The following is a 57,671-nucleotide window of genomic DNA, read 5'->3' as shown; positions in this document are numbered from 1 at the left end:
TAAGCCTGGAGCCTTGGGCAGCGGGGGCTGCTGTGGGGACACAAGCGGAGGCTGGAGCAGAAGAGGAGGCGGGCCGTTCCGGTGCAGCAGCGGCGAATGGAGTGATGGTGCAGGTGTACGCCACCTCCCGTTTTCCGGGTGCGTATGTGACCCTCACCGGGGAGGACGGGCAGGTCTACCTGTCAGAACGGACGGACCTGTCGCCTGCGGTGGCTTTCCGCTGCCAGGTGCCGCTTCCCGGGGGCATTGCCCTCCACCAGATGACATTGGCATTGGGGACGGCAGAGGGCAAGCAGCTGCTCCGGTACAAACCCGCCGCGCCTGCGGAAGAGGAGCTCCCGGAGCCGGCAAAGCCCATCGGTGCGCCTGAGGAATTGGCCACGGTGGAGGCTCTGTACTTGGCGGCGGTGCATCTGGAGCAGTACCGCCACGCTACCCGGGAGCCGGAGCCATATTACCTGGAGGGGCTGCGCCGCGCTCCAGAGGATATCCGGCTGAACCTGGGCTATGGGCTCTTGCTTCTGCGGCGGGGGGAATACGGCAGGGCAGAGGGATATCTGCGTCAGGCTGTGGAGACTACAACCCGCCATAATCCCAACCCGGCCGACGGAGAAGCCCTGTTCCAACTGGGTATGGCCTTGAAGCGGCAGGGCAAGCTGGACGGGGCGTGGAACGCCTTCTACAAGGCGGTGTGGAATGCAGCCTGGCAGGACAGCGGCTACTTCGCCCTGGCCCAGATCGCCTGCCGCCGGGGGCAAACCGAGGGGGCGCTGGAGCTGGCGGAGCGGGCGCTTCTGCGCAACAGCCGCCACTTCCAGGCGCGGCTCCTCCGTACCGCCCTGCTGCGCAAGCTGGGGCGGCTAGAAGAGGCAGTGGTATCCGCAGCGGAAACGCTGGGGGCGGATACCGCAGACTTCGGCGCCAGGCATGAGCTGGCGCTGCTGGCGAAGGATGTCGCCGGAGCGGCTGCGGCGGCTGAGGAGCTGCGCGGCTTCATGCGCGGGGAGCCGCATAACTACCTGGCCCTGGCGGCGGACTACGCCGACTGCGGCCTGTGGGCGGAGGCCATCCGTGTGCTCCGCCTGTATAGCCCCGCCGATGGCGTGAGCCGCTACCCCATGGCTCATTACGCGCTGGCGTGGCTGTACCGCCACAACGGCGACAAGGCCTTGGCCGACGCCGAGCTGGCCTTGGCGGCTGCTGCGCCTGCCGATTACTGCTTCCCCAACACCGCCTTCGAGCAGGAGGTGCTGGAAGCTGCGCTGGCGGAAGCGCCGGAGGATGCCCGGGCCGCCTATTACCTCGGCTGCCTCTATTACGACCGGAAGCGCCATACGGAAGCGGTGGTGTGCTGGGAGCGGTCCCGGCAGGCCGACCCGGCCTTCCCCACCGTCCACCGGAATCTGGCGCTGGCATATTACAACAAGCAGGGCCGCCCTGCAGACGCCCTGGCTTCCCTGGAGGAGGCGTTCCGTCTTAACGCCTCCGACGCCCGGGTGCTCTTCGAGCTGGACCAGCTGCACAAGAAGCTGGGCACCGCACCTGCGGAGCGGCTAAACCGGCTGCGGCGCCACATGCCTCTGGTGGAGCTCCGCGATGATATGTATGTGGAGCTGGTGACGCTCCATAATCTGCTGGGGCAGCACAGGGAGGCGCTGGAGCTTCTATTGGCCCGCCGGTTCCATCCCTGGGAGGGCGGCGAAGGCAAAGCGCCCGGCCAATATGTGCTGGCGCTGCTGGAGCTGGCCAAGCAGGACCTGGCTGCAGGCCGCGCCAGGGAAGCCAAGGTTTCCCTGGAGAAGGCGCTCATCTATCCGGAGAACCTGGGTGAGGGCAAGCTGACGGGAACCTTGGACAACCACATTCACTATTACCTGGGGCTGTGCCATCAGGCATTGGGCCAACCCGGTGAAGCGGCCGCCGAATTCGGCCTGGCTTCCCTGGGCACAGCCGAACCGGCCGGCGCCATGTTCTACAATGACCAGCCGCCGGAAATGATATACTACCAGGGGCTGGCCTTGGCCGAGCTGGGCCGCCCGGAGGAGAGCGCCGCGCGCTTCCGCCGCCTGGTGGAGTACGGGCAGGAGCATCTGGCCGACGAGGTTCAGATTGACTACTTCGCCGTTTCCCTGCCGGACTTCCTGGTATTCGACGACGATCTGGACCGGCGCAATGTGATCCACTGCCGCTTTATGATGGGCCTGGGTTATCTGGGCCAAGGCCGGCAGGAGGCGGCAGCAACCGAGCTCAGCCAGGCGCTGGAGCTGGAGCCTGCCCATACCGCCCGCTTGTTTATGCCCGGCGGGCAATAAGATACTGGCCGGACCTTGGGAGAAATCCCGGGGTCCGGCTTTTTTTGGCGCTGCGCCTATCGGCTGCTCCTGCTTCTTCCGTTTCCCTGCGATAGTCTGCCCTGTCTGTGGGCTTCACCGCCTTATCCCCTGCCCGCCGCGCAGCTATAATCAAGGGTAAACAGAAGAGCTATGCACGAAGGGGAAAGGTGGAGTAACGCATGGACAAACTGGAGCAGCTGCGCAATCCGCCCGCCATGTACCGTTCTGTTCCGCTATGGTCGTGGAACGACAAGCTGGAGCCGGAGGAGCTGGAGCGCCAGCTGGAGGAGATGAAGCAAGCGGGGATCGGCGGCTTTTTTATGCATGCCCGGGCCGGTTTGGAGACGACGTATATGGAGGAAGAGTGGATGGCGGCGGTGGATACGTGCATCCGCAAAAGCCGGGAGCTGGGTTTGTACCCCTGGCTGTATGACGAAAACGGCTGGCCCAGCGGCTTTGCCGACGGCAAGGTTCCTGCCCGCGGGGTTGCCTGCCAGCAGAAGACGCTCCGCTGCGAAATCGGTCCTTGCGCCGGGGAGCGGGACAACACAGTGGGGCTGTACCGGAGGACGGAGCAGGGGTATGCCTGCTTGCCTGCAGGAGCTGCGGCTGAAGAGGCGGATCTGCGGTTGTATTACGAGGTCAACCCCTATTATATCGATACGCTGAGCAAGTATGCTGTCCGGGCGTTTCTGGACGACATCCATGAGGTGTACTGGAACAGGTTCGGAGCGGAGGCGGGGGCGGAGATTAAGGGGGTTTTTACGGATGAGCCCCAGTTTGCCCGGGGGCAAATCCCGTGGTCCTTCGGGCTGGAGGCCGCCTTCCGGGCAGCATATGGCTATGATGTAAAGGAAGCGCTGCCTGCGCTGTTCGTCCAGGAGCAGGGGGCTGCTAAGCACCGGTATAACTTCTGGGAGTGTGTCACCGCTTTGTTCGTGGAGGCATACGCCAAACAGGCCGGCGAGTGGTGCGGGGAGCGGGGCTGGTCCTCGGTGGGCCATGTGGTGGATGAGCAGGAACTGATGCATCAGGTCACCTCCACGGGCGATCCTATGGCGTTTTATGAGTATTTGCAAATTCCCGGCTGTGACTGGCTGGGCCGCTTTACCGGTGAGGAGCCCATTGTGCCCAAGCAGGTCAGCTCCGCCGCCCGCCAATTAGGGAAGAAGCAGGCTATTACCGAAAGCTTCGGCTGCTCCGGCTGGGATGCTTCCTTTGCGGATTTGAAGCGTATCGGAGAGTGGCAGTTTGTCCACGGCATCAATCTTCTGTGCCAGCATCTCCAGGGCTACAGCCTGCGGGGTCTGCGGAAGCGGGATTATCCGCCCTCCCTGTTCTTCCAGCAGCCCTGGTGGCAGGAGTACCGGACGTTCAACGACTATTTCGCCCGGCTGTCCATGGTGCTGTCGGAGGGGATCCGCCAGGCGCAGGTGCTGCTGCTGCATCCGGTGCGCTCCGCCTGGGTGGAGCTGGCCGGGACGGATGTGTCCCGGATCAAGCCGTACCACGAGGCCTTCGCCCAACTGACCCGATGGCTGTGCCAGCGTTTTGTGGAGCATGACTACGGCAGTGAAAGCCTGATTATCCGCCACGGCCGGGTGGAGCAGGGGGAGTTTATCATCGGGGAGGCGGCTTACCGCACCGTGGTTCTGCCTCCTTGTGCGACGTTGAGCCGCAGGACGCTGGAGGTGCTGAAGCAGTTTGCGGCAGCAGGCGGCAGGCTGGTTGCCTTCGCGCCATATCCGGTTTTGGTGGATGGCGAGTATGATCCTGAGCTGCAGGCACTGCTGGCAAAAGCGCTCCGGCCGGAGTGGAGCCCCGAGGCGCTGCTGGAAGCGGTTGGCGGCGCGAATGCCGCGTTTATCCAAGTGCGGGACGCAGCCGGAGCGCCGGTTGTATCCGACGACGTGAACGTGCAGACGCTGGAGTGGGCGGGTTACCGGGTTTATTATCTGGTGAATTCCGGAACGGTACGTTACGCTCAGGCCCAGGTGGAGTTATGCCAGAGCGGCAGGGTGGCTGCTCTGGATCTGAAAACCGGCAAGCTGCGTCCGCTGGAGCAGGAGGAGGCAGGCGGAACTGTGAAGCTGTGCCTTGATCTGCTTCCTGCTGGTTCCTGGGTGCTGCTTCAGGAGAAGGAGCAGGGGCAGGCAGACCGGATTATGCCGGATGGAGCCCATATCTCAGTGGTTGCCACATCCAGCCCATCCGCCGATGAAAGAGGACTGGCTCCAGCCGGATGTGGGGCAGCACCAAGCTTCCCCATTGTCACGCAGGACCCCTCCTTATCTCCACGCTCATCCCCATCCGTCCGCACGCTGGAACTGAACCAGTCCTGGTGGGTGACCGCGCTGGACTTGAACAGCCTTACCCTGGATTTCTGCAGGCTGCGTGTGGAGAGCGGGGAATGGTCGGAGCCGCAGCCTGTTATTCTCCTGCAGGAGCAGCTATTAGCGTATGGGCGCCCTGTACAGGTGGAGCTGGCTTTCCAGTTCGGCGTAGCATTCGATACGAACGCGGACCGTCCGCTTTTTTTGGCGGTAGAAAAACCCGGGAACCTGTTCATCGAGCTGAACGGACAGCCTGTGGACATGGCGGATTGCGGCTGGTGGCGGGATACCTCCTTCCGCAAGCTCAATATCGCGGGGTTAACGATGCCGGGCCTCAATACGGTCGTGGTGAAGACGCTGTACTACAATTCTCCCGAAACCTACGAGGCTTTGGAGAAGGCACGCCGGTTCGAATCAGAGGGCAACAAGCTGAAGGTGGATACGGAGCTGGAAAGCATCTATGTGATAGGCGCCTTTGGGGTAACCAGCGGTGCCCCTTATACGGACGGCGAACGCCGGGCGGTGTTTAACGAGGGGCCGTTTACGTTGACGGAGCTGCCGGAAACGGTATCCGGCAGCGATTTGGTCCGCCAGTGCTTTCCCTTCTACGCGGGCAGACTTCAACTGGAGATGACCCTCCCCTTGGATCTGGAGGGGGCATCGGCAGCCCGGTGGGTATTCGGCGGGGCGCCGGACGCAGCGGTTTGCCGCTTGATCGTCAACGGGCAGGAAGCGGAGCGGTTCCTGTGGGAGCCTTATGAGGCAGACATTACGCGATACCTTCGGCAGGGGGACAATACCATTACTCTGGAGCTGGCCAACAGCTGCCGCAATTTGCTGGGGCCCCATCACCATATCAAAGGAGAGGTATACAAAATCGGCCCCGACAGCTTCAAGGATAAGCCGGGCTGGACGGACAAGGACATTCCGCCGGGTACTAGCATTTGGACGGACCGGTACGCCTTCGTAAGGTTCGGCCTGCCGGGTGCACCGCGGATTGAACTGAGCGGGGGGCAGCAGTCCCCAAGCCGCAGAGGTTGCCCGGTAATCACCGAATAACGAACGGATATCCGCCGACGAAATACCGCTGGTTTGGTTTCATCCCTCCAGCCAACCGAAGGAGTGTCTCGCATCCGGACTGTAGAGCCGTTATTTTGCCGGTTAGCGTAGTTTTGGATGTTTCGCGGACTCAGGAAACGCTATTAGTCTGGAAAACCGCTCAAACCGGCTCGTTCTTACCCAATAAGGGCCTCTATGTCCGAATCAGTGCCAAAACACTGATATTCCCCTAAATAGCGTCTCCTCTGTCCGTTAAGCAAACGGCGCCCGCCTGTGCACCCGAGCAGAGCCGGTATTGAACCAATCCCCAAAAAAGCTATCCCCCGTCATACATATGACATCCGGGATAGCTTTTTTGCCGCTAGCGGCTCACAAACCGGCTGAACATCTGCCTCTATCCGCCAACTGTACAACCAGACCTGCCAACTATCGTATCGCACCAGATCCAACTATCCCGCCACCCCCGCCAACACCTTTTCCCCGTCGAAGCTGTAGACCAGCCTGCGGTTGTCCCGGTCCCGGGTTTCCAGGTGGACGGGTTTACCCCATAAGCGGTGCACCAGCGGCAGCGTACGGTCCACATACCGGCGGTCCAGCTCCAGCCCGTCGTAGCGGTGGAGCAGCAGCAGTTCCCCGCGGCCGCCGTGGTCCCCATCCATGGCGGTCACATACGGGAACCCTCCGTTGGTGCGCTGGCGGATCAGGGTCTGCTTCACCTCCTCCACCTCCTTGGAGGTGACCACGTAGAGGTCGTCCTTGCGGCCGAAGAGGAACAGGTCCATTTCCTCCACCAGGGCCTTGTCCAGGTAGTTGCGGAGGAAGGACACGTCCGACTCCGTCTCCCGGATCTCGAACAGCGCGTCCAGCCCCTTATGGCGCTCGATGTACTCCAGCATCTTGACCCCCAGATAATACGGATTCAGGATGCCCGTCCCCGGCTGGACCACACCTGCGTTCATTTTGGCAAAATCCATAATCTCCGCCCCCGTCAGCTCCAGCTGCCGCACCAGGCGCAGATGCCAGAAGGTGGCCCAGCCCTCGTTCAGAATCTTCGTCTCCATCTGCGGCCAGAAGTACAGCATCTCCTCCCGCAGCATATACAGCACCTCCCGCTGCCAGTCCGCCAGGCTGCGGCTTTCCCCGGCGATGAAACCCACCACATCCTTGGTGCCGCCTTCGGCTTCCTTGAAGCCGCCCTTGGCGCCGAAGCGGGTGTGCGGGTCCACATGCTCATGGATGGCAAGCGCCGCATCCAGCGTTTCCTCCACCGCATCACTGCCAAACTCCTGCTCGAAGGCCCGCATTCGCCGGGCAAACACCGCCATCCGCTCCACCATCCGCCGGTCCGTTCCCCGGAACATGGCGTTGTTCTTGAAAAAATCGCTGTGCGCCAGCACATGGGCGACGATCAGCTTATTTTGCAGGAGCGTGTTATGGTCCAACAGAAAGGCGTAGCAGGGGTCCGAGTTGATGACCAGCTCATAAATCCAGCTTAGCCCGTAGTCGTACTCGGACTTCATCCGGTGGTAGGTTTTCCCGAAGCTCCAATGGGTGAATCGGGTGGGCATACCGTAAGCGCCGATGGAATACAGCGTTTCTGCAGGGCATACCTCATAACGCATGGCAAAAAAGTCCAGTCCCGCCTCCAACGCCATACCCGTAATTGACTCAATGGCCTGCTCCAGCTGCTCCGCTTCCGCGTGGTTCATGATACTCCCTCCCCAAAAAACTGCTTCAAGGTCCGGTACACATCCCCCTTCTCCTGCAGCACCGAGGTGGAGAAGGTCTCATGCTTGATGGCGGAGAGGCTGTCCCACAGCCGGCTGGCCCGCATGTACCGGCGGATTTCCCCGTAGCCCATCAGATTGGTGCGGAGCAGGAGCTGCTTTACCAGCTCTGCAGACAGGGCATTGTCCGAATCCATATTATCCCCGTCGGTAAAATGAAACGCATAGGCGTTATAGGCGGAGCCGGGATATTCCCGCTCCAGCAGGTCCAGCGCCAGGGAGTAGACCGAGGAGCAGCGGGTGCCGCCGCTTTCCCCCTTGGTGAAGAAAGCCTCCTCCGGTACCTGCTTGGCTTCGGTATCATGGGCGAGGAAGCAGACCTCCACCCGCTCGTAGCGGGTGCGCAGGAAGCGCACCATCCAGAAATAGAAGCTGCGGGCAATATACTTCTCGAAGCTGCCCATGGAGCCGGAGGTGTCCATCATGGCCAGCACCACCGCATTGCTCTGGGGTTTCCTGATGTCCTCCCAGGTTTTGAAGCGCATGTCCTCATTCTTGATCAGACCGGCCCCGCCGCCCGAAGCAGCTCCCGCATCCCAACCGGCCAACCCGCCTCCACCGTCGCTCCATGCTGTCGCCGCGCCGCCGTCGCCGCTGCCGGTCAGGCTCCGGCGCTTCAGGGACTCCAGGAGCGTCCGGCGTTTGTCGATGTTGCCCATCATGCCCTTGCGCCGGATATCATTGAACCGGATATCGTCGATGGACATATCCGCTTCACTCTTCCGCTGCAGGCGGGGCAGCTGCAGATCCTCAAAGATCAGCTCCGCCAGCTCGTCCACCGTCACCTCGGCCTCGTAATAATCCAAGCCGGGCTGGTCTCCCGGCTCCCCCTCCTGACCCTGGCCCGGCTGCCGGCCGTTCCGGGAGGCCCGGCCGAGGACGTCGCCGGCCTTGGTGCCTCCGCTGCCTTGGCCCACATGCTGCTGGCTGCCGTAATCATAGCGGAACCGGGGTTCATCCATTTCCCGGATTGGCACCTTCACAATCCGCTCCCCCTGGGAGGTAATAATCGCTTCCTCACTGACCAGCTCCTTCAAATTGTTGCGGATGGCCTCCTTAACCTTGCGGGCATGCCGTTCCTGGTCCCGTTCCCCCTTCCGGTGGAGCGACCAATCATCCCGGGACAGCACGAACAACGGCTTTTGCATGGGCTTGATCCCTCCTTAAAAGGTTGTACAGAGTCTTGCCGCCCTATTTTTACCGGTTCAACAGGCTGCCCACATACTTCAAGAGCTCGTTGGCGCAGGAGGGGCAGTACCCGTGCTGGTCCATCAGCCGGGCGGAAACCTCGTTGATCCGCTTCAGCTGGCCTTCATCGGGATTTTTCACCGAGGTTGTAATCTTCACCACATCCTTCAGATCCTCGAACAGCTTCCGCTCAATGGCCTCCTTCAGCTTCTCGTGGGAGGTGTATTCGAATTTCTGGCCACGCCGGGCCAAGGAGGAGATTTTGATCAGAATTTCCTCCCGGAAGGCCTTCTTCTGGTTTTCCGAAATGCCGATTTGCTCCTCAATGGAGCGCATCAACTTTTCGTCCGGGTCCCGTTCCTCCTCGGTGATGGGATCCTTGAGCTTAAAGCCGTTGCAGTAGGACTCCACATTGTCCAAATAGTTGTTCATGAGGGTATGGGCCGAATCCTCGAAGGAATAGACAAAAGCCCGCTGCACCTCGGTTTTGGCATGATGATCGTACTCCGCCCGGGCCATGGTGATCAGATTTAAAAGCCGCTCCCGCTCCTCCCGTGAGATGGAGGCATGCTGGTCCAGGCCTTCCTTCATGGATTTCAGCACATCCAGGGAATTGATGCAGGGTTTGTCTCCTTTGATCAGGGCGCTGGAAATGCGGTTGATCACGTACCGGGGGTCCACCCCGGACATGCCCTCGTCGGAGAATTCCTTCCGCAGCTCGGCGGCATCGCCGCTTTTGGCCCCGTCCACCTCCTGGCCGTCGTACAGATACAGCTTTTTCAACAGATCCATACCGGGTTTCTTGGAATCCTTCAACCGGGACAGGATACTGAACACAGCCGCCGTCTTCAAGGCTCCGGGGGCGATGTGGACCCCTTGGATATTGGACTGCTTGATCAGCTTGTCGTAAATCCGCTCCTCCTGGCTGGCTTTCAGGTTGTAGGGAATCCGCATGACGATCATCCGGGAGTGGAGGGCTTCGTTCTTTTTGTTGGCGATAAAGGACCGGTACTCGGTTTCATTGGTATGGGCGACTATCAGCTCATCGGCGGAAATCAAGGCGAAGCGCCCGGCCTTGAAGTTGCCCTCCTGGGTCAGGGAGAGGAGATTCCAGAGGAATTTTTCATCACACTTGAGCATCTCCTGGAATTCCATCAGGCCCCGGTTGGCTTTGTTCAGCTCGCCGTCGAAGCGGTACGCGCGGGGGTCCGATTCGGAGCCGTATTGGGAGATGGTGGAAAAGTCAATACTACCGGTAAGGTCAGCAATGTCCTGGGATTTGGGGTCGGAGGGGGCGAAGGTGCCGATGCCTGTCCGTTTGGCCTCCGAGAACAGCACCCGGGTGACGGGCATCCGTTCGGCGCGGCCGTCGAACTCCAGATCCAGCCGCATCCGGCAGACGGGGCACAGGTCCCCTTCGATGCGCACGCCGTATTCCGCCTGAAAATCCTCCCGCAGCTCATGGGGAATCAGGTGCAGGGGCTCCTCCTGCATGGGGCAGCCCTTAATGGCGAAGACGGCTCCGGCCTCCGTCCGGGAGAATTTCTCCATACCCTCCTTGAGCAGCGCCAGCAGAGTGGACTTGCCTCCGCTCACCGGGCCCATAAGCAGCAGAAGCCGCTTGCGCACATCCAGGCGCTGGGCGGCGGGGCGGAAGTATTCCTCCACCAGGGTTTGCAGATCCTCCTCCAGCCCGTATAATTGGGAGCTGAAGAACTTGTACTCCCGGCGGCCGTCTCCTTTGTCCTCCACACCGGCGGCTTCAATCATCCGGTAGATGCGGTCATGGGCCAATCCGGCAATTTCCGGCCGTTCCTTGACCATGTCCAGGTAATTCGTAAACGTACCTTCCCAATGCAGCTGATGTTCCTTTTCCCGGTAATGGGACAGCTTGTCCAAGAACGGCATAGACGGCTCCTCCTTCTCGGTAGTAGAATGTGAAGAACACAAAGACCCCTTGCGGTGATCTCTGCCGGAAACCAAACGGTGCAGATGCCGGAAACGGAACAGGGGTGACGGATGAAAGGGATTTATAACCTATTCTACAACATTTTTAATTGTCAGACAAATAAGAATATTCAGAAAATAATTAGAATATAAAAAATCAGGAGGAGACCAGCATGCAGCCAACCCGCATGATTATCGATGCCGATACGGGCATTGACGATGCGTTAGCCATTTTATTCGCGCTCCGCTCCCCACGTATCCATTTGGAGGCCATCACCACCTGCTTCGGTAACATCGCTACCGAACAATCCGCAGAGAATACGCTGCGGCTATTGGAGCTGGCGGCCCCGGAGCGCAGAATCCCTGTGGCTCTTGGAGCCAGGAAGCCCCTGGTCCGTCCCCAGCGGGAGTATGCTGTGCATGTGCACGGAAATAACGGGCTGGGCGGAGTGGAATTGCCAACCTCCCGGCAGCAGCCGGTGGAGGAGCCGGGGCCGGAGCTGATCTGCCGTATGGCCCGGGAGAATCCCGGCCAGCTGACCTTGGTAACCATGGGACGACTGACCAATCTGGCCCTGGCTTTGGAGCTGGAGCCCCAGCTGCCCACTCTGCTAAAGCGGGTGGTGGTTATGGGCGGAACGGTATTTGCGCCGGGGAATGTGTCGCCGGTAGCCGAAGCCAATCTGTGGGGGGACCCGGAGGCGGCGGACCGGGTGTTCTCCGCAGGATTGTCTCTCACGATGATCGGGCTGGATGTCACCCTCCGCACGCGGATTACCCGCAGCCATCTGGAGCTGCTGCAGCTGAAGGCTCCGGAGGCGGTTCAGCCGGTGATCCGGTTTATGCAGGAGAGTCTGGAGTATTATTTCGACTTCTATCGGCACAGCAACTTCTTCATGGACAGTGCCCCCCTCCATGATCCGCTGGCGGTAATCGCCGCTGTCCATCCCGAGCTGCTGGAATACCGGCCCATGCACGTCCGGGTGGACTGCGAAAGCAGTCTCTGTGCAGGTATGGTGGTGGCCGATCTGAGGCCGATCCCTAAAGTGGGCAGCGAAATTTCGGTGGCGGTGAATGTTCGTGAAGAACGGGCAGTGGGCAGATTTTTGTCCGTGTTCGAATAATAGACATAGCGCTGATGCTGCGGCTCCCGCTGCACCGAAGCGTGATGAAATCCCGGAGAAGGCCCTCAAATCGGCTTCACCGATTTCGAGGCTGCCATAACACCGTCCGGCCTGCGGCAGGGACTGTGTTATTTCAGGGTAGCTTGACCCTGCAAAAGGGAGTAGGATGGGAAGAGAGCAGTTATGCGAACAAAAAAGGAGAGATCATCCGTGATTATTATTCATGCCCGATTGTACGTGAAGCCGGAATACGTGGAGGCGTTCCTGGAGAAGTCCAAAGTGCTGGTAGCCGGCTCCCAGGCCGAGGAAGGCAATATCAGCTATGATCTGTTCCGTCAGACTGATGAGCCTGAAACCTTCATTGTGGTGGAGGAGTGGAAGGATATGGAGGCGATTGAATTCCATAATAATACGCCGCATTTTACAGGTTTCTTCACGGAAGCAGGGAGCTATTTCGCCAAACCCGCGCAAGTGAAGCGCGTGCTGGTGGAACGGGAAGTCTAATATGTATATAAAGAAACCCGGCGCCGGGAGCATAAGCTTCCGGTCTGCCGGGTTTTTGATGCAGATTGGATTAATTGGTCGAGCTGCCGTTTTTGCGCAGAGTGTCGCGGATTTCCGTCAGGAGCACCACTTCCGCACTGGGCGCTGCAGGCGCAGGGGCCGTGATTTCTTCCTTGCGCTTCAGCTTGCCCGCCATCTTGATGACAAAAAAGAGGGAAGCGGCGATAATGAAGAAGTCCACCACCGATTGAAGAAACACCCCATATTTCAGCACGGCATCCCCATACTGATAAGTCAAACCGTCCAGCTTGATGCCTCCGATAAGCAGTCCAAACAGCGGCATGATGATGTCATTAACCAGCGACGAAACAATTTTGCCAAAGGCGGCGCCGATAATAACGGCGACGGCCAGATCCAGCACATTTCCCTTCAATGCAAAAGCCTTAAAATCTTTCCACATATCCGATAAGCCCCCTGTACTCATAAATTCGTTTAATTATATCATAACTGCCCGTCTCTTTGGGGAGGCGGCAGACAGAAAGGGTGAAGGCATGGCTAAACGGCCGAAGACGGCAGTATTCGATAAACAGGCCCGGAAATATGCGGTGAAGCGGGAGGCAGCCTTAATGGTGGACTGGCGGAGCCGGCTCCTGAAGGCAGCGGAAGGTCGGGTGCTGGAGCTGGCTGTGGGGGCCGGAGTTAATTTCCCGTATTATCCTTCTGGCGTCAAGGTGACGGCGGTGGATTTCAGCACGGCCATGCTGGAGCATGCCAAGCAGGCGGCGGCCTCCTCCAATCTGGAGGTACAGTTTATCTGCGGCGACATTGAGAGCTTGGCGCTGCCGGAGCAAAGCTTCGACACGGTGGTGTCCACCCTGTCTCTGTGCGCCTACGATCAGCCATTGGCGGTGCTCCGCCGGATGCGCCGCTGGTGCCGGCCCGGCGGCCGGATTCTTCTCCTGGAGCATGGCAAAAGCACCAATCCGCCGCTGGCCCTCCTGCAAAAAGCGGCCGACCCGCTTTTGTACCGGATGCTGGGCTGCCACCACACCCGGGATATCGGCGCCTTGGCCAGGGAGGCCGGTCTGCAGGTGGAGCGTACGGAGCGCTGCTGGCTTGGCATGGGCAGCCTGATTTGGGCAAGGCCTTGAGCGGGTCCTGAACAAGCCTGCTGAGGATCGGCCCGCCAGCCTTAGGAACAACGGCGCGCCCCGACAAGACCTCATAAAACGCAGAAACGCCCGGTAAGGGCGTTTTTTTGATGAATCAGAACATATAAATGCTGAGGCGCCTTAGACCTTTCTTACGTTGAATCCCCAGGATAAGCCGGGTGCCTTCTGCTGGGAGGCCGAGCGGAAGACGCAGGTTGCGCGAAGCAGCCTTCACTGGCACCGGGGTTTTTCTAACGAATATCAGCAACGTTATATTGCCCGTTTCGCCCCTGTCTCTCTTATTAACGAATCTGTGGAAGCTTATTTCGCGGAAACATGCTCGAATTAGAGCAGTGAGCAGGAAATAAGGTGGCTCATATTCGTTACATGTTCGAAAAGGTCGTTTTTGCCGAAATAAGGCTTCTGAGATTCGTTAGAAACTTGGCAGGGGGGCGCATACTACCCGGCGAAGCTCGCCGAGGGCTTTTTTTTCGACTATGGTTCGCTGCTTTTACGGTCCGCTGCTTTTACGGTCCGCTGCGTCTATGGTTCATTGCGTCTACGGTTCGCAGCCGTGTTGGAAAGCTGGGCCCTCATCAGCCACAGTCGAACGGAGCCGGTGCAGCTCCAGCGTATGGATGTTCACCGGCGTATGGACTGCGTAAATCTCCACCCAGTAAGGACCGGGAGCGGGGAAGATCAAATCCGTCATGGCCGGATCTCCGTCGCCGGCGAATACCTCCACCGAGATCCGGTCTGCCCATATGCGGAGCTTTGGCCGGGAGGCGGAGGGGGGCAGCGGTGTTTCATGTCGGCAGGGGAAGGCCGGATGGAAGCCGGTTTCGCCGGAGACCGTCCGGTCGATATACAGCATTCCGGCTTGGGCATCGATGCCGATCCGGGTTTCCTGCCCGTCCCGTGTCCACAGCCGAACCCCAGCTTCCCCCGGCTCCCCGGCCCAGTCCCATTCCAGGGACAGCTCCAGCAGGGCGGCTTCGAAGCCGGGACGGAAGGGTGTTCCGGGGCTGGCTTGGACCCTATGCCAGGTGGCGGTTTCCTCCCGCAGCCCGGCGGCTTCCGCAACGGGAAGCTGCCGCAGGCGGACCTCGCCGCCGCTGGCGTAGAGGGATAGCTCCCGGGGCAGGGTCATGGCCCCGCGGAAGCTTGCGGCGGGGGTCACCGCCGCATATTTCCAGTTGCTCATCCAGCCCAGCAGGATGCGGCGGTTGTCCGGGGCGTCCGACCAGGTGACGCCGGCGTAATGATCCCGTCCGGCATCCAGCCAGCGGACGGTCTCCGCCGGTTCGCCGCCATGGAAGCAGCCGTCCCGGAAGGTTCCCAGGAAATACTGGGTCCGCGAGCCCTCCTCATCCTCAGGCGCCCCCCCGATGCTGACTAGCAGCACCCATCGGGTTTCCCCGGGCTGGCCCTCTACCGGAAGCGGGAATACGTCCGGGCATTCCCATACGCCCTGGTGGGAGCCCTCCCGGCGGCCGAATTCGCCGGTATAGGTCCACTCCCGCAGGTTGGGAGAGGCGTAGAAGCGGATATGGTCACCCGCTGCCAGCAGCATGATCCAGCGGTTCTCCGGCCCATGCCAGAATACCTTGGGATCGCGGAAGTCCGGCAGGGAGGGCTCCGTGAGCACCGGATTGCCCTTGTGCTTCACCCAGGTCCGGCCTCCGTCGGCACTGTAGGCCAGGCTCTGGCTTTGGCGGACCTCCCGGGTATCCGGCAGCGCCGCATGATGTGTAAACACGGCTACCAGGCCGGGTTTGCCGCCGAAGAAGCCGCTGGAGTCCCGCCAGTCCACCACGGCGGAGCCGGAGAAGATCATCCCGAACTCATCGGGATACAAGGCCACAGGCCGGTGCTCCCAATGCATCAGGTCGCGGCTTACGGCATGTCCCCAATGCATGGGTCCCCAGGTTTGACCGCCCGGGAAATACTGGTACATCAAATGATACTCCCCATTAAAATAAACCATGCCGTTGGGATCGTTCATCCAATTGGCCCAGGGAGAATAATGATACTGCGGACGCCAGGGGTCCGCAGGCTGAAGGAAGGATTCCCGCATATGCCACCGCGCCTTTCTATCCGTATAAGGAGCCCGCGGCTCCTGCTTACTGGGAGGGAATTCTGTTCAACGGAGTAATCGGTGAATAAATATTCATCAGGGTTCATTCCTTACCAGGAAAGAAGCGCCTTGGATGCTCAAACACGTTTTGTCGGCCTTGATTCAATTAAACTTAAGGGTTCAAAGCCGCCAAAAAACTCGCCCTCAAGTCTCTTCATTCCCTCCCAGTCATTCCACATGAATATTTATTCCTTGCTTGTTTCCCTCGTACAATCTCCTCTACGTCGTCTCCCGCTCCATCAGCTCTACCGGCAGCACGGTTGCGGGGGGAACTTCTTCCCCGGCCAGCTGCTTGAGCAGCAACTCCACGGCCAGCTCGCCCATTTGGCGGATGGGCTGGCGGATGGAGGTGATGGAGGGGACGAACCAGGAAGCCATAGGCACATCGTCGTAGCCGACGAGCTTGACCTGGTCCGGGACGGAGCGGCCCAGGCGGGCGCATTCCTGGAGCACGAAGGCGGCCATCAGGTCGCTGCCGGCGAAGATGCCGTCCACCTCCGGATGCTCGGCAAACAGCTGTTTCACCAGCTCCCGGTATTCCCCCTCGTCGAAGACGTTGGTGCCGGTTTCATAGGTCAGCGCCTCCACTCCACCGGCGGCAGCTGCCTCTACATAGGCGGCATCCCGCTGGTTCGCCAGCAGGTCCAGCGCCAGGTTGCCGCAGATATGGGCCAGCTTCCGGCAGCCCTTGTCCAGCAGCAGCTGCGTCGCCAGCCGTCCGCCTAGGTAGTTGTCTGAAGCGACATAAGGGATGGAAGCGTCAATCATCCGGTCGATGGTCACCAGCGGCCGCTGGAGGGTCCGGTACTCATCTACCTCCAGGGTATGGCTGCCCATAATGATGCCATCCACCCGGTTGCGCTTCAGCATATCGATATAATCTCTCTCCTTGTCGGGATCAAGATGGGAATTGCACAGCAGGATTTTGTAGCCCGAGGCATACGCGCACGCCTCCATATGGCTGGCCAGCTCCGAGAAGAAGGGATGGGCCACATCGGGGATAATCAGCCCCAGCACATTGGACTGCTTGCGCAGCAGGGAACGGGCCAGCTCGTTGGGCTGGTAATTCAGCTCCTCCATGGTCTCGTACACCCGCTTGCGGGTAGCCTCGCTGATGTACCCGCGGTTGTTCAGCACACGGGACACAGTGGTGACGGAAAGCCCGACTTTTTTTGCCACATCATAAATGGTTGCCATTGCATGATCCTCGTTTTCTGCTGGATGGTCAGGAAAAACTTGATAGTTCTACTATAACGTTGGAGGCAGGAGAGAGGCAAGGCTCCGGCAGGACGCGATCGCATCCGGCATATTCCGGCTCTTTTTCCCGGAACTACTTCACCGAACCCTGCATAACCCCCTGGATAATGTACTTTTGGGCAAACAGATAGATCACAATGACCGGCAGAATGGTCAGCACCAGACTGGCCATCAGCGGCCCGAAGTCCACGGTGTAGGTGCCGTAGAAGTTGAAGGTGGACAGGGGCAGCGTGCGCTGCTCCGGCTCCACCAGAATTAGCGAAGGAAGCAGGAAGTCGTTCCAGATCCACAGGACATTCAGAATAGCGATGGTCACCGTGGTAGGCATCAGCACCGGAAACACGATCTGAAAAAAGGTGCGGGTCCGGCTGCAGCCGTCGATCAGGGCGGCCTCCTCCAGCTCCTTGGGGATGCTCTTAATAAACCCGTGATAGATAAACACCGCCAGGGAGCTGCCAAAGCCCAGGTACATAAAAATCAGGGAAAACTTGTTGTTGAGCATATTCAGCGACCCGTAAATTTTGACCAGCGGGATCATGATTGCCTGGAAGGGAATGATCATGGCCGCCACCATCAGGAAAAACGTATTCTGATTGAACCGGGACGGATTCCGGACGAAGAAATGGCCGGTCATGGCCGCGCAGATGCCAATCAGGAGCACACTTACAGCCGTAATAATCAGAGAGTTGGTGAAGGCGTCCACATATCCCATTTTGTCAAAGGCGTTCACATAGTTCTGGAAATGAAGCCCGGTGGGCAGCGCCAGCGGATTGGAGGTAATCATCCGGTTCTCCTTGAAGGAGTTGAGCAGAAGCAGCAGGAAAGGCACCAGGAACAGGAACATCAGAAGCGACAGGACAGCCAGCTTGAGCGTGGAGCCGATTTTTTTATGGGCATGCATCAGGCTTCCACCTCCATTTTTTTGCTGAAATACACCTGGAGCAGCGTGATGGCGGCCACCAAGAGGAACAGCACAAAGGCCTCCGATTGGCCTACGCCGTAATCCCGGGACAGGAAGGCTTTCTGGTACACATGCATGGATACCATCTGGGTGGAGTTGAAGGGGCCGCCCTTGGTCAGGGACAGATTCACGTCATACACCATAAAGCCCCGCTGCAGGGACAAGAACATACACACGATGAAGGAGGGCACCATCATGGGAATGGTCATCCGGGTCAGCTTCTGCCAGCTGTTGGCCCCGTCGATGCTGGCCGCCTCCCCGATATCCGCCGGTACCCCCATAAACCCCGCCACATAAATCACCATCATGTACCCCGCATACTGCCACACGGATACGATCACCAGTGTCCAGAAGGCCTTGCCCGGCTCCGCCAGCCAGGAGGCGCTGAAGATGCCGATGGAGGCTTTTTGCCCCAGATAAACCAGCACATTGTTAAAAATAAATTGCCAGATGAAACCCAGCACGATCCCGCCTACCAGGTTGGGCATGAAGAAACCCGCCCGGAAGATGTTCTGCCCCTTCACTCCGGTAGTCAGGGCATACGCCAGGAGAAACGCCAGCAGGTTGGTGAGCACCACCGTAAAGGCCACGTACCGCAGCGTCAGCCCGAAGGAGCTCCAGAAGTGGGAGTCTGCGAAAACGGAGGCATAGTTTTTGAAGCCGACCAGGCTGTGGGTGGTGGATATCCCGTCCCAGTTGGTAAAGGTCAAATAAATGCCGTAGATAAACGGGACCATCATCACGGCCATAAAGGCGAACAGGGTAGGTCCGGTGAACAGGAGCCGCAGCCGCAGCCGGTTCCAGAAGCCTTTTTCTCCAATCATGCAGGTTCACTCTCCTTTATATCTGTAGCAAAAGTCCGGCAGAACAGAAGCGTTCTGCCGGAATCCGCGGGCGGCCCGGCAGCGGACCTTACCTCACTGTTACTTCACCGTTTTCCAGTAATCTTGAATTTCCTTGGCCAATGTGGCCCGGTCTCCCGCCTTGGACAGGTACTTCTGCATGGAGGCGCCGACCTTGGCCCAGTGGTCTGCAGGCAAATCGCTCATGGAAGGCTGCACCTTGCCCTTGGCCAGATAATCCTGGATGGACTTGCCTAACGGATCGGGAGCAGGCAGGGTGATGTTCTTGAAGGCAGGGACAATATTGGCCTTGTTCACCAGGAAGTCCTGGCCCTTCTGCTGGTACACGATCCAATCGAGGAATTTCTTGGCTGCCGCCTGCTGCTCGGGGGTGGACTTTTGCTTATCCACGACGATCCGCTTGCTTACCGCAGCCGAAATTTGGGTGTTGCCGTAGTCGTCGGGGTTATTGCTTACGGGAACAGGCAGGAAGCCGTATTGTTTATTGGCGGTGTCAAAGCCGGACAGCTGCGGCCACGCCCAGTTGCCCATGAACCACAGGCCCACCTGGCCCTTACCCAATACCTCCGGGCCCTTCTCGTAGGTGGTGGACAGCGGGGAGGCTTTGTCCATGTTGTATTTCATCATCACATCGAAGGTATCCATCAGGCCGTTGAACACCTTGTTGGCGGACAGGTCCACGGAGCCTGCCTTCAGCGAAGCGACGAATTTGTTGACCTGGGCAGTGTCCTTGCTTTGCCCGGCATAAGCCAAGGGCAGGTAGTGGGCGCCCAGGGACCAGTCCATGGGGGAGATGATCAGCGCTTTTTTGCCGCTGGCCTCCACCTTCTTGAACAGCTCCTCCAACGCTGTGGTAGTAGTGATGGTGGAAGGATCGAAGGTGCCGCCTACAGCCTTATCCACTACCGCTTTGTTATAAATAAAGCCGTATCCCTCCACAGCTAAAGGGAAGGCATAGTTTTTCCCGTCGAAGCTGGTAAGATCCAGCGCATTGGCGATGGCGTCTTTGTTCCATTTTTCATCTGTGAGGTCAAGGATGCGGTCCTTGAACTTAGCCACGTCGCCGGTGTCCAGCATAATCATGGTGGGCGGATTGCCGGAGGCGTACAGGGTGGAGGCCTTCTCAAAAGGGGATGAGCCCGCAGGAACAAGCTGTATCTCTAAGGTGATATCCGGGTTATCCTCGTGGAAGCTCTTGGCTGCATCCTCCAGCTGGGTCTGAATTTCGCCCTTGGAATTGAGCAGGGTAATCTTGACCTTGCCCGACCCGGAGGCCGGAGAGGCGGAGGCGCCGGATTTGCTGTCGCTGCTTCCGCAGGCGGCCAGGGAAGCGGCAAGTGATACGGTAAGTGCAGTCCAGGACAAACGTTTGAACCAATTCATATTTTTCATCCCCCTAAAATGATGTAAAAAATGAAAGCACTTTCAACTCGTCGACAATTGCATTATATGTTAATCGATTAGCCTATGTCAATCGGTTAGCATAAATTTATGTTAATCGATTGACATAGACAATTTGGGTTGGTTATACTAGGGGCAAATTGGTCCTGTTAACGCTTCCTTTGGGGATGGGCGTAGCGGGGGCCGATCCTCGAAGGAGATGTGATCATGGCAATCCGGAATGAAATCATGCTGATTACGTACGCGGACAGTCTGGGCAAGAATCTGAAGGAAACCGCCGGAATTCTGAATACCCATTTGAAGGGTGTGGTGGGGGGCGTACATTTACTGCCCTTTTATCCGTCCTCCGCAGACCGGGGGTTTGCCCCCATGACCTACCGGGAGGTAGAACCGGCCTTTGGCAGCTGGGAGGATGTGGAGGGGATCGCCCGGGATTTTTATCTGATGGTGGATTTCATGATTAACCATATCTCCCGGAGCTCGGACTATTTCAAGGATTTTGCCGCCCGCAAGGATGAATCCCCTTATGCGGACTTCTTCATCCGGTACAAGGATTTTTGGCCGGATGGGGAGCCTACGCAGGAGGATGTCGATCTGATTTACAAACGGAAGCCCCGGGCTCCTTACATTGACATCACCTTCGCCGACGGGAGTACGGAAAAGGTTTGGTGCACCTTTGACGAAGAGCAGGTGGATTTGAACCTGTACGGGGAAACGGCGCAGCAGTTTGTGTGCGATGAGCTGGTTCATCTGGCGGATAGAGGGGCGGCGGTTATCCGCCTCGACGCCTTCGCATACGCCACCAAGAAGGTGGGGACGAGTTGCTTTTTTGTGGAGCCGGATATCTGGAACATGCTGGGGGATGCGGCTTCGCTTCTGGCGTCCAGGGGCGTGGAGGTGCTCCCGGAGATTCACGAGCATTATTCCATCCAGCTGAAGCTGGCGGAGAAGGATTATTACGTCTATGATTTTGCTCTGCCGATGCTGGTGCTGCACGCCCTGTACAACGGCAGGAGCGACCGGCTGCTCCATTGGCTGTCCATCTGCCCGGGGAAGCAGTTCACCACTCTCGACACCCATGACGGCATCGGCGTGGTGGATGTCCGCGGCCTGCTCACCGACGAGGAGATCGAGGAAACCAAGGAGGCCCTGTTCTCACGGGGCGCCAACGTGAAGAAGATCTACAACACGATGGCGTACAACAACCTGGATATCTACCAGGTGAACTGCACCTATTACTCTGCTTTGGGCGACAATGACGATGCTTATGTGCTGGCCCGTGCCATCCAATTCTTCTCCCCCGGCATTCCCCAGGTGTATTATGTGGGGCTTCTGGCAGGCCGCAATGACATTGCCCTCTTGGAGGAGACCAAGGTGGGGCGCAACATTAACCGCCACTATTACTCTACGGAGGAAGTGGACGCGGAGCTGCAGCGTCCGGTGGTGCAGCGGCTGTTCAACCTGATGCGCTTCCGCAATACTCACCCTGCCTTTAACGGCAAGTTTGCGATAGTCTCCCACGAGGAGCCCCATCTGCTGGAGCTTTCCTGGACCGGCGACGGCCACAAGGCTGTGCTGAAGGCGGATCTGGCCGCACACACCTTTACCGTTTTATACGGAAATGCGGCCGGAACCCCCGACGATTATACCGTTTTGGAGGATGTGTAAGACAAGCTGCGTTTAGCGGCAAACGCTAGCGAACGCTAGGCATTTGCAGGGTCGATAAAAATCAACAAAAAACACCACAAAGAACCGGTCTCCGTGCTGGAGCCGGTTCTTTGCTTTTGGCCGATTCATTCCAAGTAGGCCATACTTACAGATTGGGGTCCACCAGCTGCCGCCAACTCCCGTCCGCCGTCGTTGGCCATCAGATGCTGCTCCAGCTCCCGTCCGCTGCAGTCGGCGCCAGCTCCCGTCCGCCGCCGTTGGCCATCGGATGCCGTGCCAGCTCCCGTCCGCTGCCGTCGGCCCATCAGATGCTGCGCCGACTTCTGTCCGCCGCCGGCTGTTTCACCGCTAACGGCGGTGAGAGACGCTATTTGCCTGTTTTCGGCGCTGATTTTTTTCTAACGGCGGTGAGGGACGTTATTTGAGGCAAAATGGCCTCAATCAGGCTCAATTGGAGCCAATAAGGGCTCTCACTTCCGTTAGAGATTTTCGCCACCCGTTTTGGCGCAATTAAGGGCTCTGGCGTCCGTTAGAATTTCACAACCCGCGAATTGCCTCGCGGCGGCCAAACTGGTGGCACCGCTGCACTCTGAGAGCCGCTGTCCGCTGGACTTTGGAGACCGTCGCCCGCTGATCTTGGGACTACTGTCCACTGTCCGCTGCACTCTGGGAGCCGCTGTCCGCTGGACCTTGGAGACCACTGTCCGCCCGGCCTTAGGACAGCTGCCCGCTGAACCCTGAGGCATCTGCCTGCCGGTAACCTGTACTTTTATGCCTCGGCTTTTTCCTCGAACAGACGGGTAATTTCCACGATGACCTGGGTGGCCTTCAGCATCGTATCCACCGACACGTACTCATATTTGCCGTGGAAATTCTCCCCGCCCGCAAAAATATTGGGCGTCGGCAGGCCCATATAGGACAGCTGGGAGCCGTCCGTGCCTCCGCGGATGGCCTTCACGATGGGCTTAATGCCCAGATTGACCATAGCCTGGTGGGCCACATCGACGATTTCCTTCACCGGCTCGATTTTCTCCCGCATGTTGTAATATTGGTCCTTAATCTCCACCTTCACGCTGCCCGGCCCATATTCGGCTTCCAGCTCCCGGGTGATTTCCACAATCCGGTTCTTACGGGCCAGGAAGCTCTCCCGGTCAAAGTCGCGGATCATATACCGCATGGTGGTAGTGTCCACAGTGCCGTTAATGGATTGCAGGTAGTAGAAGCCCTCATACCCCTCTGTAAACTCGGGGGCTTCCTCCTTGGGCAGCCTGCTGTTGAACTCCATGGCAACCTTGGCGGAGTTGACCATTTTGCCCTTGGCTGTGCCGGGGTGAACGACCACACCCTTGAAGGTCACGGTAGCGGCAGCGGCATTGAAGCTCTCATATTCCAACTCGCCCAGGGGCCCGCCGTCCAAGGTATAGGCAAATGCTGCGCCGAAAGCCGGCACATTGAACTTGTGGGCGCCGCGGCCGATTTCCTCATCGGGTGTAAAGGCGACCCGGATTTTGCCATGGGGAACCTCAGGGTGGGCGATCAAATAAGCCATAGCCGTCATAATTTCGGCGATGCCTGCTTTGTCATCTGCACCCAGGAGGGTGGTGCCGTCCGTGGTAATCAGGGTTTGGCCCTTGTACCCGGCCAGCTCCGGATAGGCGGAGACGGAGAGTATGGTGCCATTGGAGGCATTCAACACAATGTCCTGGCCGTTGTAATTTTCGATCAGCTGGGGATTTACATTAGCACCGCTGTAGTCCTGAGCTGTATCCATATGGGCCAAAAAGCCGATGACCGGCACTGAGGTTTTGCTCGTATTGGCAGGCAGAGTAGCCATGACGTAGCCATGCTCGTCAACGGTAACCTCGCTCATGCCCATCTGCTTCAGTTCCTCTACCAGCTTATGGGCCAATGCCCATTGTCCCTCTGTAGAGGGGCAGGTATCGTTATGCTCATTGGATTGAGTATCTAACTTCACGTAGGAGGTGAAGCGCTGGATGAGTTCATTTTTCATCGGAAATCAAACTCCCTCGAATGTGGTGGCCAAGCCTTATTGGCTTTATCATACCACGCCTCGGTGATGATGCAAAAATCCATACCCTAAAATTGTAAAGCCTTCAGTGATGTTTCACCCTCCAGCTTAAACAGCAATTGATCCCCATCTGTAAAAAGGGCTTCCACATTTCCCTCCATACGCAGCTGCACTTCTCCGCGGCTGTCGTAGACGTTCAGAGTGAGTTGCCTCCCAAGGGTTTGCGCCAAAATCCGGTCTTGGGTGAAGTACACAGGAGCAAAGTAATTTCCGCTGATCTCCTTCGGCTCCCTACCCCTCTCTACTTTAAAAAGCTGATTCATCCAGCCCTCTACCAGCACCGTGAAAAACACCGTACCTCCCACCGAATCAAATTCATGCACCTTGTGCTGGCCGGAGAGCAGTGTTTCCTGCTGCCCATTCAGGTCGGAAGCATAAAGCAGGCCATCGGCTGTTTTTACGTACAAGATGCGCCTATCTGCTGTGACCTTGAATTTGTCTATAGACTCTTGGAATATCAAGGTGGGCTTCCTTGTTTTCAGATCGATCCTCCATACCCGTTTTGACTCCCGACGGTTCTCCGAGGAGAGGGGGTATGCCGAACCGTGCGTGTACAGATTGGTGCCGACTACCTGCATATTTCCTGTAGCATACTCCGTTGCTCCATTGTCCGAAATGTTAATGGCCCAGCCGTAGATCATGGACGGGTCGCCCAGAATAACCGGTTCGGCATCCTCCGGAGAGCCTTCGGGAACCAGTTTCAGATTTGGCGGGCTGGGTGCGACAAAATAATTCACAAGCACCCGCCCCATTGGAGAGTCGCGAAAATCCACCTTGCCGGAGGGCCCTACCTCCGCCGTACCGTCTTCATTCAGCTTCACATAATGGTCACTGCCCATAATCGCGCCGCCCATATGATAGTAAAGCCACAGGCTGCCATCCCGCACAGAAAAGCTTAATCTGGGGTTAGGTCCATACGTGGTGCTGTATTCATACTCATATACGTGCTCTCTGGCTTCCGGGTTGGACACCGGACTCCGGTAGATGTGGTTCAGCGGCCCATCGGTCTCGGCAAAATAGTAATAGTCCTTATAGACGGCGAACCCATTGCCGGCGGCATACTCCGGAAGCCCAGCATCCTTGACCTGGGGGTTGGCCGAACGAATGGAGAGTCCGCTGGAGTCGCTCCAGTCATATTCCCAGCCGAAGGCATCATGGGCGTAACGCCAGGTCAGCGGAAAATAAGTGATGTTCCGGAAGCTCAGGAGCGGGTACTCCTCGGTGCGATTATCGATGGCCTGCCCATTGACCGTAATTGGTCCCGCGGTCAGCTCCGCCCGGTAGCTGCGGGCAGTGTTTGCTTCAGCGGACGCATAGCCGTGGTAAGACGCAGTAATGTTGCTCTGCTGCACGGTTAGCCCTTGATCGGGGGACCATTGGTTTTCCAGTCCTAGATAGCGGGAATCGTACCAGGTCATGGGGACATAGGTAATGTCCTTGTACACAATAAGCGGGTATTCCCGGTTGCGATTATCCACGGTTTGCCCGTTTAGCGTAACGGGAAATGAGGGCAGCGTAATAGTCAATCGCGGATCAGCGGCTTGTGTTTTTTCCGGTACAGATAAGATGCTGGCTCCTGCCAGAATGAAACCGGCCAAGACGATCCGGATGCCGAGTTTATATGAAGTGGGAAACAGGGATATCCTCTCCCCTTTGGGAATTTACTTACAAATGGTGAGACGCGTTCCTTCTCGCTAAAGTTGCACCCAGCGGTATGGATATTATTGCGGGAGGAGCAGTGGATTCGAACGGATAACACACTTGCATACATATACAGATACGATCCCGTCTGCTCAGGAAAGCGAAAGAACAGATTGAGATAGTTTTATAAGGAAAAATATTCCAAATTAAGCCGCGGTATAACGGTCTTATGCCCCTGTTCGAACACTATCCCATCTACTCAGGACAGTCGGCAGAACAGTAACGGAGGTGTTGTATGCGATATTCTTATAGAACCGGGAAGCCTGGGTTTGCAGAAATAAGGTTGTCGAATTTAACGGAACTTGGAGGTGGGGAGGTGCTCGAGTTGGAATCGTCAGAACCCCGATTAAACGGAACTTAGAGGCGGTTGGCCGGAGCTTTAACGAAACTTAGAGGCGGTTGGGTGGGGGAATGAAGCTGCCGGAGCTTTAACGGAACTCAGAAGCTCTTAAGTGCCGAAAATAGGCCGCCAGAATTTTTAACGGAACTGGCCGGCCCTTACAGGAGGTTTTTTCGTAAATTTAGTGAGTAATTTGGCGCTAACGGTCTGATAGTTCCGTTAGATTTGGAATTCGCCTGTTTTTGCTCTGTAAGAGACGGATAGTTCCGTTACGGATATTTTGAGGGGAATAGCGATAGCCTGAATGGGCTGCGAACTGAGCCGAAGGGATAGTGTACATAAGGGGCAAGAATCCAGTATATTCGGCTCGTAAAAATGGTAAAATATGTATAATATTTCCATGAACATGGCCCAGGCATGCCAGCGGGCATACTGAGCCGTCATGAATGCTGCAGCGCCCGGTCATTCCGTCCCGGTGCTGCAGCAGACGGTGTTCCGGCCGGCGGCCTTGGCCCGGTAGAGAGCCTGGTCGGCGGCTTGGAGCAGCGGCTCCAGCTCAAACCCTGCGGCGCCGTCTGCCTCCGCCACGCCGAAGCTGGCCGTCAGCTGCAGCGGCTTTTCTGCGGTGGGCAGCGGCATGGCAGAGTTCGCGATGGCCGCCCGGATCTGCTCCGTGCGCCGGCTGGCTTCGGCCAGCTCCATACCGGGCAGGCACAGGACGAATTCCTCGCCGCCGTACCGGCCGAGGATTTCCCCCTCCCGCAGCTGGCTCCGGCAGACGTCTACCAGGTGGACCAAAGCCTGGTCTCCCGCCGAATGGCCCAAACGGTCGTTGATGATTTTAAAGTGATCCACATCGAACAAAACCATGGATAAGCCGGAGCCGGCTTTCTCCGCCTCTGCCAGCAGCCGCCCGGCTTCCTCCATAAAGTGGGCACGGTTATATATGCCCGTCAGCCCGTCATACGAGGCCAGCCGGAGCAGCTTTTCCTCGTAGCGGACATGCTCGGTCACATCGATCAGCATCAGCATCCGTCCCACCCGGCGGTCATTCTTTACCCGCACCGGCAGGGAACGGACCTCATAATGCCGTTCCTCTGCTCCCTCCTGCAGCCATCGGGTCCGCCAGACCTGCTCCGCATTCACCTGCTGGTCGGCTTCCGGAGGCAGCGTCTCCAAGCCTGCTTTCCCTGACCAGACGGCTTCCAGCGGTTCGCCGATCCGCTCCGGAGCCAGCGGTGGAATCATGCGCCGGGCCGCCGGATTATAATCCACCAGCCTCCCACTGAGATCCAGCACCAGCACGCCGTCCCGCATGCTTTCGAACACGTAGCCTCTGGCGATAGGCACCACCTGGAACAAATCCGTGGTCCGGATGGCCCAGACATACAAGGAGGTTGTGAAGATCAAGATAAAGGGAACCGGGTCCATATTGTAGGGGATCACTCCCATCAGATACAAAAAGGACGCGATAATCGGAAGCATCGTCCCCAGAAACAGTGTGAAAATCTGCTTCCGGTATGCTCTGGAGGCCGTCCGCCATTGACCTACCAGCAGGCAGGCTCCGAGGAACATGCTGCCGAAGGTATAAGCGCCGTGGATGATATACCACGGACCGATGATAATATCCGCCATGGGAGACGGAGCATCGGTCCGCAGATACAGGGATTTGTAGAAGAGGTGATGCAGATCATTGGTTGCTACCAGGAAACAGGTTATGGCGGGGATTACGAAGAGAAGTCCGGTTATCTTGCGGGAAAGCCATTTGTCCACTCCGGTATAGCGACTGACCAGAATAAGCAGAAACACTGGTGAAAACGCCATGCCCAAATAGGCCACGCTGATCCAAACCTTAATCGCGGCGAGGGTGGTGCTGGCCAGCTGCAGTGCCGCTCCGAAGCAATAGAGGGCTGCCGTTGCGGTAACGCCAGCAAATGCCCTCATGGCCTGTGAGCGGGTTTTGTCGGACAAGGCATACACAAAGAGGAGCGCGTTCAAGGCTCCGGACGTGGTAATCAGTGTGATGTAGATAAAGGTCTCGGAATTCAAGCCTTGGTCCCTCCTGACGAATGAGAAAAAAACGATATCCGATTTTTTTGTACTTTTATTGTATAATATAGGGATAAGAATGGAAAAGAGGCGGTTACATGTCGCATCGGCTAGTTGTTCTGCAGGGACCCAGCGCAGCGGGCAAAAGCACACTTCAGGCCAAGCTCGGCCTGCCCCGGATCGTCACCTGGACCTCCCGCCCTCCCCGGGAGGGGGAAACCCATGGAAGAGAGTATTACTTCGGCAGCGCCGAGCAGCTGAAGGCCATGTACGCCTCCGGTGAGCTTCTGGAGACAACCGAATACCAGGGGAATATGTACGGCACCTCCATGGCATCCGTTGCGGCAGCCATTCAGGATGTGACCCCCCACTCTGTGGTGCTGGATGCCTTCGGAGCCCGCAAGGTAAAGGAGCGTTACGGGGACAAGGTGCTGCTTGTTGGCATCTACGCGGAAAAAGACCAATGCGCCCGGCGCCTGGCGGAACGGGGACTGTCCGCTCTGGAGCAGGAGCGGCGGTTAGCCAGTTATGGAGAAGAGGTCTCGCTCCTGTTCGGGTGTGACCTGATAATCCCCAACCCCGATCAGCGTCTGGACCAGGCCTTATATTTTATCGAGGCTATTGGAGGCGCTTTGACGGAACCATGGGATTAAAAAAACGGCTGCCCTGGAAATGGACAGCCGTTCATTTGCATCGGGTGACAGTTATTGATAGTAGGAGGTTGTAAGCGGAATGATAAACCCTCCGTCTGTGGGCTGTTTGACCTGAATGGAAATATTCTTCACGCCTGTGATCGTGACTTCAATGGTCTGGAGGCCTGATGAAGGAGTAATGCCCTTGACTTCCTTGAGCAGGGCATTCTTGTCAATATCGGTGATCTCCAGCGATTCCACATCCTGGACTGTTGCGGCAAATTGCAGAACCAGCTTCGTATATTTGCCCGCCGGGCTTAAGGCCGTATATTTAATATTGGAGTCCGGTGCGCTGTACAGCACCTCAGAATAGTCTTTGCCACCGAATTGCGTATGTGCGGGATCCTTGGAATAGAGTGTGTTGTTAAAATCCTCCCGGTTAACCGGAACACCTTCCGCAAGCTCGCCCAGAAGGACCTCTTTGGCTTGCTCATCGTACTTCACAGGTATTTCCAGCAGATTGGCGATTCCCCGGACAGGCAGATACGTGGTGCCCTCGTAGGTAATGGGAAGAACCTGGTTGCCGTCCGCATCCTTCAAAACGGCAATTTCTCCATTGAATCTAACCTTCAGCTCTCCATTCAGGTAAGCCCGGATTTCCTGAAGCTGCGTACTGGCTAAAGCGCCTGCTGCCATACCAACCAAAAGAAGCAGGGTTCCTCCGAATGTGACCAAAAGCTTTTTCTTCATAAAAAGACTCCTTTCCGCCTGGAAAATAAATTTTGGTGATTATAATTATTTCAATATTATAATAAGTTGGCACAATTTCACAAGGGAAATTGAGGATATGGCGCAGGAGCAAACGAAAGGGGTATGAGGATGGCAGTAAAAGAGGTTTTGCCGTTTGGCGATCCCATTCTGCGGAAAACCGCCAAACCTGTGGAGGAGCTGACGCCCCGGGTGCTGCGGATGCTGGACGACTTGGCGGAAACACTGTATGCGGCTGACGGCCGGGCGGGTTTGGCCGCTCCCCAGGTAGGTCTTTTGCGCAGACTCATTGTGATGGACTGTGGGGATGGTCTGGTGGAGCTGATCAATCCGGTTATCCTGGAGCAAAGCGGGGAACAGATGGGAACCGAAGGCTGCCTGTCCTACCCCGGCTACTACGGCAACGTGAAACGGGCCAACCGGGTAAAGGTGAGCACCCTCAACCGGCAAGGGGAAACGGTCATTATTGAGGCGGAGGGGTATTTGGCCCGCTGTATCCAGCATGAGGTGGATCATCTGGACGGGGTGCTGTTTATCGACCACATGCAGGAGCAATGGCTCTTCCATGAATCCGGCAGCGGCCGGGTGCCGCTATTGCAGGTACTGAAGCTCAGCAGACCTCTCTGACCGGGGGAGTCCTGGTGAAGGGGTAGCTATGGACATCTCCCGGCAGGATGGGTATGCTTAGAAGAGATATGCGGTGCGCCGCAAGAATAGACAGGAGGCAGGTACAAGTGAGCAATATCGGAGTATGGGAAAATGCGGAGCCGGGCGTAAAGCGTTGTATTCTGAACGCAGTGGGCAGCCTGATGATGATGGAGGTGCGTTTTGCCAAGGGGGCGGAAGGCTACGAGCACAGCCATCCCCATGAGCAGATGAGCTATTGCTTGCGCGGACGGTTTACCTTCCGTATCGACGGCAAGGAAACGGAAGTATCCGCCGGTCAAACCATCGCCATTCCCAGCAATGCCAAACACGGGGTGACAGCGCTGGAGGAGGACTCCGCACTGCTGGATACCTTCACACCCATCCGTCAGGATCTGGTGAAGTTCTAGGATTGTATAAGACGGCTGCTTCGCATTGCCAAGCACAGGCCTTCTTGGTAAGATGATCGTAATTGCATATGAAGCATGGGAGTCCGCAGGAGCGGGCTGAGAGTACGGCTGTCCGCCGTTTACCATTGGAACCTGTTGGATCATGCCAGCGTAGGGAGCTTGCCCGTTTTGAGGCGCTTTGCTATTGGCGAGGCGTCTTTTTTGCGGTTCACGCGTCCGGCTAGCTGGACTACCGATAATGAGGAGTTGGCGGAAAATGGAATTACATGAGCTGGAGCAAAACCTGATGAAGGTACGGGAGCAGAAGCCCCTGGTCCACAACATCACCAATGTGGTGGTGACCAACTTTACGGCGAACGGGCTGCTGGCGCTGGGGGCATCCCCGGTTATGGCGTACGCCAAGGAAGAAGTGGCTGATATGGCCAAAATCGCCGGTGCCCTGGTGCTAAACATGGGCACCCTGGATGAAACCGTGGTCCACGCCATGCATGTGGCCGGCCGTTCGGCCAACGCTCATGGCGTGCCGGTGGTTTTTGACCCCGTCGGCGCAGGCGCCACCCCGTACCGGACGGATACGGCACGGAAGATGATGGACGAGGTCAAGGTGTCCATCCTGCGCGGCAATGCCGCAGAGATCGCCAACGTGATCGGCGAATCCGGCACGATCAAGGGTGTGGACGGAGGCGATACCGCAGCGGATGCGGTGGAGCTGGCCCGCCAGGCAGCCCGGAAGCTGGGCTGCGTGGTGGTAGTGACCGGCGCCGACGATATCGTAAGCGACGGCAGCGTCACCTGGAAGGTCAGCAACGGCACCGCCCTGCTGACCAAGGTTACGGGCACCGGCTGCCTGCTCACGTCTGTGATTGGAGCCTTCGCCGCGGTAGAGAAGGACCTGGTCAAGGCGGCGGTATCCGCCCTGGCCTACTATGGCGTAGCTGCCGAGGAAGCCCTGAAGGTATCCGGCGGCGACCGTCCCGGAACCTTCCAGACGGAGCTGTTGAACCAGCTCCATCAGGTGGAAGGCGCCTTCGTCAAAAAAGCGGCCATCCTGGCTCAGGTAGAGTAGGCCTGCAAGCAGCCCGTCACAAAAAAAGGTTGTCCCAAACGTCATGAGCATGACGGGGACAGCCTTTTTTTCGTGTTGGAAGCACCTGCGTAAGACCATGGCTTCAGGACTTCTCTCCGCCGCGCTCCACCTTACCCGGCAAATCCTCCTTCAGACGGTCCATCAATGCGGCGGTTTCTCCTGAGTCGCCCTGGCAGTTGATCCATTGGGCCAACCCTGTCAAGGCTGCCACCTCCATGTCATCCTCTGCATCCCCGCGGCCCGCTACAGTGGCATCCGCCTCCGGAAAACCCGTGCCTGCGTGCTTTTGCTCCTCTTGAAAATCTGGGGACAAGCTCTCCGCCTCCTTTCACACACATCTTTACCCATACTATGGCTTGGCGGCCAAGGTTCTATGCGCATGCCAAAACGCCGCCCGGCATAACCCAGGCGGCGTTCACTATGCAGCAAATCAGCCGATGGCGTACAGACCGGGGCCAGTCAGGGCCAGAGCCACTGCTACTGCAATCAGCAGGAGGTTATATTCATAACCGCCTTTATCGGTCCAATAACCGTTGGGGCCGTGAACCTTCACAATGGCCACCAGCATCGTGCCTGCGATGAGCACTGCGGCTACCGGCAGCCACAGACCTGCGGCAAACAGAAGGCCGCCTGCCAGCTCAGACAATCCGGCCATCACAGCCATGGCCACACCGGGTTTCATACCGATGGATTCCATCCAGCCTCCGGTGCCTTTGGGGCCGTATCCGCCGAACCAGCCGAACAGCTTTTGCGCCCCGTGCCCCATCAAGGTCAATCCGACCACCAACCGTATAATCAACAAACCTGCATCCAACATTAGAATTCCTCCCTGATTATCTTGTGTTTTTGAATTAACTTACTTTATGTAAGTATAATAGCATGAGCGACTTACTTTTGTAAAGTTAATTATTATATATTTTAGTGGGCGATTTTTTCTGCCTGTACATCCAAAGAAAGAATCCCTGCTTCCGAAACATTCCAGTGGATGAAAGCGTCTTTATTGGTAGAACAGAGGGCTTAGCAGCGGCCAGGGGTGTCCTGTCCGTGAAATAGCCCGAGAGAGGGAGGTTTACCCTCATGGTCCAATCTGGCAAATATGCTGCGTTATTTATCATATGGATTTTGGCAGGGGCGCTTTTATTCGGATGTGAACGGGAGCAACGGATAGCGCCGGAGGAGACCCCAGCCTCATCCTTGGCCCCGTCTCCCGTTCCTACAGCCGCCCCTCCTGCACCGGCGGCCTCCGCCCCAGCAGCGGAACCGGCCTCCCAGGTCCGGGTTCCGGTAGCCTCCGTTGCCGCCGGGCGGATATTCGATGCCGCAGGCTACGGCAGCAAGCCGGGACTATCCTTTGCCGTTGACCGGGACGGCACTGCCTGGCATTGGGGCTGGGGCTTCGGCTCTCCCGAGGCGGATACCGGGCCTAAACGGGTAACCGCTGACAGGCCGGTGACGCAGGTGACCCAAAATTATCTGTTGGGCAAAGACGGCCATGTTATGAAGCGGGGAACCAAGCAGCAGGAGGCGCTTCAGCAGGTGGAGGGTTTGTCCGAGATTATATCCATCCAGCAGCTGGATGAGATGTTCGGCACCCTGTTTGCCCTGCGCAAGGACGGAACGTTATGGTACTTGCCGAGAGAAACGGGAAAGCCGCTGCGCTTCGGCAATTTTTCAGGGGTATCGGCTATATACGGAACATCCTTTTCGCTTTTTGTGCAGGAGCAGGAAGGCAGGCTGTGGTATGCGGCAGGGTTAAGCGGGGATATTCTGAAGCCGGAGAATCATAAAGTGCTGCTGCTGCAGGGAGTTGCATCGGTAACGGTCGGTTATGAGGATGAGGCGCTGATCCGGCTGGATAATAACGAGGTTTTGCGCTATCTTCCCCGTGAGCAAAAGCTTGCAGCAGAGCCGCGGCTTGCCGGTGCGGTGAAGATGGCTGTAGCCGGTGAAGGCACCTATCTGTTCACCCGCAGCGACGGAACCGTATGGGGCTTCGGGAAGAATGGGGACGGACTTCTGGGGCCAGGCACTGAAACGGTGCTGGACCCTGTACAAATACAAGGGCTTGAAGATATTGTCGGTCTTGAAGCGGGCAATCATCATGCCTTGGCCTTAGATGAAGCAGGCCGGGTATATACCTGGGGCCGGAATATGGACGGCCAGCTGGGCAGGGTTCCGGTTATTTTGGACCGTTGGAAGGACATGGGGGAGCTGACCGGCGTCCGCAAGGCCGTGGCTGCCTCCGGACGTCCCTATTTTATTATGGAGGACGGGACCCTGCGCGCCATGCAGCCTGACCGCACCTTCGGGCCAGTACCGGGAGTGGCGGAGCTTCAGGAGCTTCAATTTGTCCTGGGTTATCCCGTTACGCTGGATAAGACAGGAGCTGTCCGGCTGTGGGAGAAGGATTTCTCCTCTTCCCAGCCTCTGACGCTCACCAATCCGGTGAAACGGATGGCTGCCGGCGGGGACCGGCTGCTGCTGCTGGACGACCGGGGCAAACTGGACCTGGTATTTTTGCGTGAGGCGGTGGAGAGCATGGGTCAAGAGGCTGGTGCAGCCAGCCCTAGTACCACCGGGCTTGTGCCTGCTGGGGCGGAAAAGCTGGCCGCAGAAGGGGGCTGGACCGGGCGGATCCGTTCCCTCTACGGGAATCCGTATGTGTTTATGGCGCTGACGGAGGACGGAAAGGTGTTTTATGCCGACCGCAACAAGGAGGGCGGGTACCGGTTCCGTTCCATCATGGGGACTAATCCCGTGAAGGAGCTGTCGGTTGACGATTATGTGCTGCATACCGCCGAGCCGCTGCAGGTATGGGCGCTGGAGGAAACCGGTGATCTCCGGGAGATCCGGCTCGACATGGAGATGGAATGGAGGAATAACACCGGCAAGCTGGAGATTCTGTCGGTGACCCCTCAGGTGCAGTCGGCCCATGCCCGGAACATCACCCGCATCAGCGGAAGCCTTCAGGTGCATGCTGACGGGACAGCCGGCGAGGACCGCCACAAGCTGCGACTGCAGGCACAGCTGCCCGCCCCGGTTAAGCTGCTTTCTTCTTTCTACAATTACAATATCGAAGGGCCGGGGCTGCATTATCACGTGCTGGTGAATGAGCATAACCAGGTTAGCCTGCTGGGGTATAACCCCTTCGGGCAAATCGACCCCAAGCCGGGTATCGTTCCGTTCCCCTGACAGCCTTGGCGTCAGCTGGTGATGAAATCCCCGCCGTTAACATGCATGGTCTCCCCGGTCACATAGCGGGAGTCGTCAGACGCCAGATACACATAGGCAGGAGCCAGCTCGAAGGGCTGGCCTGCCCGTTTCATGGGTGTTTCGGTGCCGAACACGGACACCCTGGCGGCGGAGAAGCTTGAGGGGATCAGCGGTGTCCAGATAGGGCCCGGAGCCACCGCATTGACGCGGATCCCCTGCTCCACCAGGTTCATGGCCAAGGAGCGGGTAAAGGACACAACCGCACCTTTGGTGGCGGAATAGTCCAACAGGGTCTTTTCTCCACGGTAGGCGGTTATGGAGGAGGTATTAATGATGGAGCTGCCGGCCTTCAAGTGGGGCAGGGCCGCCTGGGTCATGAAGAAATACGAGTAGACATTGGTGCGGAAGGTATGCTCCAGCTGCTCCTCGGTAATATCCGTCAGCTTCTCCTGAGGGTACTGCACCCCGATGTTGTTCACCAGAATATCCAGTCTGCCGAAGGTGGCAATGGCGCAATCCACTACCTCCTGGCAGGCTTTTTTGGTATTCAGGTCGGTGCGGATAAACAAGCAGCGGCCTCCCAGCTCTTCGATCCGCGCCTTGGTTTCCTCTGCATCCCGCTCTTCGTACAGGTAAGGAACCACCAGACAGGCGCCTTCCTTGGCAAAAGCAACCGCTGTTGCCCGGCCAATACCGCTGTCGCCGCCGGAAATAATAGCTGTGCGGCCCTTAAGCTTTCCGCTGCCCTGGTAAGCCGGATTTTCGAAGATGGGCCTGGGGTTCATGACATATTCCAGTCCGGGCTGGACCGGCTGGTGCTGGGGAGGAAAGGACAACGGCTCTTCCTTGCATTCCGTCTTTTTGCCGTAATACGGGTAAACGGGGTAACACTCCATAACGAATAACCTCCGCATCATAGGGGATAAATGCCTATGCCTTCACCATATTCCCCGGAGGCAGTCCAGGTGAATGGAACCGGTGGGAAACGGTGGGCGGAATAAGGGAGATTCCCCAATTTTCCAGAGGTTGGTGTGGATAAAAACGGGACAAAATGTATAAGAATTCACCTATTCTATATTTTCTGCATAATAAAGGAATTACTAAAACGATGTCGAATTATTACGCAGGTCAATGGGCGCAAAGACCTATACACATTGTGAGGACAAGGTCGGATTGCGGGAGACGATAACATGAAGCAGGATGATTTTCTCGGCATGAACAACCGGCGGTGGAATCGGAAGTCTCTCAATTCTTTCTGGTGGGTATTGCTTCTGGTCCTTCTGGCGGAGGAGATTATGCTGCTCCTCAGCAGGGGAGGCGGCTGGGAGGCCCAAATGAGATATATGCTGATCCCTGGCGGCATCAATTTTGGCATTCTCTGTCTGGGTGAGCTGCTGTATTTGCGGCTGAAAAGCGCCTACCATTGGGTGGTGGTCGGCATGACCACGCTGATTTGCACCGTCCTGATCGTGGCTCATCATAGCCTGGACTATATCCAGGCCCTTTGGATTTTGCCGATTGTGGTTTCCATTATGTATTTCCAGCGGCGGTTGGTGGTATATACCGCGCTTATGAATTTGTCGGCGTTCCTGATTGCCACTTCCCTTTTTCCGGCGCTCCGTGACCGGACCTCCCTGGTGGAATGGCTGGTTATCCCCCTTATTCTGGGTGTCTCCGCCTTCGTGGCGATGAATTCCATGGAACGGGGGATGGAGCTTCTGCAGGAGCTGCGGATGGAATCGGTGGATAAGCAGAATCTGATGATCCAGAATGTGATCAAGGATAAGATGGTGAGGACCGACCCGCTGACCGGCCTATATAACCGGGCGGCGCTGAACGAGCATTTGGAGATGCTGCTGCGGTATGCGGATTCGGAGGGGTTTTCCCTCCATGTGGCGATGATGGATGTGGATTTTTTTAAGTCGGTGAATGATACCTTCGGGCATCAGGCGGGGGATCAAGTGTTGAAAAGGATTGCCTCCGCCATCCGGGAGGGAGTGGGAAGCAGTGATTTTGCCGCCCGCTACGGCGGCGAGGAGTTTACCATTGTTTTTACGGACCGGACGCTGGAGGAGGTCCGCCAGGTGCTGGAGCGCATCCGGGAGAATGTGGAGCTTCAGGAGCATCCCGGACTGGAGGGGCGGCGGGTGACGATAAGCATCGGGCTCCATCCCTACGGCAAGGGGATGGAGGCGGACCGCTTGCTGGAGCATGCCGATGCTTACCTGTACCAAGCCAAACGCAAAGGCCGCAACCGGATCTGCGACCATCTCACCTCGACGGAGGCCTGAACAGCCTGTCCTTCGGGTTAATCCTCCACACCTTCCATAAAGTCCTCCAGACTGCGGTTGGCCTTGCTCTGGTTACATAAGGAGCAGGCGCAGACGCAGTTCATCGGGGTGGTGTGGCCGCCCCGGGAGCGGGGCAGCAAATGGTCGATGGTATCGCCGTATTCCCCGCAGAAATAACAGGTAAACTGATCCCGCATCAGGATGTAGCGCTTGAATTTCTTGTTGGAATAGAGGCGGCGGATGGTATGGGCGTTGACTACCACGGCGGCGTACTCCTTGACCAGGACGGACGCTGTCTCCAGATCCGTCTCCTGCACCCAGCGCCGTCCTTTATCCGTATGCCCGCGCATGCGGATAATGCCCTCCCGGGTGGGGCGGAGCACGGAAGCGTCGGGTCCCGGGGGTTTGGGCGGAGGCTCCGGCAAGGGGCGCCGGCTGAGCCTGCGCATAGGCACCTGGGAGAGATGCTCCTCTCCCGGCGCAACGGGGACCGCAACCGGTGTGCTGCCGTCTGCGTCTGTAAGGGGCGGGGATGTACGGCCCTCCATATCCACAGCCATAAACGGGCTGCCTGCCCCAGACTCCGTGCTCTCACCCGGAGGAGGACTCTCCTGGCCGGTGAGACGCCGGAGCTTTTTAGTTTTTTTGCGGCAAGCCCGGCACATGCCGCGTCGGGCATTCTTGCCGGAGCGTTTGCCTGTCCGCTTCATAAAATGCGACAGCGGCTTGTACATATTGCAGCGTGGACAGAGTCGTTGCGCATCCGCCTCTTCCACGGATTCCGCAGCCAATTCTTCTTCTCTTGCAGACTGTGGCTCCTGAAGCATGAGGGTACCTTCCTTTTTATTATAAGGGTTATGAATAGTCGGATTTACCTGCTGGCCGCTTGGAGGGCTTTTCCAAGGGGCTTATTCCTATTGTAGCGGATTTTGGCTGCGCGTGCATGTTGCGAATTTCATAGGCCGAGTTGTCATTTCCTCCCCGTTGTCCCCATATGCTTATGGCATAAACCTTGCGATACCTTAGGAGGGACCGCCTTGAGCATGCATGCAGTGGGAGATTTTGACGGAGACGGGATTTGGGAGGCGGCAGCGCTGTCCCGCGCCCAGGACGGGTTGTGGCTGACGGTCTACAAATATAGCGGTTGGGGCTGGACGGAAACGGGCCGTTGGCAGTGGCCGGATCTGGCTGTTCAAGCCTTCTATGCGGTGCCGGCTGCCGTCAACGGAAGAAGCGGCCACAATCTGGTGGTAGGCTGGGCGGCGGAGACACAGGCCTCCCTGTCCGTAATGGATTGGACGGCGGAGGGGCCTTCCGAGCGGGTGCGTTATGCGCTGTCCGGCGGGGAAAGCTCTGCTCAGCGGGCGCAAGTATTGCTTCCGGCAAGCGTGAACACCACCTCCGGGCAATTATGGGGTTATGTGGACGCAGGGGGCAAGCTAAGGCTTCCCGCGGTCTACGATTATGCGGAGAGCTTCCAGGATAATGGGCTTGCGGTGGTGTCCAAAAACGGCAAAAGCGGGATTATCAATACCCGCGGCCAATTTGTGGTGGAGCCCCGCTTTGACAGCATCGGCGAATTCTCCGAGGGGAGAGCGTCCGTATCGGATGACAAGGGCTCTTATGTGATTGATGAGCAAGGCAGGCGGGTGACGCCGCCAGACAAGGTCTACAGCTATATCCAGCCTTACAGCGAAGGCCGGGCCCTGTTCTATCAGACGGGACAGGGAGAAAACGCCGCATACGGCTATCTCGACCGGGACGGCGCTGAGGTGATTCCCGCCTCCTATATGGAGGGGAATGACTTTGCCAACGGCAAGGCCTTGGTCAAGGTGAAGAACGGGCTGTACCGTCTGATCGGACTGAACGGCGAAACCCTGTCGGAGCTGCCCTTTGCCTTTGTAGGTCCGCCCGCAGAAGGAGTATTGGCGTACCAGGATACCGACGGGGGCAAATACGGCTACGTGAATGAGCAGGGGGCTGTGGTCATCGCTCCGGCTTTCACGGGAGCGCAGCCCTTCCAGGCGGGCCATGCGGTTGTCAACACGGCAGAAGATTACGGCGCCAATTACGGATTGATCGATAAAGCCGGGAAGTTCACCATTCCCGCCGGGTATTCGGACATCCGTCTCTTGGGTCTGGGCCGCGCAGCGCTGGGCAAGCCCATTGATCCCGCCCGGCCGTATGTGGGCACCCGCTATGCCATATCCGATCTGAACGGGAATCTTTATTCCAACTTTCAGTTTCTGGCGGTGGAGGACTTCAAGCGGGGGGCCGCTTCTGTCCAGGACGGCAAAAATACCTACTTCATCGGTCCCGACGGCAAACGGATTACCCGGCTTCCCCTTGTCCCGGGCAGCGGCACGTTGTCCTTCGAAGACGGCCTGATCCGGGCCCAGGTGGATAACCGGCTGTCATATCTGACCCAGTCCGGACGGTTGGTATGGACTCAGAATACGGTGATCCCGCTTACGCCCCCCTACCGGGTAAGAGAGCTCAAGTACAAACCGAACAAGGATTATCTGGTGTATTATCCCCAAGTGGATGGCATCACGCCTCCTTCTGTGCGGGAGCAGGTAAACCGGCGGCTGGCGGAGCTCTCCAAGGTAAAGCCTGTTCCGGCGGGCCAGCAGCTGGAATCCTCCTACACCGGGGACTTCCAGGTGATGTTCTACCGCGGCCGGCTGCTCCAGCTGCTGCTGGAGGGATATGACTATCCCTTCGGCGCCGCCCATGGTATGCCCTCCCGGGTATATCCGCCGCTGGATCTGGGCTCAGGCCGGTTCTATGAACTGAAGGATCTGTTTAAAGCGGACAGCAATTATCTCCAGGTGCTCAGCGCCATTGTGAAAAAGCAGATCGACAGCGGTGCTTATCCGTATGTGTGGCCGGACAATTACAAGGGCATTACGGCCGATCAGCTGTTCTATGTCACCGAGAATGACCTCCACCTGTTGTTTACGCCTTATGAGATTGCCCCTTATGCAGCGGGCTTCCCTGAATTCAAGATTCCCTTTGCGGAGCTGGACCCGATTCTGGACAAAACCGGCGCTTTCTGGCGCTCCTTTCACCCTTAAGCCCGGTCAGCCAGCCCTGCCAAACATCCGCACGGGTAACCCCCGGCGCGGCGCGGCATCCTAACCCCATCACATTCCGGGGAGGACTGATGCTGCCCATGGGGAACCAAGCCAGTGAAAGCAAGCGGGCTGTGCTGAGCGGTAAGGGCTATGTGTTTTTGGATGGTCGCTGGAGGCATAAAGGGGGCGGCCCCGGCTTCTCCGATTTCCCCGTCCAGGCGTTGGGGGATGCGGAATTTTCCGAGTCGCTGGACCGGTATGTCTCCGCTGTTTCCCGGAAGGTGAACGAAGCGCATTTGGGCAAAGCGCTGTTTGTGTTTAAGCCTTAGTGGTATTGCTGGCCGGCCGTATTTTGCGGCCGGTTTTTTTCGGTCACGCATTGCCAGCCGTCCCGGCAGGCTGTAAAATAGGAACAAATGTTTGAAAATTCAACTAGGTGAAGGGAATGGATCCAATGAAAATGGCATTGCTGATTGTGGATATGCAGCTGGCTTATCTGGGGGATTGTGTAAAGGAAAGCGGAGCGGAGGCCGCCTGCGAATATATCAATTATGTCTCGGAGAAGTTCCGTGCCAAGGGCCATTGTGTGGTCCATGTGAAGCATGTTGATCCCGGCGAATCCAAGGAGGATCTGGGCTGTGAGATTATCCCCCAAGTGAAGATTGGTCCAGAGGATCATACGGTCTGGAAAAGCTTCAACAACGCCTTCTGGCAAACCAACCTGGAGGAGCTGCTGCGCGGGGAAAAGGTGGACCTGGTCATTGTATCCGGCTATTCCGCGGAATACTGCGTTACCTTCACCTATGGCGGAGGAACGGAGCGGGGCTTTAAAACGGTCATGCTCCAAAAGGGGATTGTGAGCCGAAATCCGTTGGTGGTGCCTGAGGTGACCCGGGACCGGAATATGATTTCGTATCCGGCCATTGACGCCATTCTGGAAGCACAGTGAGAATTCCTGTCTCTGTCCGCGGCTTAGCCGAATATGCCTTCCGGGCGGGAAGCATTGACGGGAGCTTCCGGACAAGCACACCTCTGGCGGAAGGGACTCGCATTCATAAGGCGGTCCAGGCGGAATACGGCTCCGCAGACCGGACAGAGGTGTTCTTATCAGGGGAATTTCCCTACGAGGAGCTGCAGTTTGTGTTGGAGGGGCGCTGCGACGGCCTGCGGCAGGATGAGGAAGGCGCTTTTATTGAGGAAATCAAATCCACCGCTTCGACGCTGGAGAATCCGGCCATTCAAGCAGGCTTGCCTGTGCATTGGGCCCAGGCCTGCTGCTATGCCTGTCTCTTCACACGGCAGGAAGGACTTGACGGAATCAGGGTCCGTCTTCTGTATGTGCATACCGGCTCGGATCAGCGCCATGCCATTACACGGCAATTTTCCTCCGGAGAGCTGGAGGAGGCGGTTGCCGCAATGCTCGCCGTGTATGCCCCGTTTGCCCGGATGAGCGCCGCCCATATAGCCCTGCGCGGGCCCAGTATTAAATCGCTGCCCTTCCCCTATGAGGGTTACCGTCCCGGCCAGCGCAAGCTGGCTGGTGCGGTATATCAAGCCATAACCGAGGGACGGAAGCTGTTTGTCCGGGCGCCAACAGGTACGGGCAAAACCATGTCTACCCTATTTCCTGCTGTGAAGGCTGTTGGGGAAGGGCTGGCGGAGCGGGTGATGTATGTGACCGCCAGGACCACCGGACGTGCCGCCGCCGAGGAGGCCTTCAGCCTGATGGATAAGCAGGGGCTTATTTTCCGCCGGGTGACGCTGACTGCCAAGGAGAAGATCTGCTTCCAGGAGGAGGTCCGCTGCACTCCGGAGGCCTGTCCGTATGCGGATGGGCACTATGACAGAGTGAATGGGGCCATGCTGGACCTGCTCGGTCATGAAACGGCCATCACCCGCCAGGTGGTGGAGCAATATGCAAGGAAGCACCGGGTGTGCCCCTTTGAGTTCTCTCTGGATGCGGCTTATGAATCGGATGCCATGATCGGCGATTATAACTACGTGTTTGACCCGGTGGTGGCGCTGAAGAGGGTGGGGGACGCGGATCGCAAGAAGACGGTTGTACTGGCGGATGAAGCCCATAATCTGCCTGACCGGGCTCGGGAGATGTATTCCGCTGCCCTGGACAAATCCGCGTTTCTCCAACTGTCGCGCAGCTTCAAAAGCGCCGCGGGCCTGTACCGGTCCTCCCGGGGCATCAACGCCTGGTTTATCGCCATGCGTAAACAACTCCAGAACGGGGACAGCCCCCGGCTGGCTGCTCCACCCGAGGAGTTGGGGCCCCTTCTGGAGGAATTCCGGCAGGAGGCGGAGGCCATGCTTGCCTCCGGAGCCCAGTCGGGTGGTCCCGGGGACAGCTTGCTGGCCGATACCTATTATGCGGTGCTGGGTTATCTCCGTGTAGCCGAAGGGTTCGGTGAGGAATACGCCGTTTTTGTGGAAGAGGAGCGGCAGGAGCTGCACCTGCGTCTCTATTGCCTGAATCCCTCCCGCCTGCTGGAACAGGCGGGCAAAAGCTACCGCAGCCATGTGTTTTTCTCAGCCACTCTGGCGCCGATCCGCTTCTATCAGGAGCTGCTGGGCGGCAGCGAAGAGGATTATGGGCTGGCGGTTCCATCGCCCTTCCAGAGAGAGCAGCTGCGGGTGCTGCATGCTCCGGTCTCCATCCGCTACCGGGACCGGGAGCAGAATATCGGTCCCGTCGCCGGACTGATCGATGTCCTGCTCCGTGAGCAATCTGGCAATGCAATCGTCTTTTTCTCCTCCTATGACTACATGCGCAAGGTGCATGCCCGGTATATGGAGGAGCATCCTTCCCCCAGCCATCTGATACTTCTGCAGGAGGCGGGAATGGGTGAAGAGGAACGGGAGGCGTTTCTCGCCTGCTTTCGGGCGGATGCAGAGACCCCTGTATTGGCGTTTGCGGTGCTGGGGGGCATTTTTGCCGAGGGGGTGGATTTGCCCGGGGACAGGCTGAAGGCGGTAGCCGTCATTGGAACCGGGCTGCCGCAGGTTGGGCTTACGCGGAATATGATCCGGGAATATTATGACCGCAGCGGCCGCGACGGGTTTCAGTATGCTTATGTGTACCCCGGCATGGGCAAGGTGCTGCAGGCCGGAGGCCGATTGATCCGCTCCGAGGCGGACACCGGGACACTGCTTCTGGTGGATGACCGTTACCGGATGCCGCCTTATTGGGATTTGCTCCCGGAGGAATGGAAGCCGCCGGAACCGTTGAAGCTTCCCTCCTTCTGGGGAAATCAGGAAGGTTGAATTCCGCCTCTTTGTGCCATATTACCCTTGTCGGAGATTTGATTATTAGGGCAAGGGGTGAACAGCATGAGGCGTTTATTGGCGGTTGCCGCAATAGCGGCTATCTTGGCAGCCGTTCCCCAGGCGGCGTATGCTGCAGACCGCAGCACAGTTGGGGTGCAGCAGGAAATCAGCGGCAAGACCTTCAACTTCGGCTTCTACAAAAGCAAAAACGGACAGCTTCCCTCCATCGCCCAGGAAGGCTTTATGGAGATGCTGAAACGTCATAACGCCATATTTTTGGGCAACACCGAGGAAAAGGAGCTTTACCTGACCTTTGACAACGGATATGAGAACGGATATACGCCGGGGATCCTGGATGTGTTGAAGGAAAAACAGGTGCCCGCGGCTTTTTTCGTCACCGGCCATTATATTAAGGATCAGCCGGAGCTGATCAAGCGGATGGCTTCGGAGGGGCATGCAGTGGGGAACCATTCCTGGAGCCATCCCGATATGAGCACACTGGGCACAGCCCGCATAACCGACGAGCTGGAGAAGGTGCGTTCCGGCGTGGAGGCTCTAACCGGCCAGAAGGACATGAAGTACCTGCGTCCGCCCCGCGGAATTTTCAGTGAACGGGTACTGAAGGAGTGCGCGGATCAGGGCTATACCAGTGTATTCTGGTCCATCGCCTACAAGGATTGGGAGACGGATAAACAGAAGGGGGCGGATTATGCCTATAACCGGGTTATGGAGCAGCTCCATCCCGGGGCGGTGCTGCTTCTCCATTCCGTTTCCAAGGATAATGCCCAGGCGCTGGGCAGGATTATTGATGAAGCCCGTAAACAGGGCTACACCTTCAAACACCTGGACCAGCTGACGGTCCGGACTTACCGGTAAGCAATATTTGCTGCAAAGTGAAAGTCCCTGCTCCGCTTTCAGGCGAGGTCAGGGACTTTTGGTTTCTTTTGTATAGCGGCTGATGTTCTTGAAGAACAGTACACAGAAGCTGCGGGTGGCAAAAAACGTCACCAATAGCGACAGCCAGGTGGTCCACCAATGCCAGTGAATATACCGCACCAGCTCTGTGTACCTTTCCAGCAGGACTTCGGGGATGGTCAGAGCGGTACAAAAGGCCGCATAATACAGGAATTTGCGCAGCCGGCTGCTCTCTACCGGATAATATGCATTGAACACGGCGCATATAACCGGATAGGCCATATATTCGTAGGTGAAGCTGGTCCGGTTGACCTTGGCCAGCTCCCGGACCGGGTATTCCAGGAATCCGTATTCTACTGCAACGAGACCGAGCAGATAGGTGATGGATTGTTTGAACAGATATGCAATCAAAGCCAGTCTTCTTTTGTCCCGGGGAATAAAGAACAGCAGCAAGAAGGAAAGCACCCAGACCCCCAGCAGAATCCAATGATCCAGTCTTATGCTCATACAATCCTCTCCTCCGCCTGCAGATAACCCGGGCCCCGGAAGAGCCATTTGGTCACGCCTAAGGGAATGAGGAAGATGACGAGCATCGTCACCCAATCCAGCAGCAAATTGTAGTGGTGGGCAACAATGAGCTGCGTATAACGCATCAGCACCAGCCGGAGGATAATCAATCCTGTGGGCCATATGAGAATATATAAGGTTTTTTTTACAAAGGAGCCTCGCGGCTCGAACAGGATGCAAAAGCCGACAACGGCAGGATAAAGGAGATATTGCAGGGTGAAGCCCACGTCAGTAGCCTTGGGAAACTCCCGTACGGGATAATCGAACATCCCCAGCTGGCAGTGGATGAGGACATTCAGCCAGGTCAGGTTTTGGGCCATCAGATATCCTGCGGCAAACCGGTGCCAGGTGCTTCGTTTCACCAGCAGGCCAATGGCTGCAAGGACAAGAATCCAGGTAGCTATCAGAATCACGCGTTCTTTAATCATGGCTGGGTCTCTCTCTTGAAAAAGATAGGTGTACATCTTAGACCGGCATCTCATGCAAGCCCCTTAGTTTGCACATACACCCTAGTATAACCCGGGGATGCCACTCCATACCCGGAGAGGCTAAGCTGGGTGTTTAATCCCTTTTGCATAGGAAAGCAGGAATTTTCAGGCGGGGAAAAGAAGTAAATGAATTGACGGAGTCCTGTAAAGTTGGTATGATTTAAATTATTACAATACCAACGTGAATACTTGGTATAATGATCTGTTTTATTCTTGAAGGCGCTTGCCGCTGTCAGAGCCTTGCCACTCCACAAAAACCGGGAGGAATTAACCATGTCGCAAGAACGCCAACTGCAGCCTGAAACCCTGGCTATCCATGCGGGGCAATCCATTGATCCCACCACCTTGTCCCGTGCCGTTCCGCTTTATCAGACCACATCTTACGGCTTCCGGGATACGGAGCATGCGGCGAATCTGTTCGCCCTGAAGGAATTCGGCAATATTTATACCCGGTTAATGAATCCGACGACGGATGTGTTCGAGCAGCGGGTCGCCGCATTGGAAGGGGGCGTAGGGGCATTGGCTACGGCCTCCGGATCGGCAGCCATTACATATTCCATCCTGAATATCGCGGAATCCGGGGATGAGATCGTTTCCTCGGCCACTTTGTACGGAGGCACGTACAATCTGTTCGCCCATACGCTGCGGAAGCTGGGTATCAAGGTTACCTTCGTGGATGCCTCCGATCCTGAGAATTTCCGCGCAGCCATTACGGATAAAACCAAGGCGCTGTTTGCCGAGACTATCGGCAATCCCAAAGGGGATGTGCTGGACATTGAAGCAGTTGCAGCTGTTGCCCACGAGAATGGCATTCCGCTGATCGTGGATAATACCTTCCCCAGCCCGTATCTGCTGCAGCCAATTAAATTCGGTGCGGATATTGTTGTCCACTCCGCTACCAAGTTTATCGGCGGGCACGGCACCTCCATTGGAGGCGTGATTGTGGACGGAGGCAAGTTCGACTGGACCGCCGGCGGCAAATTCCCGGGTTTGACCGACCCCGATCCCAGCTACCATGGTGTGGTTTATACCCAAGCGGTAGGGCCGCTCGCCTATATCATCAAAGCCCGCGTGCAGCTCCTCCGGGATACGGGCGCGGCTATCTCGCCCTTTAACTCCTTCCTGCTCCTGCAGGGTTTGGAGACCCTGCATCTGCGGATGGAGCGCCACAGTGAGAATGCGCTGAAGGTCGCCCGGTATCTGGAGGGCCACCAGGCGGTGAAGAGTGTCAGCTATGCAGGGCTTGAGAGCCACCCTTCTTATGAGCTGGCCCGCAAGTACCTCTCTAAGGGGCAAGGGGCGATTCTTACCTTTGAAATCAGCGGCGGCGTGGAAGCAGGCAAGAAGCTGATCAACGCCGTACAGCTTTTCTCCCACTTGGCCAATGTTGGGGATTCCAAGTCGTTGATTATCCATCCGGCCAGCACCACCCACCAGCAGCTGTCGGAGGAGGAGCAAATTAACGCAGGGGTAGAGCCCGGCTTGATCCGCCTGTCTATTGGAACCGAGGCCATCGAGGATATCCTGTTCGACCTGGAGCAGGCTATTGCAGCCAGCCAGCAGTAAGCACAGATTATAATTGCATATTTTACTCAAAAAAACTGCTTCCCGGCATCGATCCGGGGAGCAGTTTTGGTTATGGTCACGTGATTTTGGGAACAGACTGGAGGAGTGGAATCAGATTGGAGGCGGGACCCTCCGGCGGGGCAACGATGGCCTGGGGTTTCCCGGCCGGTTCCCCTGCTGCCGTTGTGCGCGTTGGCCGCAGGCGCGAGCCGATTTCGCCGATCTGCAGGCAGTTCCAGTCCATTTCGTTCTGGGATTCATCCGTCCGTACCAAAGACCATTGGTAATCCCGGTCAAACAGGTACAGCGTAGGCGGACATTGCTCCAGATGGGCGGCCAGCTCCTTGTAATTGGCGATGCAGACCCCGCTGGCCCGGGCAAAGGGTGAAGCCGCTTCCATATACCGGTGGTCCCAATACACCAGAATCTCCTCCAGCTTGTGGGTGTAGCTCTTGAAGGTCTGCTCGGAAATGATATAGGGACGGCGCTTCCGGTCCGTAGCATAATAATCCCACAGGGAGTAGCCGCTGTTCCGGTAGCCCTTGTTGCGCCGCAGCTTCTCCAGCATCATGAAGGCATGAACGGACATCCGTTCCTGGTCGAGGAAGGTTTGGATATATCGGGATAAGGCTTGCTCCGACAGCTTGGGGCTAAGGGGTTGAAGGACAATATCTGGCAAGGGGCATCCACCTCCGGTATGCGGCGCCCGCTGCAGCGCGAGCCCAATGGGCAGTCTGCATGGCATGCGGAAAAACGCACTGCTGCCTTACCTGCCATTATACCCCATGGACAAGCATCTTGACATCACATTCTATAACGGAATAGGAGGAATACTTTAGCTATGGAAAAAAGCCTTGTGCGGCTTGCAGTGCCGCAGGACTATAACTTCAGCCATTCATTGGGGTACCTGGAACGCAATGAGTCGGAATGTTTGCACCAGGTGGAGGACCGGATCGTATACAAGGCCATCCGGATCGGAAGCGAACCGGTGCTTATGGCTATCGGCGAGGAGGAAGGCCGGGAAACGGAGGCCTCTTCTGTAGAGGGCGGGCGCCATCTCATCCTGCGTTTTCTGAACGGTGAGCCTGCTGCCGCGCAGCGGGAGGAAGCGGTGGCTTTTGTCCGGGAATGGCTCGATCTGGATACCCGGCTGGAGGAATTTTATGACTTATGTGCCCGGGACCCGGTGCTTCAGCCTGTGGCGGAGCGGTTCAGGGGGTTAAGGCTGGTGGGAGTGCCCAGTCTTCTGGAGGCCTTGTGCTGGACGGTTATCGGCCAACAGATCAATCTTTCCTTTGCCTATACTCTCAAAAAAAGACTGGTGGAGACATATGGAGAGGAACTTGTCCATCAGGGCCGCAGATTTATGCTCTTTCCCTCCGCCAAACGGTTGGCCGGGCTCCCTCCCGAAGAGCTGCAAACACTGAAGTTCAGCCGGTTCAAGGCGGAAACCCTGCTGTCCGTAGCCCGGCTCATCGCAGAAAAAGAGCTGTCCAAGGAACAGCTCCTGCTCATGGGGGACCTTCGGCTGGCGGAGGATAAGCTGATGGAGATACGGGGAATTGGACCATGGACGGCCCAGTATGTGTCCATGCGCTGTCTGCGCAACCCGGACGCTTTCCCGTTGTCGGACGTGGGATTGCATCATGCCATCCGCATGAGGCTGGGCCAAACGGTAAAGCCCTCCCTCTCTGTAGTGGAGACTATGGGGCGTGCTTGGCAGCCGTGGCGTGCTTATGCCACCTTTTATTTATGGAGAACGCTGTATTAAATATAAGGAAGAAATGTCCGTACCGGCGGATCAGGTGGCGGAAATCCGGTGCATGATCAGTTCCTCCACCGGCTCGTTGTTCACCAGATGCTCCATCACAATGCGCTCGGCATCATCTGTGGTCAGGTTGTAATACCAGATGCCGTCCGGGTAAACCAGGGCGAAGGGGCCGTTGCCGCACAGACCCAGGCAGTTGGTTTTGCTGAGCTTGATTTCCTTATGAATGCCCGCCTCCACCAGCTTTTCCTTTACCGCTTCCATCACCTCGCTGGATTCCTGACCCTCGCAATGCTCGCTGCCGCAAAAGAATATATGCTTTTTCATTGCCTTCAACCGCATGTTCATGGTTACCCTCTCCTCTTCTATGGGATATAACTTGCCATATCTATGGCTTGATTATAGCCGGTTTTCAGGAAAAGGGAATGTATTTGGCTTCAAAGTTGCTGAAAATGTAACATGTACCTAAATTACACAACATCTAATGTTATATATATGTCATGTATTTATTTCCGTATCCGTACTTCAGTACCAACCGATACCTTCGCGGCCAAATCCAGCACATCGGCGTTGTGCATGCGGATGCATCCGTGGGAGCTCCGTTTGCCGACGGAGTCGGGACGGTTGGTTCCGTGGATGCCGTAATGGGGTTTAGAGAGTCCCATCCAGAAAGCTCCGAAGGGGCCGCCGGGATTGGGCTGTTTGTTGATTATTTTAAACAGACCCTCGGGGGAAGCGGAGGCAATGGTGCCAATGCCCACAGGATAAGATTTTACCACCGTGTCTCCCTCCAGCAAATGCAGCATAAGCTGCGATAAATCGACAATGATCCGATAACGGGGCGGCATAAGGATCCTCCTCTTTTTCCACGGGCTTGCATTCCGGCTGCAATCAGCATATGCCGGTTTATCCGGGCAGGTGACGGGGAGGCTTTTTGAATCAAGTCTAATGTAAATGGGATTCAAATTTCATTTAAATTCGAAATGCCAGAAATAGGTCTAAAGGGTTGTGAAGAAGAATGTCGAATAAAGTAAGAAAAGTTGCCGACTTATACAACTTAGACTCACCATGGAAAGGAAGCGAGCACATGTTACTTCGTAAAATGAAGTTGGGACCGAAAATTTTTCTGATGTTTCTGCTGCTGCTGCTTATGATGGCAGTTACCATGTCCCAAATGTTTTTGATGATGCTCAAGGACGGAATCCGGGATGAGGTATCCCAGAATGCGGTCGGTACCAATGCTCTGGCGTTGAAATATCTGGAGGCCCGTTATCCCGGTGATTGGTCCGTGAATGCGGAGGGTTTATACAAGGGCACCCAGAAGATGAACGGCAATAATGAAATATTGGATGAAATCCAAACGTCCACCGGCAATAAGATGACCCTTTTTCAGGGCAATACCCGGGTAGCCACCAATGTTTTGAAGGAGGATGGCAGCCGGGCGGTGGGAACCACAGTGGATCCGTCGGTGGAAGAGGTGGTATTGAAGCGGAGTGAAGCCTACCAGGGCACCGCCACTATTCTGGGAGAGGAATACCAAACCTCTTATCTGCCTCTCAAAAATAAAGGAGGAGAAACGGTGGGCATTCTGTTCGCCGGCACCTCCGAGGCGGCTGTGCTCGAGCATGCCAATGAAGCCATGAGGCTGGTGTGGATCATTCTGGCCGGTGTACTGGTCGTCTCCGTAGTGGCAATTTTCTTCTTCGTCTGGGGTTTGTCCCGCCGTATCGGCCGGGTGAAGGCCTCACTGGAGGCTGCCGGACATGGCGATTTCACCGTGGAGGTGTCGGACCGGTCACAGGATGAGATCGGCATGCTGGTTAGCAGCTTTAACCGGATGCGCGAAGGGTTGATCCGCCTTATTCAAGGTGCGGCATCCACGGCCGAGCAGGTTGCCGGTACGGCGGAAATCCTGACGGTCAGCGCCGATGAAACCAGCAAGGCCACCGAGCATATTGCCATGTCCATCCAGGATATCTCCGCCGGGGCGGATTCCCAGCTGGCCGCAACCAATGAAAGCGGCAAGCTGATGCAGGATATCGCGGCGGGTATGAGCACCATTGGCGCGGATTCCAGTGAAGCGCTGGAGCGGACGGCCGTGGCGGGCCAACTGGCAGGGGAAGGGGCTCAGGCGGTTCAGCGCACCGTGGCCCAAATGATGCAGATTCATGGCGCCGTGGACCAGTCCGATGCGGCGATCCGCAGCCTGGCCCACCGGTCGGAGCAAATTGAGGAGATGGTGAAGGTGATTGCAGGGATTGCGGTACAAACCAACCTTCTGGCATTGAATGCGGGAATTGAAGCGGCCCGGGCCGGAGAATCCGGCAGAGGGTTTGCGGTGGTAGCCGGCGAGGTGAAGAAGCTGGCGGAGGGCTCCCGGACCTCTGCGGAGAAGGTGGCGGAGCTGATCAGCGACATCCGTGCGGATATCGAGCGCACCGTCGGCTCCATGGTTCAGGTGAAGGATCAGGTCAACGGGGGTATGGCGGCGGTGGAGGAAACCGACCTGAAGTTCGGGGAGATCGTCCAGGCCATGAAGGAAGTGGAGCTGAAGGTCCGGGAAACCACCCGGATCACCAATACCATCGTGGAGCAGGTGCAGGAGGCGGAGCAAACCTTCGGCGGTCTGGAGGAAGTGGCCCGGAGCACATCCATGAACACCCAAACAGTGGCCGCTTCCTCCGAGGAGCAGCTGGCCTCCATGGAGGAGGTATCCGCCTCCTCGGCGGACCTGTCCCGCCTGGCGGACAGCCTGCAGGAGCTGCTGCAGCAGTTTAAGGTGAAGGAATAGCCGCGGAGCGCTGAAAGCAGATTACGAGTGAGGAATAGCGCGGAGTGCTGGCAGCAGAATTAGAGCAAGGAATAGCCGTGGAGCGCTGGCAGCAGAATTAGAGTAAGGAATAGCCGTGGAGCGCTGGCAGCAGCCTCGGCATAAAAAATAGGCCGTCCGGATGGACGGCCTGTTTGCTGTGGTCAGGAGGCAGGAGGGAACTCGGTCCTCTGCAGCCCCGAAACCCAGAATCCCAGAATCCCAGAATCCCAGACTTTCAAACCCTGCGCCTGCCTCGCTCCGCATGCTTCCTGCAAAAGTGCAGTTATTTTCTTGGCCAACGTTGAATTCGGACCTCTTCCTGCAAAAGTGCAGTTATTTTTACCCTGAACCGCAATTTGGACGTATCTGCGCCGAAATAGATGCACTTTTGCAGGATGGCCTGTCATTTTGGCGCGAATCGAAGAATTTACCTGCACTTTTGCATTTCGGCATTCTGGCAAAAACAGCTGATCCGGCCCCCGTCCCAAATCCGGAACAGTGTGCTATAATTAGCCTTTAGTTTGACAAAGCATGGCCATGGCGCCATGGAATTTTGGGCTCGGACAGGAGGATATAAGGAATGAACACCAAAGGATTTACATATGCCTTGCTGGCATATTTGGCGTGGGGGTTTCTCCCGCTATATTGGAAGGCGCTGGACTCGGTGCCGGCGTGGGAAATACTAGGACACCGGATGGTGTGGTCCCTGGTCTTTCTGATGGGGATTCTGCTCATTTCCCGCCGCTTCAGCGAATACCGCCAGGTGGTCCGGAACAGGCGGACGGCCCGTTACCTGGGGCTGGCTTCGATTCTCATCAGCACCAACTGGCTGGTGTTCATCTGGGCGGTGAACAACGGGCATATGGTGGAAACCAGCCTCGGTTATTATATGAATCCGCTGCTGAACGTGCTGCTGGGTGTGCTGTTCCTGAAGGAGCGGCTCCATGCCGGACAGTGGGCAGCGATTGCGCTTGCCTTTACCGGTGTAGCTGTGGTGACCATCGAGCATGGCCGGCTGCCGTGGATATCCCTGGTGCTGGCGGCCAGCTTTGCCCTCTACGGCTTGATCAAGAAAAAAGCCAACGTAGACGCCACCCTTGGACTGGCATGGGAAACAACCTTTGTCGCACCTCTGGCGGCCATCTATCTGTTATACACCCAGTTTACCGGGCACGCCGGCACAGGCAGCCTGGACACCTGGCATTGGATTCTGCTATTGCTGGCAGGGGCGGCCACCGTTATGCCATTATTCTGGTTCGCCAAAGCGGCGGCCACACTTTCTCTGTCCACCATCGGCTTTATCCAATACGTGGGACCGACGATTACGCTGATTCTCGGCGTGGCGGTGTATCACGAAACCTTTGACACGGCGCGTTGGATCAGCTTCGGGCTGATTTGGGCGGCGCTGGTAGTGTACACATGGTCCTCCTTGCGTGCAGCAGCCAAGGCAAGCCGCACCCGGGCGGAAGCCTGCGAAGCCGCCTGACAAAAGACGCTGCCGGGAGAAACCGCCTCCTCAACCCAAGACTTACACCGTCAGCGTCCACATGCCCGCCCACTCGCGGACAACCGGAACCCCCTTGGCCCGGACCTGCCGGGACAAGGCTTCGCCGAAGAAAAATTCCGTGAGCTCCACCGCCTCTTCAACGCTCTCGAAGGTGTAATCCATCGGCAGCAGGGAAAAGGTGAAGCCATACGTGTTCTCCAACTGTTGATAATAACCGGTTAGAAAATCCGGCGCCTGCGGTCCGTCCGTACCGGTGCCCATAGTTTCCAGAATCACGATGGTCCCGCCCGGCCGGAGAATCCGCCGGAATTCTGCAAGAGTGCGCTCCAGAGCGATTTGCCAGTCCGCATGATTGCTGCTGGCCAGGTAGCAGACGGTCCACCCGGCTGTTATCAGATCGGCAGTGCTGTCGCCAACGGGCAGGCATCGGTGGTCGGCAGTTCCGTAGCGGAGCTTTTCGGTGGAAAGCGGGGGGACAAGTTTTTGCCGGGTGAGATGAAGCATGGCCTCCGAACGGTCAAACACCGCGAGCGTATGGGCAAAAGGAGCCAAAACCGCAGCCAGGCGGCCTGTGCCGGCTCCTGTATCTACCATATCCAGCCCCTCCAAGGGGCGGATGCGGAGTAAAGCGGGCAGCAGACTGGGCTGGCGGGAAATCATTTGGTCGTACAAATGTGCTTGCCGGTTGTAAACATGTTCATGATCGGGCATAAGACTGTTCCTCCTGCATAAGTGTTGGCCGGCCGGCGTTGGTTTCACTATACAGGTTCACGCTGCGTGAAGGTCAACAGGTTTTCGCCGCATATAACACATGAACATTCTTTTGCCCGGGAAGCGAGTGGAGCCTGATCTGCAGCCTTGAGTGAAAGGTGGAGACGAAGGACCAGTCCTCCTCCGGCAGGAGAGCACAGACGGCAAACCGGCCCTCCGGCTTAAGGACGCGCAGCAGCTCCGCCAATGCTTGGCAGCGCTCTTCGGGAGAAAGCAAATGGAACACATAGCCGCTTGCAGCAAAATCGAAGCTGCCGCCATCGTACGGGATCGCCAAGGCATTGCCCAGCTTGGTTTCCATCATGGGGAATTTGCGGCGGCATACCTGCAGCATCCTCCGGGATTGGTCGATGCCCTTCATAATAGGGCCATAACGGTTCATCGCCTCTGCAAGGTTGCCTGTACCGGTGCCGATGTCTAGACCGGACTCGCCCGGCTTCGGGTCAAGCAGCCCGGCCATCAGCCGGAGGGCATCTTTGTAGCCCGGATACCAGGTGCTGTCCTCTGTCAATTGGGCGTCGAAGCTCTCGGCCAACAGATCAAAGCGGTAGTGGTCGGTCCAGCTGCTGCGCAGCTCCCGTTGTTTGCGGATATCCTCTGCTTGATGATGAAGCGAGGGTGTCAGCTGCATGCCCGTACCGGAGAAGCTGCGGATCAGTTCTTCATTCATGCGGATCTGGTTGTCCAGATCCAGCCGGCGGGCATACAAGAGGGAGCGTTGGAGCTCAAGCAGATACAGACTCTCCTCCTCTTGTCCCATTCCGTAGGTTGCCAGCACATTGGAGAGATCGGGAATGGACAGGCCGGACTCCCGGAGCACCAGGATGGTCTCCAAACGGAGCAGATCATGCGGACTGAACAGACGGTAGCCGTTTTCGGGGTCTTTGGAGAGGGTGAGCAGCCCTTTTTCCTCGTAAAACCGGATGGTCCTGGTGCTGATGCCCAAACGGCGGGCAGCTTCTGTAATGTGGAAGGTATCCATATGCAAACTCCTTCCTTCGGGGGAATTGTATGTACAGTATAGCGGGGAGGCTCCGGGAGAGCCAGATGCCGGCAGAAAAAAAGGGGTGGACATGGTGAGTGGTCGGGAAAACGCAGGATTGCCGGTGGATGAAGCGCTCCCTTCCTTGAAGGATGCGCTTCGGGATGGGTGCGGTGCGGTTTTGGTGGCTCCTCCGGGCGCGGGTAAAACCACCAGAGTGCCGCTGGCACTTCTGGAGGAGACGTGGGCGGTGGGCAAACGGATTCTGATGCTGGAGCCCAGACGGCTGGCGGCCCGTTCGGCAGCCCGCTATATGGCGGCATCGTTGGGTGAACCGGTCGGGCAAACCGTCGGCTACAGGGTGAGGATGGACACACGGGTGGGATCCAAAACCCGGATTGAAGTTATCACCGAAGGGGTGCTGACCCGGATGCTCCAGGAGGACCCGGAGCTGTCGGGAGTGGCGGCGGTGCTCTTCGACGAATTCCACGAGCGCAGCCTCCATGCCGATTTGGGGCTGGCGCTGTGTCTGCAGGCCCAGGAGCTCCTGCGGGACGACCTGAGGCTGGTGGTCATGTCCGCCACTCTGGAGGCGGAGCCGGTAGCCGCTTTGATGGGAGAGGCGCCGGTTGTGGTGAGCGCGGGCCGGGCGTATCCGGTAGAAACCCGTTACCTGCCTAAACGCCCGGAGGGGCGTCTGGAAGACCGGACAGCCGCTGCTGTAGTCACCGCCCTGCGGGAAAACCAGGGGGATATCTTGGTTTTCCTGCCCGGAGCGGGTGAAATCCGCCGGACCGAGGAAAGGTTGTCCGCCCAACTGGCCGGTGGGGCAGCTGGTCCGGTCCGCGTTCTGCCGCTGCACGGAACCCTGCCGCAGGAGGCACAGGATCTGGCGCTGGCCCCTGCACAGCCGGGGACGCGCAAGGTGGTGCTGGCCACCTCCATCGCCGAAACCAGTCTGACCGTAGACGGAGTCCGCGTTGTGGTGGACGCGGGGTTATCCCGGGTGCCGCGTTTTTCGCCGCGCACGGGTATGACCCGGCTGGACACGGTGCCGGTGTCGGTGGCCTCCGCCGATCAGCGGAGGGGCCGTGCCGGGCGGCAGGGCCCGGGTGTCTGCTACCGGCTGTGGCCGGAGCAGGACCAGGGGCAGCTGCCCGCCCGAACCACCCCGGAGATTCTGGAGGCGGATCTGGCGCCTTTATGCCTGGATCTGGCGGCGTGGGGCGCCGCGCCGGAGGAGCTGCGCTGGCTGGACGCTCCGCCAGCTGCGGCTTTGGCTCAAGCGCGGGCGCTGCTCCAGCGCTTGGGTGCACTTGGGGCGGACGGCACCGTTACGCCCCACGGCAGGGCCATGGCCGGGCTGGGGCTCCACCCCCGGCTGGCCCATATGGCCTTGAAGGCCCGGGAGCTGGGCCTTCAAGGCCTGGGCTGCGAGCTCGCTGCGCTGCTCGGCGAGCGTGACGTGCTCCGTGCGGCGGAGGGTGCCGCACCCAATGCGGACCTCCGCCTGCGGGTAGAGGCGCTGCGAAACGCCGGGGGGGAGGCCCATAGTCTGGGACTCCGGGCCGACCCGGCGGCTCTGGCGCGGGTACGTGCGGAGGCATCCTGGTGGGCGCGGGAGTTGGGCGGCGCCCAGGCAGACACCGGCCGCCGACCAGCCGCTTCTCCCGCAGCTGGCAGTTCGGAAGGCTCTCCCGTAGCTGATAGCCCCGCAGGTTCCGCCGCAGCTGGCAGCCCCACTCTGGCAACCGCCCCACTGCCCGCCCTTTCCAGCTCGGGAGCGGATTTGGCCTATTGCGGACTGCTGCTTGCTTTTGCTTATCCTGACCGGATCGGCCAGCAGCGTTCCCGTGGACGGTACCTGTTGTCCAATGGGCGGGGAGCGGTAATGGCGGCTGACCAGCATCTGGCCGGTATTCCTTATTTGGTTGCAGCGGAGCTGGACGACCAAGGAGCGGACAGCCGCATTTATTTGGCGGCGCCGGTGGAGCTTGCCCATCTGGAAACGTACCTGCACGAAGGGCTGGAGGAAGAGGAAGCAGTGGAGTGGGAGGATGCGGCTCAGGCTGTCCGGGCCAAAAAGCGCCTCCGGCTGGGTTCGCTGATTCTGAAGGAAAAGCAGCTGCAGAATCCCCCGGCTCCGCTGGTGACTCGGGCGCTGCTTGCGGCTGTCGCCAAGGATGGGCTGGAGGCTCTGCCTTGGACCAAGGCATCCAGGCAGCTGCTCCAGCGGCTTCGTTTTATGCAGCTGGCTGATCCGTCCTGGCCGGATGTTGCGGAGGAGACGCTGTTGGCTGCTTTGCCGGATTGGCTGGGACCCTATGCGGAAGGAATGCGCAGCAAGCAGGATTTGACCCGCGTGAATCTGGGGGAGGCCTTAACGGGGCTGTTGGATTGGAGCCGCCGCCAGGAGCTGGACCGGCATGCCCCAACCCATTTGCAGGTGCCCAGCGGCTCGCGGATTCCGGTGGATTACAGCGACCCGGGCCAGCCTTTTATAGCAGTCCGGCTGCAGGAGCTTTTTGGCTTGACCGAAACGCCGCGGATTGGCGGCGGACGGGTGCCGGTGGTGATCCATCTGCTGTCCCCGGCCCAACGCCCGGTGCAGGTTACCCGGGACCTGGCAGGCTTCTGGCGGGAAACCTATTTTGACGTGAAAAAGGACCTCAAGGGCCGGTATCCCAAGCATTACTGGCCGGATAATCCCCTGGAGGCAATCCCCACTAACCGGGTCAGGCCAAAACCCCAGGGATAGGGGGAATTTGGCTTGCATCCGACCGCTCTTGACGTAGACCCCCTCCGGTGTAGAGGGGGTTTTTGCTCCTTTTCGGACACTATCCCCTTGGCTCAGGAACCCGCCCCATCCCCGATCTTTTCTGATCCTGAACGAAAGGGATAATGAGAGGAATGGAACGTCCCCCCTGAGCAAAGGGGATAGTGCATGAAAAGAGACGCTCGCCCTGAGCAAAGGGGATAGTGCATGAAAAGAGACGCTCGCCCT

At 57.7% G+C, this 57,671-nt stretch carries 47 protein-coding genes and 1 riboswitch (1 of these 48 cut by a window edge); of the genes, 22 read left to right on the top strand and 25 right to left on the bottom strand.

All coding sequences use genetic code 11. The features are described from left to right. Together ACI1P1_RS17550 and ACI1P1_RS17545 are read left to right on the top strand one after the other, a co-directional pair. On the top strand, window positions 1-2,312 hold the 3' portion of the coding sequence (locus tag ACI1P1_RS17550) for a tetratricopeptide repeat protein (protein ID WP_416217729.1). 1,111 nt of this gene lie to the left of the window's left edge; only the last 2,312 of its 3,423 coding nucleotides appear in the window; its start codon lies beyond the left edge, outside the window; its stop codon occupies window positions 2,310-2,312. Between the two features lie 200 nt (window positions 2,313-2,512). Next, entirely contained in the window at window positions 2,513-5,725 is a 3,213-nt protein-coding gene (locus tag ACI1P1_RS17545) for a glycosyl hydrolase (protein ID WP_416217728.1), read from the top strand. A gap of 449 nt (window positions 5,726-6,174) precedes the next feature. On the opposite strand, the gene ACI1P1_RS17540 is transcribed toward ACI1P1_RS17545, so the two are convergent. Genes ACI1P1_RS17540 through ACI1P1_RS17530 form a run of 3 tightly spaced genes read right to left on the bottom strand, consistent with a single transcriptional unit; the run spans window position 6,175 to window position 10,608 of the window. Next, window positions 6,175-7,434: a SpoVR family protein gene (locus tag ACI1P1_RS17540; protein ID WP_416217727.1), complete on the bottom strand. Its 1,260-nt coding sequence runs from the start codon at window positions 7,432-7,434 to the stop codon at window positions 6,175-6,177. After that, a complete protein-coding gene (gene yhbH / locus ACI1P1_RS17535; RefSeq protein ID WP_416217726.1) occupies window positions 7,431-8,660 on the bottom strand; it encodes a sporulation protein YhbH in 1,230 nt (409 codons plus the stop codon). Before yhbH ends, ACI1P1_RS17540 begins: the two co-directional genes overlap by 4 nt. A 49-nt stretch (window positions 8,661-8,709) precedes the next feature. Continuing rightward, window positions 8,710-10,608, bottom strand: coding sequence for a PrkA family serine protein kinase (locus ACI1P1_RS17530; RefSeq protein WP_416217725.1), 1,899 nt, complete (start codon window positions 10,606-10,608; stop codon window positions 8,710-8,712). Between the two features lie 212 nt (window positions 10,609-10,820). Between ACI1P1_RS17530 and ACI1P1_RS17525 the strand changes: the two genes are divergently transcribed. Together ACI1P1_RS17525 and ACI1P1_RS17520 are read left to right on the top strand one after the other, a co-directional pair. After that, on the top strand, window positions 10,821-11,771 hold the full coding sequence (locus ACI1P1_RS17525) for a nucleoside hydrolase (protein ID WP_416217724.1): 951 nt from the start codon (window positions 10,821-10,823) through the stop codon (window positions 11,769-11,771). Between the two features lie 210 nt (window positions 11,772-11,981). Continuing rightward, a complete protein-coding gene (locus ACI1P1_RS17520) occupies window positions 11,982-12,275 on the top strand; it encodes a putative quinol monooxygenase (RefSeq protein WP_416217723.1) in 294 nt (97 codons plus the stop codon). Between the two features lie 70 nt (window positions 12,276-12,345). Here ACI1P1_RS17520 and mscL read toward each other — a convergent pair whose 3' ends face one another. Continuing rightward, complete coding sequence (gene mscL / locus ACI1P1_RS17515; protein WP_416217722.1) at window positions 12,346-12,735, bottom strand: large conductance mechanosensitive channel protein MscL; 390 nt, start codon at window positions 12,733-12,735, stop codon at window positions 12,346-12,348. A 91-nt stretch (window positions 12,736-12,826) separates the two neighbouring features. On the opposite strand from mscL, the gene ACI1P1_RS17510 reads away from it, so the two are divergent. Further along, window positions 12,827-13,426, top strand: coding sequence for a class I SAM-dependent methyltransferase (locus ACI1P1_RS17510; protein WP_416217721.1), 600 nt, complete (start codon window positions 12,827-12,829; stop codon window positions 13,424-13,426). Between the two features lie 559 nt (window positions 13,427-13,985). Here the strand turns inward: ACI1P1_RS17510 and ACI1P1_RS17505 are convergent. From ACI1P1_RS17505 to ACI1P1_RS17485, 5 genes are all read right to left on the bottom strand, one after another. After that, the gene (locus ACI1P1_RS17505; RefSeq protein ID WP_416217720.1) at window positions 13,986-15,503 is read right to left on the bottom strand and encodes a glycoside hydrolase family 32 protein; all 1,518 of its coding nucleotides are present in this window, start codon (window positions 15,501-15,503) and stop codon (window positions 13,986-13,988) included. Between the two features lie 279 nt (window positions 15,504-15,782). After that, window positions 15,783-16,760, bottom strand: coding sequence for a LacI family DNA-binding transcriptional regulator (locus tag ACI1P1_RS17500; RefSeq protein ID WP_416217719.1), 978 nt, complete (start codon window positions 16,758-16,760; stop codon window positions 15,783-15,785). Between the two features lie 133 nt (window positions 16,761-16,893). Beyond that, entirely contained in the window at window positions 16,894-17,721 is an 828-nt protein-coding gene (locus ACI1P1_RS17495) for a carbohydrate ABC transporter permease (protein ID WP_416217718.1), read from the bottom strand. Then, a complete protein-coding gene (locus ACI1P1_RS17490) occupies window positions 17,721-18,605 on the bottom strand; it encodes a carbohydrate ABC transporter permease (protein WP_416217717.1) in 885 nt (294 codons plus the stop codon). Before ACI1P1_RS17490 ends, ACI1P1_RS17495 begins: the two co-directional genes overlap by 1 nt. Before the next feature lie 99 nt (window positions 18,606-18,704). Continuing rightward, on the bottom strand, window positions 18,705-20,027 hold the full coding sequence (locus ACI1P1_RS17485) for an ABC transporter substrate-binding protein (protein ID WP_416217716.1): 1,323 nt from the start codon (window positions 20,025-20,027) through the stop codon (window positions 18,705-18,707). A gap of 225 nt (window positions 20,028-20,252) precedes the next feature. On the opposite strand from ACI1P1_RS17485, the gene gtfA reads away from it, so the two are divergent. Next, window positions 20,253-21,713: a sucrose phosphorylase gene (gene gtfA, locus ACI1P1_RS17480; RefSeq protein ID WP_416217715.1), complete on the top strand. Its 1,461-nt coding sequence runs from the start codon at window positions 20,253-20,255 to the stop codon at window positions 21,711-21,713. Window positions 21,714-21,838: 125 nt separating this feature from the next. Here the strand turns inward: gtfA and ACI1P1_RS17475 are convergent, their stop codons facing one another. The 4 genes from ACI1P1_RS17475 to ACI1P1_RS17460 form a co-directional block, all read right to left on the bottom strand. Continuing rightward, entirely contained in the window at window positions 21,839-22,018 is a 180-nt protein-coding gene (locus ACI1P1_RS17475) for a hypothetical protein (RefSeq protein WP_416217714.1), read from the bottom strand. A gap of 464 nt (window positions 22,019-22,482) precedes the next feature. After that, a complete protein-coding gene (gene pepT / locus ACI1P1_RS17470) occupies window positions 22,483-23,724 on the bottom strand; it encodes a peptidase T (RefSeq protein ID WP_416217713.1) in 1,242 nt (413 codons plus the stop codon). Between the two features lie 86 nt (window positions 23,725-23,810). After that, window positions 23,811-25,400, bottom strand: coding sequence for a DUF5050 domain-containing protein (locus ACI1P1_RS17465; protein ID WP_416217712.1), 1,590 nt, complete (start codon window positions 25,398-25,400; stop codon window positions 23,811-23,813). 905 nt (window positions 25,401-26,305) lie between these two features. Next, on the bottom strand, window positions 26,306-27,892 hold the full coding sequence (locus ACI1P1_RS17460) for a histidine kinase N-terminal 7TM domain-containing diguanylate cyclase (protein WP_416217711.1): 1,587 nt from the start codon (window positions 27,890-27,892) through the stop codon (window positions 26,306-26,308). Between the two features lie 98 nt (window positions 27,893-27,990). Here ACI1P1_RS17460 and ACI1P1_RS17455 point away from each other — a divergent pair, with 98 nt between their 5' ends. Further along, window positions 27,991-28,545 (top strand): guanylate kinase, encoded by a 555-nt coding sequence (locus ACI1P1_RS17455; RefSeq protein WP_416217710.1) that lies wholly within the window; start codon window positions 27,991-27,993, stop codon window positions 28,543-28,545. 51 nt (window positions 28,546-28,596) lie between these two features. Here the strand turns inward: ACI1P1_RS17455 and ACI1P1_RS17450 are convergent, their stop codons facing one another. Then, complete coding sequence (locus tag ACI1P1_RS17450) at window positions 28,597-29,274, bottom strand: hypothetical protein (RefSeq protein WP_416217709.1); 678 nt, start codon at window positions 29,272-29,274, stop codon at window positions 28,597-28,599. A gap of 129 nt (window positions 29,275-29,403) precedes the next feature. Between ACI1P1_RS17450 and def the strand changes: the two genes are divergently transcribed. From def to thiM, 3 genes are all read left to right on the top strand, one after another. Further along, a complete protein-coding gene (def, locus tag ACI1P1_RS17445; RefSeq protein ID WP_416217708.1) occupies window positions 29,404-29,919 on the top strand; it encodes a peptide deformylase in 516 nt (171 codons plus the stop codon). A 107-nt stretch (window positions 29,920-30,026) separates the two neighbouring features. Further along, a complete protein-coding gene (locus tag ACI1P1_RS17440; protein ID WP_416217707.1) occupies window positions 30,027-30,347 on the top strand; it encodes a cupin domain-containing protein in 321 nt (106 codons plus the stop codon). Between the two features lie 65 nt (window positions 30,348-30,412). After that, window positions 30,413-30,521, top strand: a riboswitch (TPP riboswitch). Window positions 30,522-30,603: 82 nt separating this feature from the next. Beyond that, a complete protein-coding gene (gene thiM / locus ACI1P1_RS17435; protein ID WP_416217706.1) occupies window positions 30,604-31,413 on the top strand; it encodes a hydroxyethylthiazole kinase in 810 nt (269 codons plus the stop codon). 103 nt (window positions 31,414-31,516) lie between these two features. Here thiM and ACI1P1_RS17430 read toward each other — a convergent pair whose 3' ends face one another. Both ACI1P1_RS17430 and ACI1P1_RS17425 read right to left on the bottom strand, forming a co-directional pair. Beyond that, window positions 31,517-31,747, bottom strand: coding sequence for a hypothetical protein (locus ACI1P1_RS17430; RefSeq protein ID WP_416217705.1), 231 nt, complete (start codon window positions 31,745-31,747; stop codon window positions 31,517-31,519). Window positions 31,748-31,864: 117 nt separating this feature from the next. Further along, entirely contained in the window at window positions 31,865-32,251 is a 387-nt protein-coding gene (locus ACI1P1_RS17425) for a DoxX family protein (protein ID WP_416217704.1), read from the bottom strand. 260 nt (window positions 32,252-32,511) lie between these two features. Here ACI1P1_RS17425 and ACI1P1_RS17420 point away from each other — a divergent pair, with 260 nt between their 5' ends. Beyond that, window positions 32,512-34,626 (top strand): RCC1 domain-containing protein, encoded by a 2,115-nt coding sequence (locus ACI1P1_RS17420; RefSeq protein WP_416217703.1) that lies wholly within the window; start codon window positions 32,512-32,514, stop codon window positions 34,624-34,626. Window positions 34,627-34,637: 11 nt separating this feature from the next. On the opposite strand, the gene ACI1P1_RS17415 is transcribed toward ACI1P1_RS17420, so the two are convergent. Further along, window positions 34,638-35,543 carry an SDR family oxidoreductase gene (locus tag ACI1P1_RS17415; protein WP_416217702.1) on the bottom strand — a complete coding sequence of 302 codons (906 nt, stop codon included), beginning with the start codon at window positions 35,541-35,543 and terminating at the stop codon, window positions 34,638-34,640. A 294-nt stretch (window positions 35,544-35,837) separates the two neighbouring features. On the opposite strand from ACI1P1_RS17415, the gene ACI1P1_RS17410 reads away from it, so the two are divergent. After that, complete coding sequence (locus tag ACI1P1_RS17410; protein ID WP_416217701.1) at window positions 35,838-36,938, top strand: GGDEF domain-containing protein; 1,101 nt, start codon at window positions 35,838-35,840, stop codon at window positions 36,936-36,938. 17 nt (window positions 36,939-36,955) lie between these two features. Here ACI1P1_RS17410 and ACI1P1_RS17405 read toward each other — a convergent pair whose 3' ends face one another. After that, window positions 36,956-37,765 carry an HNH endonuclease gene (locus ACI1P1_RS17405; protein WP_416217700.1) on the bottom strand — a complete coding sequence of 270 codons (810 nt, stop codon included), beginning with the start codon at window positions 37,763-37,765 and terminating at the stop codon, window positions 36,956-36,958. 216 nt (window positions 37,766-37,981) lie between these two features. On the opposite strand from ACI1P1_RS17405, the gene ACI1P1_RS17400 reads away from it, so the two are divergent. The 5 genes from ACI1P1_RS17400 (at window position 37,982) to pdaA (ending at window position 44,167) form a co-directional block, all read left to right on the top strand. Further along, the gene (locus ACI1P1_RS17400; protein ID WP_416217793.1) at window positions 37,982-40,015 is read left to right on the top strand and encodes a WG repeat-containing protein; all 2,034 of its coding nucleotides are present in this window, start codon (window positions 37,982-37,984) and stop codon (window positions 40,013-40,015) included. A gap of 98 nt (window positions 40,016-40,113) precedes the next feature. Beyond that, window positions 40,114-40,344, top strand: a complete 231-nt coding sequence (locus ACI1P1_RS17395) for a hypothetical protein (RefSeq protein WP_416217699.1) — start codon at window positions 40,114-40,116, stop codon at window positions 40,342-40,344. Between the two features lie 125 nt (window positions 40,345-40,469). Further along, window positions 40,470-40,964: a cysteine hydrolase family protein gene (locus ACI1P1_RS17390; RefSeq protein ID WP_416217698.1), complete on the top strand. Its 495-nt coding sequence runs from the start codon at window positions 40,470-40,472 to the stop codon at window positions 40,962-40,964. Further along, window positions 40,961-43,288, top strand: a complete 2,328-nt coding sequence (locus ACI1P1_RS17385; protein ID WP_416217697.1) for a helicase C-terminal domain-containing protein — start codon at window positions 40,961-40,963, stop codon at window positions 43,286-43,288. Before ACI1P1_RS17390 ends, ACI1P1_RS17385 begins: the two co-directional genes overlap by 4 nt. Before the next feature lie 66 nt (window positions 43,289-43,354). Continuing rightward, a complete protein-coding gene (pdaA, locus tag ACI1P1_RS17380; RefSeq protein WP_416217696.1) occupies window positions 43,355-44,167 on the top strand; it encodes a delta-lactam-biosynthetic de-N-acetylase in 813 nt (270 codons plus the stop codon). Between the two features lie 48 nt (window positions 44,168-44,215). Here pdaA and ACI1P1_RS17375 read toward each other — a convergent pair whose 3' ends face one another. Both ACI1P1_RS17375 and ACI1P1_RS17370 read right to left on the bottom strand, forming a co-directional pair. Continuing rightward, entirely contained in the window at window positions 44,216-44,713 is a 498-nt protein-coding gene (locus ACI1P1_RS17375) for a CBO0543 family protein (RefSeq protein WP_416217695.1), read from the bottom strand. Further along, complete coding sequence (locus tag ACI1P1_RS17370) at window positions 44,710-45,201, bottom strand: CBO0543 family protein (RefSeq protein ID WP_416217694.1); 492 nt, start codon at window positions 45,199-45,201, stop codon at window positions 44,710-44,712. Before ACI1P1_RS17370 ends, ACI1P1_RS17375 begins: the two co-directional genes overlap by 4 nt. A gap of 333 nt (window positions 45,202-45,534) precedes the next feature. Here ACI1P1_RS17370 and ACI1P1_RS17365 point away from each other — a divergent pair, with 333 nt between their 5' ends. Then, entirely contained in the window at window positions 45,535-46,827 is a 1,293-nt protein-coding gene (locus tag ACI1P1_RS17365) for a homocysteine synthase (RefSeq protein ID WP_416217693.1), read from the top strand. Between the two features lie 76 nt (window positions 46,828-46,903). Here ACI1P1_RS17365 and ACI1P1_RS17360 read toward each other — a convergent pair whose 3' ends face one another. Next, window positions 46,904-47,506, bottom strand: a complete 603-nt coding sequence (locus ACI1P1_RS17360; RefSeq protein WP_416217692.1) for a hypothetical protein — start codon at window positions 47,504-47,506, stop codon at window positions 46,904-46,906. A gap of 162 nt (window positions 47,507-47,668) precedes the next feature. On the opposite strand from ACI1P1_RS17360, the gene ACI1P1_RS17355 reads away from it, so the two are divergent. Beyond that, window positions 47,669-48,598 (top strand): DNA-3-methyladenine glycosylase family protein, encoded by a 930-nt coding sequence (locus tag ACI1P1_RS17355; RefSeq protein ID WP_416217691.1) that lies wholly within the window; start codon window positions 47,669-47,671, stop codon window positions 48,596-48,598. 30 nt (window positions 48,599-48,628) lie between these two features. Here ACI1P1_RS17355 and ACI1P1_RS17350 read toward each other — a convergent pair whose 3' ends face one another. Then, window positions 48,629-48,943, bottom strand: a complete 315-nt coding sequence (locus ACI1P1_RS17350) for a (2Fe-2S) ferredoxin domain-containing protein (protein ID WP_416217690.1) — start codon at window positions 48,941-48,943, stop codon at window positions 48,629-48,631. Between the two features lie 158 nt (window positions 48,944-49,101). Continuing rightward, window positions 49,102-49,443: a L,D-transpeptidase gene (locus tag ACI1P1_RS17345; RefSeq protein ID WP_416217689.1), complete on the bottom strand. Its 342-nt coding sequence runs from the start codon at window positions 49,441-49,443 to the stop codon at window positions 49,102-49,104. 239 nt (window positions 49,444-49,682) lie between these two features. On the opposite strand from ACI1P1_RS17345, the gene ACI1P1_RS17340 reads away from it, so the two are divergent. After that, a complete protein-coding gene (locus ACI1P1_RS17340) occupies window positions 49,683-51,386 on the top strand; it encodes a methyl-accepting chemotaxis protein (protein ID WP_416217688.1) in 1,704 nt (567 codons plus the stop codon). Between the two features lie 601 nt (window positions 51,387-51,987). Then, entirely contained in the window at window positions 51,988-52,893 is a 906-nt protein-coding gene (gene rarD, locus ACI1P1_RS17335) for an EamA family transporter RarD (RefSeq protein ID WP_416217687.1), read from the top strand. Window positions 52,894-52,935: 42 nt separating this feature from the next. Here the strand turns inward: rarD and ACI1P1_RS17330 are convergent, their stop codons facing one another. Then, entirely contained in the window at window positions 52,936-53,625 is a 690-nt protein-coding gene (locus ACI1P1_RS17330; protein WP_416217686.1) for a class I SAM-dependent methyltransferase, read from the bottom strand. A 73-nt stretch (window positions 53,626-53,698) separates the two neighbouring features. Then, window positions 53,699-54,667, bottom strand: a complete 969-nt coding sequence (locus ACI1P1_RS17325) for a methyltransferase domain-containing protein (RefSeq protein WP_416217685.1) — start codon at window positions 54,665-54,667, stop codon at window positions 53,699-53,701. Between the two features lie 91 nt (window positions 54,668-54,758). Here ACI1P1_RS17325 and hrpB point away from each other — a divergent pair, with 91 nt between their 5' ends. Then, on the top strand, window positions 54,759-57,425 hold the full coding sequence (gene hrpB / locus ACI1P1_RS17320) for an ATP-dependent helicase HrpB (protein WP_416217684.1): 2,667 nt from the start codon (window positions 54,759-54,761) through the stop codon (window positions 57,423-57,425). The last annotated feature ends 246 nt before the right edge of the window (window positions 57,426-57,671 follow it).

The organism is Paenibacillus mesotrionivorans (genome assembly GCF_046098205.1).
GTDB lineage: Bacteria > Bacillota > Bacilli > Paenibacillales > NBRC-103111 > Paenibacillus_AR > Paenibacillus_AR mesotrionivorans.
Note: the sequence above shows the minus strand (reverse complement) of the source record. Positions and strands in the feature narration are given on the sequence as shown.

Coding starts and splice junctions, on each gene's coding strand:
- ACI1P1_RS17545 (WP_416217728.1), top strand. CDS start 2,513: ATGGACAAACTGGAGCAGCTGCGCAATCCGCCCGCCATGTACCGTTCT.
- ACI1P1_RS17540 (WP_416217727.1), bottom strand. CDS start 7,434: ATGAACCACGCGGAAGCGGAGCAGCTGGAGCAGGCCATTGAGTCAATT.
- yhbH (WP_416217726.1), bottom strand. CDS start 8,660: ATGCAAAAGCCGTTGTTCGTGCTGTCCCGGGATGATTGGTCGCTCCAC.
- ACI1P1_RS17530 (WP_416217725.1), bottom strand. CDS start 10,608: ATGCCGTTCTTGGACAAGCTGTCCCATTACCGGGAAAAGGAACATCAG.
- ACI1P1_RS17525 (WP_416217724.1), top strand. CDS start 10,821: ATGCAGCCAACCCGCATGATTATCGATGCCGATACGGGCATTGACGAT.
- mscL (WP_416217722.1), bottom strand. CDS start 12,735: ATGTGGAAAGATTTTAAGGCTTTTGCATTGAAGGGAAATGTGCTGGAT.
- ACI1P1_RS17510 (WP_416217721.1), top strand. CDS start 12,827: ATGGCTAAACGGCCGAAGACGGCAGTATTCGATAAACAGGCCCGGAAA.
- ACI1P1_RS17505 (WP_416217720.1), bottom strand. CDS start 15,503: ATGCGGGAATCCTTCCTTCAGCCTGCGGACCCCTGGCGTCCGCAGTAT.
- ACI1P1_RS17500 (WP_416217719.1), bottom strand. CDS start 16,760: ATGGCAACCATTTATGATGTGGCAAAAAAAGTCGGGCTTTCCGTCACC.
- ACI1P1_RS17495 (WP_416217718.1), bottom strand. CDS start 17,721: ATGCATGCCCATAAAAAAATCGGCTCCACGCTCAAGCTGGCTGTCCTG.
- ACI1P1_RS17490 (WP_416217717.1), bottom strand. CDS start 18,605: ATGATTGGAGAAAAAGGCTTCTGGAACCGGCTGCGGCTGCGGCTCCTG.
- ACI1P1_RS17485 (WP_416217716.1), bottom strand. CDS start 20,027: ATGAATTGGTTCAAACGTTTGTCCTGGACTGCACTTACCGTATCACTT.
- gtfA (WP_416217715.1), top strand. CDS start 20,253: ATGGCAATCCGGAATGAAATCATGCTGATTACGTACGCGGACAGTCTG.
- ACI1P1_RS17475 (WP_416217714.1), bottom strand. CDS start 22,018: ATGGGCCGACGGCAGCGGACGGGAGCTGGCACGGCATCCGATGGCCAA.
- pepT (WP_416217713.1), bottom strand. CDS start 23,724: ATGAAAAATGAACTCATCCAGCGCTTCACCTCCTACGTGAAGTTAGAT.
- ACI1P1_RS17455 (WP_416217710.1), top strand. CDS start 27,991: ATGTCGCATCGGCTAGTTGTTCTGCAGGGACCCAGCGCAGCGGGCAAA.
- ACI1P1_RS17450 (WP_416217709.1), bottom strand. CDS start 29,274: ATGAAGAAAAAGCTTTTGGTCACATTCGGAGGAACCCTGCTTCTTTTG.
- def (WP_416217708.1), top strand. CDS start 29,404: ATGGCAGTAAAAGAGGTTTTGCCGTTTGGCGATCCCATTCTGCGGAAA.
- thiM (WP_416217706.1), top strand. CDS start 30,604: ATGGAATTACATGAGCTGGAGCAAAACCTGATGAAGGTACGGGAGCAG.
- ACI1P1_RS17425 (WP_416217704.1), bottom strand. CDS start 32,251: ATGTTGGATGCAGGTTTGTTGATTATACGGTTGGTGGTCGGATTGACC.
- ACI1P1_RS17420 (WP_416217703.1), top strand. CDS start 32,512: ATGGTCCAATCTGGCAAATATGCTGCGTTATTTATCATATGGATTTTG.
- ACI1P1_RS17415 (WP_416217702.1), bottom strand. CDS start 35,543: ATGGAGTGTTACCCCGTTTACCCGTATTACGGCAAAAAGACGGAATGC.
- ACI1P1_RS17410 (WP_416217701.1), top strand. CDS start 35,838: ATGAAGCAGGATGATTTTCTCGGCATGAACAACCGGCGGTGGAATCGG.
- ACI1P1_RS17405 (WP_416217700.1), bottom strand. CDS start 37,765: ATGCTTCAGGAGCCACAGTCTGCAAGAGAAGAAGAATTGGCTGCGGAA.
- ACI1P1_RS17400 (WP_416217793.1), top strand. CDS start 37,982: ATGCATGCAGTGGGAGATTTTGACGGAGACGGGATTTGGGAGGCGGCA.
- ACI1P1_RS17395 (WP_416217699.1), top strand. CDS start 40,114: ATGGGGAACCAAGCCAGTGAAAGCAAGCGGGCTGTGCTGAGCGGTAAG.
- ACI1P1_RS17390 (WP_416217698.1), top strand. CDS start 40,470: ATGAAAATGGCATTGCTGATTGTGGATATGCAGCTGGCTTATCTGGGG.
- pdaA (WP_416217696.1), top strand. CDS start 43,355: ATGAGGCGTTTATTGGCGGTTGCCGCAATAGCGGCTATCTTGGCAGCC.
- ACI1P1_RS17375 (WP_416217695.1), bottom strand. CDS start 44,713: ATGAGCATAAGACTGGATCATTGGATTCTGCTGGGGGTCTGGGTGCTT.
- ACI1P1_RS17370 (WP_416217694.1), bottom strand. CDS start 45,201: ATGATTAAAGAACGCGTGATTCTGATAGCTACCTGGATTCTTGTCCTT.
- ACI1P1_RS17365 (WP_416217693.1), top strand. CDS start 45,535: ATGTCGCAAGAACGCCAACTGCAGCCTGAAACCCTGGCTATCCATGCG.
- ACI1P1_RS17355 (WP_416217691.1), top strand. CDS start 47,669: ATGGAAAAAAGCCTTGTGCGGCTTGCAGTGCCGCAGGACTATAACTTC.
- ACI1P1_RS17350 (WP_416217690.1), bottom strand. CDS start 48,943: ATGAACATGCGGTTGAAGGCAATGAAAAAGCATATATTCTTTTGCGGC.
- ACI1P1_RS17345 (WP_416217689.1), bottom strand. CDS start 49,443: ATGCCGCCCCGTTATCGGATCATTGTCGATTTATCGCAGCTTATGCTG.
- ACI1P1_RS17340 (WP_416217688.1), top strand. CDS start 49,683: ATGTTACTTCGTAAAATGAAGTTGGGACCGAAAATTTTTCTGATGTTT.
- rarD (WP_416217687.1), top strand. CDS start 51,988: ATGAACACCAAAGGATTTACATATGCCTTGCTGGCATATTTGGCGTGG.
- ACI1P1_RS17330 (WP_416217686.1), bottom strand. CDS start 53,625: ATGCCCGATCATGAACATGTTTACAACCGGCAAGCACATTTGTACGAC.
- ACI1P1_RS17325 (WP_416217685.1), bottom strand. CDS start 54,667: ATGGATACCTTCCACATTACAGAAGCTGCCCGCCGTTTGGGCATCAGC.
- hrpB (WP_416217684.1), top strand. CDS start 54,759: ATGGTGAGTGGTCGGGAAAACGCAGGATTGCCGGTGGATGAAGCGCTC.